Here is a 56057-nt window from a genome sequence, read left to right on the forward strand (position 1 = left end):
ACAACCTCGAATTAAGAGGTGTGAATCCATTAAGGGTTCGCAAGCGAGGCTCGGTAGCTCAGTCGGTAGAGCAGAGGACTGAAAATCCTCGTGTCGGCGGTTCGATTCCGTCCCGAGCCACCATGATTTACTTGATAATTGAAAACGCCGGTGTAGCTCAATTGGTAGAGCAACTGACTTGTAATCAGTAGGTTGGGGGTTCAAGTCCTCTCGCCGGCACCACATGGAGGCTTAGCGAAGTGGCCAAACGCAGCAGACTGTAAATCTGTTCTCGTACGAGTTCGGTGGTTCGAATCCATCAGCCTCCACCAGTTTTACCACATAGGGGCATAGTTTAAAGGTAGAACAGCGGTCTCCAAAACCGTTAGTGTGGGTTCAATTCCTGCTGCCCCTGCCAGTAAAACAATAGAATACTTTTTAATTATGGCGGTCGTGGCGAAGGGGTTAACGCACCGGATTGTGGCTCCGGCATTCGTGGGTTCAAGTCCCATCGATCGCCCCATTTTTATCTTAAAAATCATATATTGGGGATTAGCCAAGCGGTAAGGCAACGGACTTTGACTCCGTCATTCCATAGGTTCGAATCCTATATCCCCAGCCATATGTTGCGGACGTGGCTCAGCGGTAGAGCATCGCCTTGCCAAGGCGAGGGTCGCGGGTTCGATTCCCGTCGTCCGCTCCATTTTTTTATCTGGCGCCATAGCCAAGTGGTAAGGCACAGCTCTGCAAAAGCTTTATCCCCAGTTCGAGTCTGGGTGGCGCCTCCATTATTTCCCTGCGGGAGTGGCGGAATCGGCAGACGCACAGGACTTAAAATCCTGCGGTAGGTGACTATCGTACCAGTTCAAGTCTGGTCTTCCGCACTTGTTAAGAGATGAATTTTAGTATGCCGATGTGGTGGAATTGGCAGACACGCCGCACTCAAAATGCGGTGCCGAGAGGCTTGCCGGTTCGAGTCCGGCCATCGGTATTATTGATAAGAAGGTATATGAAATTGCTTCCAGAAGCAATTTCATATACCTTTTTTCTTATGGCTAATATTTGGAGAATTGAAATTTGACTTTGAGCACCGTAAGGTAAATTTTGATTAGGGAAACGATGAGTAAGTTATCGTAATTAAAGGAGGCGTAATACGAGATGAATCATATTCAATCTACGGTTACCTTGTCGAATGGAAAGCAAATGCCGTGGGCTGGGCCTCGGTGTCTTTAAGATGAGTGATGGGCAGGAGGTCACCGATTCTATAGAAGCCGCTATCCGTAACGGTTATAGAAGTATTGACACAGCTTCGTTATACCAGAATGAAGAAGGGGTAGGCCAAGCCATTAAGGCTTCCAGCAATCCCCGCGAAGAATTGTTTATTACTACGAAGGTCTGGAACTCCGATCAAGGCTATGATAGTACGCTGAAGGCTTTTGATACAAGCATGGGCAAGCTTGGCCTGGATTATCTGGATCTCTATTTAATTCATTGGCCGGTTAAAGGCAAATATAAAGAAACATGGAAGGCGCTTGAGAAATTACATAAAGATGGGCGTGTCCGCTCTATTGGCGTTTCTAACTTCCAGATTCATCATTTGGAAGACCTGCTGGCAGACGCGGAGGTAAGACCGGTAGTCAATCAGGTGGAGCTGCATCCGCTGCTTAGCCAAGTTGAGCTGAGAGAATACTGCAAAGCGCAAGGAATCCAAATCGAAGCCTGGTCGCCTCTTGCTCAAGGCAAGCTGCTGGATAACGAAGTGTTGAAAGCGATCGGGGTAAAATACGGCAAGTCGACGGCACAGGTCATTATTCGTTGGGATATCCAGCATGAAATTGTAACCATTCCAAAGTCATCCAATGCGGAGCGGATTGTTGAAAATGCCAATGTGTTCGACTTCGAGTTGACTGCAGATGAAATGAAGCAAATTGATAGCTTGAACCAAAATCAGCGCGTCGGTCCTGATCCGGATAACTTCGACTTCTAGTTTTAGCTTTGTCCGTATTTAGAATGCCAGTAATAATAAAAAAGAAGCGCTCTAAGTTCATTCGAGACTTAGGGCGCTTCTTTATGTCGTCAAAGAGGCATGAAGCTTCTGTTGCAGACTTTGTATGATGTTTGAACGAAAATACTAAGCACTTCCATTCAGCAAAATCTGACGAATTTGCTGCTGATGCAGGCGCTCGCCGATTACGACAACCAATGCGCCCGCTGTAAGAAGCAGATCCGGTCCTGGGTTAATGTGTTTGGAATGATTGCTCTCAACGACGGCAATAATCGTGGCACTGGAGCGCTGACGTACGCGCAGCTCACCGATCGTCTTGCCGATCGCTTTGTAATGAGGTTCAAGTTTGTACCATTCGATAATGAGATCGCCTAACGCGACTTCGATATTCTCCAAAGGAGTCGGCTTGTAAGTGACTCCCCCAATAATCGCGGAGACATACCGAGCTTCCTCATCGGTTAGAGATATTTTGGAGATGCTGTCGTCAGGGTTATCAGCTTCATAGTGATAAACTTCACGACGACCGTCATCATGGATAGTAATGGCCAATTTCTCGCCGCTGCGAGTTTCGACTTCGAATTTCTTGCCGATGCCCGGCAATTCGGTTTCTTTAAGATTCATTAGCTTCCGACCTCCAATATAAGAGATGTTATTTGTATAAGTTGTGTTTAATACAACCGCCGATCTTTCCTTCACGAACATGGGCGATAATTCTTTGTTATCTATCATTTACATGTTAATCAAGCTGCATAAATGCTAGTAAATTTGATGGGTAACAGAAGGATTCGCTTCATGAGTTGATAGAAGAAAGGACGGAAATAGATCCCTGCCAAAGCAAGCAAACCACTGGCTGCAGCGGGGATGATTAACAGGTAAAACGGGGATTGATCGTTGCTAATCTTGGCATGTGTCAGCGGCAAATGGGCTGCCTTGTTCTCCGACTTGCGAAGGGGCTCGTCAGCTGCAACGGCCGACTGTTCCAAACTAACGACATGTCCTGAATTTAGAGCAGGATGAGGAATAAAGAAAATCATGAATAGCGCAAAAACAGAGGCAGTAAACCATACCATCGTTCGCCGAATATGTATCATGATGCCTATCCCCTCTCTAAAATAGCTGCTAACCTTAAGGATAGCATACAATCCTCAGTATCTCAAAAGAATGATGATAAATTATTCGCCCATTTTCAAGGAAATCTTTCCGAGTGGGAGAACGGTGCGATCCGGATGTATTCCCGGGGCTGAAATGCAGTTGGGTTTCTTAATCCGATATTCAATTGCTGTAAATACAAGTGCGATTGCTCTAAGGACATGAGCAGCGACAGATGACGGGCATGAAACACAGCGCCGCACATAATCACGAGAAATATGGACGAACAGACAAGGATTTGGCGGACCGGCATGGAAATCACTCTCCTTCACTATAGAAAGTGATTTCCTTAATGAGCTATATATATACAGTTGGAATCGGGTTTACAACCACTCAAAAAAAGGATATACTTTTGGATGTGCCTCATATAATTTGTAACTTCAACCACATATTTATTTATCGGAGGAGCCTGCCAAATGCGGGCTCTTTTTGTGTTTTTTCAGCTATACGCTATTTATGTTCCGATGTGAATATGGCAAAGCTGATGAGACACGGGTTATACCGCGATGAAGGAGGAAAACTGTTGTCTACGTTGCACGCAGCAATCATATTACCATTACTGCTGGCTGCAGGTGTACCGCTGCTGAAAAAGCTTCCGGGAAAGCCGCATCCGGGCTGGGCTGTTCTCTTGGGGCCTGCCGCTCTCTTTATTTATTTTCTGAGACAAGTTCCGTTCGTTCAATCGGGTAACGGGTTCGTAGCCACGATCCCGTGGATACCTTCGTTGGGTATCGAATTTACCGTACTGCTTGACGGATTGTCTATGTTATTCACTTTGCTCATTTCGGGGATCGGAACGCTGGTCGTACTCTATTCTATTTTTTATATGGATAAGGAAAAAGAGGCCGTACACCGTTTCTACGTATTCCTGCTCCTATTCATGGGGGCAATGCTGGGCGTTGTTCTATCGGACAATCTGATTGTTCTTTACGGTTTCTGGGAACTGACGAGCATCTCTTCTTTTTTGCTGATCGCTTTCTGGCATTACCGGGAGCGTTCAAGATACGGTGCGTTCAAATCCATGCTCATCACAGTGTTCGGTGGTCTGGCGATGCTAGCTGGCTTCGTGCTGATCTATATGATGACGGGCACGTTCTCGGTGAGAGAAATCATTCAGAGCACAGATATGATCATCGGCCATCCGCTGATGCTTCCTGCACTGCTGCTGGTGCTGCTCGGAGCATTTACAAAGTCCGCCCAGTTCCCGTTTCATATCTGGCTGCCGGATGCCATGGAGGCACCGACGCCAGTGAGCGCTTATTTGCACTCCGCAACGATGGTCAAGGCCGGGTTATACCTCGTGGCAAGATTTACACCTGTATTTTCCGGACAAGCGGCCTGGTTCTGGCTTGTATCTGGCGTAGGGCTAATCACGCTGATTTTTGGTTCGTTCAAGGCGATCAAGCAAACGGACTTGAAAGCGATGCTCGCCTTTTCCACCATTAGCCAGCTAGGATTGATCATGGCTCTGCTTGGGCTTGGCTCTGCTTCGGGTTATTATCCAGACATCCAGCAATCCTTGTACTATTCCAAGGCGACTATGGCCGCCATTTTCCATTTGATGAATCACGCCGTATTTAAGGGAGCGTTATTCATGGTCGTAGGAATCGTGGATCATGAGACGGGAACGAGGGACATCCGCAAGCTGGGTGGGTTAATGCAACTTATGCCCGTCACGTTCTCGGTTGCTGTCATCGGTACATTATCGATGGCTGGGATACCGCCATTCGGGGGATTCCTCAGTAAAGAAATGTTCTTTACAGCGGTCCTGAATACGCGCGAAATGGGTATATGGAGCATGAATACCTGGAGTAGTCTGTTTCCGTTGATTGCTTGGATTGCCAGCGTCTTTACCTTTGCTTACAGCATGGTGCTGCTGTTTAGGACATTTGCAGGAAAGTTCAAGCCGGAGCAGTTGAAAAAGCAGCCGCATGAGGCTCCGGTCGGCATGCTCATACCGCCAGTGGTCTTGGCCGCCCTCGCGCTTGTGTTCGGGGTGTTTCCAGGCCTGCTGTCGTACTCGTTAATCGAGCCGGCAATGGCTGCGATCCTGCCGGGCTTGCTCGCCCCAGGGGAGAAATTCCTCGTATCCATTCAGTTCTGGCATGGCTGGACACTGGAGGTATTTATGACGCTGGGCGTCATTGCTGTGGGCATTTTGGTATTCGCGCTGCAGCCTAAGGTTAAAGCATTGAACAGTCCTTGGTTTGCCCGCTTTTCACTTAACGGCGTGTACGATACGGGATTAAGGACCATGGAGCGATCGTCGCAGTGGCTGACGAATAAATATATGACGGGTTCGGTACGGCATTACTTGATTTATATTTTTACATTTTTCGTACTTATGCTTGGGGCCATTATGTTTGCATTTGACGGCTTCAGTCTGGATAGCAGCAGTTATGCCCCGGTTACGGTTTATGAGGCGGCTATTTTGCTTGCGCTTATTATAGCCGCGATCGCGGTGCCATTCGTCAATTCACGCTTGCTGGCAATCATTTTGACGGGGGCCGTTGGCTATATGGTTACTTTGTTCTTCGTCATCTTCCGAGCACCGGATCTTGCGCTCACCCAGCTCATCGTGGAGACGGTATCGGTCACGCTATTCCTGCTCTGCTTTTATCATTTGCCGAAGCTTAAGAAGGAGCTGTCTGTTCGAAGATTCAAGCTGACGAATTTTCTGATTTCCCTGGGTGTAGGCGTGATGGTTACTCTAATTGCGCTCAGTGCTTTAAGCGAGGGGAATAACCACCCCTTTGAGTCGATATCGAAGTTTTTCCTGGAGGCAAGCTACACGCTGGCTGGCGGAAAAAATGTCGTCAACGTCATCCTGGTGGACTTCCGCGGCTTCGATACGATGCTGGAAATCGTGGTGCTCGGCATTGCCTCGCTTGGCATCTATGCGATGATCCGCTTGAATTTAAACGAGGGCCAGGAGCCGCTCGCTCCGCGCACTAGCTTTAAGGAACAACAAGCGAGAGGCAAGATTATGCCGCTAAGAAGCAATGATGTCATTCTGCGGATGACCTCGAGGGTGGCCATGTTCATCATCCTGACCTTCTCCCTGTATTTATTTTTTGCCGGCCACAATAACCCGGGAGGCGGGTTCATCGGCGGACTGATGACTTCGGCTGCGCTTGTGCTGCTCGCAATCGCCTATGGACTAGAGGTTATGCGCAGCATCGTTCCGCTTAATTTCCGGAAGATCATGGCTACCGGCTTGCTCATTGCCTTTTTAACGGGGCTTGGTTCACTTTGGTTCGGAGTGCCGTTCCTCAGCCATGCCTTCGGGCATGCGAATTTGCCGATCTTGGGCGAGGTAGAGCTGGCTACGGCGGTTATTTTTGACCTGGGCGTGTATTTGACGGTCGTTGGAGTTACGATGACGATAATTCTTGAGATTGGGAGGGATCGGTAATCATGGAATTAATGATGTCTATCGCCGTCGGCATTCTGTTCATGATCGGGGTATATCTGATCCTTTCCAGAAGCCTGCTTCGCATCATACTTGGAACGTCGCTGCTAACGCATGCAGTGCATTTGCTGCTGCTGACCATGGCTCGCCTGAAAAAGGGTGCGCCTCCGCTGCTCGGCGAGCACGCTTCTGCTTATACGGACCCGGTACCAGCGGCACTCATATTAACATCAATCGTAATCAGCTTCGGAGTAACATCCTTCTTCTTCGTGCTTGCCTACAAGTCATATCAAAAATTGAAGACGGATGATATGGAGCAGCTAAGGGGGGATGAAGGTGAATAATTTGCTCGTATTTCCACTTATAATTCCTCTGCTGACTGCGGTTGCTCTTATTTTTGTGCATAACCGGGTAACGCTGCAAAGGTGGATCAATGCTACAGGGGCGCTGCTGAACGTCAGTGCAGCGGTTCTTATCGTCCGGGAGGTCCGTTTGAACGGCATTCAAACTTTGCATATGGGAGGCTGGGCTCCCCCGTACGGGATCGTGTTCACTGCGGATATGCTGGCCGCGCTGCTTGTCCTGACGACAACGGTACTCAGCACGGCTTGCTTGTTCTACGCCTTCGGCAGCATCGGCAGGGATCGGGAGCGGCATTATTTCCACCCGTTTTTTCAGTTTCTGATCGTAGGCGTGAACGGTTCGTTTCTGACGGGAGATTTGTTCAACCTGTTCGTCTGCTTCGAGGTGATGCTGATCGCTTCCTACGCATTGATCGTGCTTGGGGGAACGAAACGGCAGCTGAGGGAGACGCTAAAATATATACTGATCAATATCGTGTCCTCTACTTTCTTCGTGGCTGCGATTGCTTATTTATACGGCGTTGCAGGGACGCTGAACATGGCGCATCTGTCGCTTCGCATAGCCGAAGCAGGGCAGGGCGGGGTAATCAATGTTATTGCAGTATTGTTCCTCATCGTATTTGCGCTAAAAGCGGGCCTGTTCCTGTTCTTCTGGCTTCCCGGCTCATATAGCGCTCCGCCGACGGCTGTTAAAGCTTTGTTCGGCGCATTACTGACCAAGGTGGGCATTTATGCGATTGCCCGCACCTTCAGCCTTATATTCTATCATCAGCCGGAGCTTACCCATTCGCTGATCGGTTGGATGGCCGTGCTAACGATGATACTAGGCGGGATCGGCGCGGTTGCTTATTCGGACATCCACCGGATCATCAACTACAATGTCGTGATCGGGATTGGTTTTATATCCTTCGGGATCGCTACGGCAACGAAGCAATCTTTGGACGGCGTCGTCTTCTATCTAATTCATGACATGATCGCCAAAGCGCTGCTGTTCCTGTTGGGCGGAATGCTCATCAAAGCTGCGGGTACTAGCGATTTAAGGCAAATGGGCGGCCTGATGAAGCGCTATCCGCTGCTTGGATGGATGTTCTTTATCGTAACGTTTGCGCTCGTAGGCGTGCCTCCGCTAAGCGGGTTTACGGGCAAGCTGTTAATCATCCAGGGCGGGTTTGCATCTGGGCATTATTTGTGGACGGGAATTGCGCTTGCGTCCAGCCTGATCGTGCTCTATTCGCTGATGCGGCTATTTATTGGAGCTTTCTATGGCAGCGGGGAGCAGTCTGCTGCCGTGCAGGAGCCTGTCCGGTTAAGAGGGCTGCTATCCGCAGCTGCCGCATTGTTCGTCCTTATCCTCGTTATCGGTATCGGCTCCGAGTGGGTATACTCGTATGCCTCCCAGGCCGGGAATGTTCTGGCGAACCCTGCAATTTATATTGATGCCGTGCTGAAGGAGTAGATGATATGGCGCTTCAAATTTTATTAAACTTCCTGATCGCTGTGATTTGGATGTTCCTGAACAATGATTGGTCGGTCTCCGGGCTGGTCGTGGGATATGCCATAGGATTAATCTTAATCGGTTTGTTTGGCCGCCTCTGGCCGCAGGGCTTCTATATGAGAAAGGTGTGGGCCATCCTCAAGCTGCTTGTACTATTTATTAGAGAACTGTTTAAGTCCAGTTTCGTGGTCATCGGGCAGGTTCTCTCTCCGAAGCTGAATATTCGCCCGGGTATCTTCGCTTATACGACTGAACTGAAAAGCGATTGGGAAGTCGCAATCTTGGCCAACCTGATTACCCTGACGCCGGGTACCCTGACGCTTGATGTATCAAGAGATGGATCAATCTTGTATATCCATGCGATGGATCTTGGCGATGTCGATGAGCTCTGCAGTGAAATCAGAAGCACGTTCGAAAAAGCAATCATGGAGGTGACGCGATGATGAACGGGTTGTTGTTTGCCGCGCTAGTAATTATATCGCTTGCGATACTGGGCTGCTTGTACCGGTTATTGAAGGGGCCCTCTATGGCTGACCGGATTACGTCGCTGGATACGATCGGCATCAATCTGCTGGCTATGGTAGCCGTGCTCTGCATGCTGATGAGGACGGGGGCATATTTTGAAGTCATCCTCCTGATTGGCATTCTTTCTTTTATAGGAACGACGGCCTTCGCAAGGTACATTGAGCGCGGCGTCGTCATCGAGCAGCGAGGTGATGATGATGATCGGTGAGCTTCTGATCGGCTTGCTGGTATTGTTTGGGGCTGTAGTCAGTGCGTTAAGCGCTTTTGGGCTGGTCCGGCTTCCCGATGTATATTTGCGGTCGCATGCGGCCACGAAAAGCACGACGCTCGGCGTGTTATGCATACTGAGCGGGGCCTTCTTATATTTCTTGTTCTATCTGGACCATGTGAGCGCGAAGCTGCTGCTCGGCATCGTCTTCGTCTTCATTACCGCGCCGGTGGGCGGACATTTGAACGGCAGAGCTGCCCACAGGACTGGAGTGCCTTTATGGAAGGGCAGCGTCCGAGACGATTTGAGCGAGGCCATAAGACGGGAGCAGCGGGAACGGCAAATGCAGCCGAAAAGCGAGGGGGAGCAAGAGGAAGAGGAAGAGGAAGAGCAGTAAAAGCAAGAGAAAGAGTACGATGGCAATAGCAACTGCATGGCAACTGTATAGCAACTGTAATAAGCATTAATAATGCAGGAAAAGCACGAATCGGGTAATAGCAACTTCAACAGGAATAAAGATGTGCAGCCTGCCCTGGTCCCCAGGCAGGCTGTTGACATTTATCCAGAAGGCGGAAAACCAGGGATCCAGGGTCTTAAGCCCACCTCGACTTAGGTCTAGGATGAAAAACCGTCCACAGTCCGTTTTGAATAAACGCTTTTCCACCTACAATAAGGACATAAGGTTGATACTTACGAAAGGCGGTGACTAATAAATGAGAACAAATCGATCAAGCGGTTTTGCAATTGTACTTATTGTCCTGGGGGGATTGATCCTGCTGGGCAAGCTTACCCCGCTGCTGGGCAGTCTATTCGGATTGTTGTTCGCAGTAGCATTGATCGGTCTTGGTTACTACGGTATTCGCCGGGGCAACGCTTTTTTTGGATGGATCGTCCTCCTCTTTGGGATTATATCCTTAATGAACAAAATAGCGTGGCTCATCGTACCGGCAATCGGGATCGGCTTGATCGTCTTCGGCATTTATTCACTGAATGGAAGACGGCGGGGATTTTGATCACATATATCGAATAAAATGATGAACCGAATTGGTTAGGAGGGATGGGATGTCATGAGTGTATTTCGTCGAGTACGGGATATTACGGTAGCTAATTTAAATGAACGGTTGGAGCAATCTCAAGATCCGGTGCGGTTAATCGATCAATTTCTGATCGAGACCCGCCAGGAGATCGCTGAGGCAGAGAAGCTGCATCAGCAATATGCCGGGCATACGAAGCAACTGAAGCAGCAGGTGGACCAGGCCAAGGTAATGCGTGACCGCAGGGAAGAGCAGGCGCTGCTCGCTCTCAAAGCGGAGGAGGAGCATTTGGCGAAACTGGCTCTCCAGGAGAAGATGCTCTATGAAGAGAAAATTGAGCAGTACTCCGGACTGTACGCGCAAAGCCTCGAGTCCTTGCAAGAATTGGAAAGCCAACTGAATGAATTGAAAACGGAATATCAAGTGGTATACAGCAAACGGCAGTATTACTATGCAAGAATGGAGACGCTCCGTCTGCAGCAGCGTATGAACCAGCGGATGAGTGGGTACGGTACACAAGACGTACCGAAAATGTTCCACCGCTTGGAAGACCGGGTATCTGATATGGAATGGGAAGCCCGCAGCTTGCGGGATCTGAGAAGATCAGGGCAGGAATTCATGAATCAGGCCGGGTCGGTTCTGCAATCGACTTTAGAACAGGAGCTCTCCCGTTTGAAGCAGAAGCTGAATAACAAGGGAGAGGAGTAAGACCGATGGGAACTCTATATCGTTCCAGACGTGATCGTTGGTTCAGCGGCCTGATCGGCGGGCTTGGCGAGTATTTCAACATCAGTGTCACCGCGCTTCGGCTGCTGGCGATTATCAGTGTATTCATTACAGGCGGAACTACCATCGTGATTTATCTGATTGCAACGCTGGTCATTTCGAAAGAGCCGTATATTCCCCGCGATCCATACTATAATGGGAGCTGGCAAGGCGGCGGGCGTCATAACCACGGCTGCGGCAACCCTGGGAATCAATACCGCGATCCTCAGTACGCAGACCCGCGTTACGGCGGCCCAAGCTATAACGACCCGCATTACCAGCAGCAGCAATCGGCATTCAACGGCAGCGCATCGAATTTGGATTCGATGATGGAAGATATTGAGAAGAAAGCGATGGAGAAAGAGCTGGAGGAACTCCGGAGAAAAATATCAAAATACGAGAATGAGAAGGGAGATAAATAACCATGGGAGTATTCAAAAGAATTAAAGACATTACAAAAGCGTCTGTAAATGACATGCTTGATAAAGTAGAGGATCCGGTAGTGATGCTCAACCAGTACTTGCGCGACATGGAGACCGAAATCCGTGACGCAGAGGTAACAGTAGCGAAACAAATGGCGAACGAGCGCAGAATGAAGCACCGTCTGGAAGAGGCGATCCGCATTTCCGCGCAAAGAGAGAGCCAAGCTGAGGCGGCGCTCAAGAACGGGCAGGAGGAAGTAGCCCGCAAGCTGCTGGAAGAGAAAATTTTGTATGATCAAAAACAACTGGAGTTCAGTGACCTGCATGTCCAAGCGGAAGCACAGGCCCAGGAACTTAAGCAGCAGCTGCATGACATGAAGGATGAGTATTACAAGCTGCGCAACAAACGCAACGAGCTGGTCAGCCGCGCGCAAATGGCTAAAGCCAGAAAGCAAATGTCGCAAATCAATACGCTCAATACGATTGAGAGCGGCAGCGCCTCCCTCGGCTTCCACCGGATGGAAGAGAAAATCATGCAGCTTGAGGCAGAAGCTGAAGTAGCCGGAATCGGTTATCGTGGAGTCAGCAGCTCCGGCTCCTCGTACATCAACCCGGCTGACGCTGAGAAGCAGGTTAAGGTGGATGAGCAACTGGAAGCTCTGAAAGCTAAGCTGAACCCTTCTGCTAAACGCGCTGAAGGCAAGGAATAACAGCTACACGACTACAGGACATTGTGATATGCTATGTAATGGTAAAGCCATGCGGTATGAATTTATATACTGTTATGGCTTTTCCACTTACATTCTCACATATGAACTGATCTGGAGGTGCGGCATGGATAGGCATAGAAGCTTGTTGGCCATCGGATTGATTGGGCTGGGCGCATTTATTATCTTCGGCCAGTGGCTGAGCTTTTTTACCATCGTCGCGATATTGATATTAGGCTATGGCATTTATAAAATCCGTCTTGGTGATGACGTAAAAATTGGTTATATTTTGCTGGCGGTCGGCGGAGGCATGATTCTGCTGCATCATTTTATGATCGTGGTCGCCATTGTAATGATTTCGCTCGGATTGTATTATGCGAAGATGAAAAAGATGCACCCGGCAGGAAACCATGTTCAGAAGCAAAACGTTACATCGAGCATTCACTGGGATCGCGATCCGTGGACGCTGCGTAATACCAGCATGTGGCATGTGCTCGGGGAAGTGAATATCGACCTGTCGCTTGCCATGGTGGAAGACCAGAATAATGTACTCATGTTTCAGGGAATCGTCGGCGACATTGATCTGATCGTATCCGAGGATTACGGCGTGGAGGTCGAAGCTTTCGTTCTCTTCGGACAAATTGATTTAAGCGATACGAAGGAGACGGGGATGCTGAATCGCGTATACTGGAAGTCTCCGAATTATGAGCAACGGGATCAAAAGGTGAAAATTATAATTTCCTACCTTGTAGGGAATGTCGATATACATTTGACTTAATTACAGGAGGATTGACCTGCCATGAGAAAGAAAAAGCCGTCCAACATGGTATCTCGCAGTATGCGGGATGGGATCCTCCTGTCTTTTGTGCTGCTTGCGGGAATTATTTATATTTTGTATACATACGGGTATTTCCTGCCTTCCTCGTCTTGGAGAACCGGCATTCAGGCCGGGTTGACCTTGTTTACACTGCTCCTCGTCATCGGGGCGGTTTACGGCTTCCTCCAGGGTTACCGCGCCAAACGAAGGATCGATTTGCTTCGCGATTCCTTGCTGCAATGGGAGAAGGGGAATCAGACAGGAACGGTACCGAAGCTGGGTGAGGATGAGTTGGGCCGGCTTGGGGAGCAGTTGGAGAGGATCGGGAAGCGCTGGGAGGAACAGGTAACCTCCTTGCAGCGTTTGTCCACGCATAATGCCCAGCTGGCCGAGCAGGCGAGGGTATCTGCGATCGTCGAGGAGCGGCAGCGGCTGGCACGCGAGCTCCATGATGCGGTCTCCCAGCAGCTGTTCGCGATATCGATGACGGCGACGGCGGTTGGCCGTACCTTGGAGAAGGATTTCGACAAGGCCCAGCGCCAGGTGGAGCTGATCGAGGAAATGGCCTCGGTGGCCCAGTCGGAGATGAGAGCTCTGCTGCTGCATCTCCGCCCGGTCTACCTAGAGGGCAAGGAGCTGTCTCAAGGGCTGCTGGAGCTGGTGCGCGAGTTGAAGACGAAGGTTCCTATGGATTTGACGCTGGAAATCGATGAGGATCTGAAGATCAGCAAGGGCATTGAGAATCATTTGTTCCGCATTATCCAGGAGGCCATGTCGAATACGCTGCGGCACGCCAAGGCGGATAAGATGGAGATACGCATCCACAGGAAGGCGGAGACGGTCAAGGTCATTCTTCGCGACAACGGAGTAGGCTTTGAGCTTGACGAGAAGAAGCAGGCATCCTATGGTTTATCCACGATGCAGGAGCGCGTGCGTGAGGTTGGCGGCTCGATTCAATTTATTACCGCCCCGGGCAAAGGGACGCGGATCGAAATTACGGTACCGTTAATGACCGAAGAGAGCGGAGGGGAGGAGTATTATGGAGATGGACAATGATATCAAAGTACTGCTGGTGGACGATCACGAAATGGTCAGGATCGGCCTGGCTGCCGTGCTCGGCACCGAAGAAGGCATCGAGGTGGTCGGCGAGGCCAGCAGTGGAGAGGAAGGCATCAGGCTCGCCCAGGAATACAAGCCGGATGTAGTACTGATGGATCTTGTCATGGAAGGGATGGATGGGATCGAGACGACGCGGCAGCTGCTTAAGCTCTACCCCGATTGCAAGGTCATCGTCTTGACGAGTTACCTCGATGACGAGAAGATGTATCCCGTCATCGAGGCGGGTGCGTTCAGCTACCTTCTAAAGACGTCGCGCGCTTCCGAGGTTGCCGACGCCATTCGTGCTGCGGCGCGAGGCCAATCTGTTCTCGAGTCGCAGGTCGCTTCCAAAATGATGAACCGGTTCCGGCAGCCCAAGGCCGAGACGCCGGCTCATGAGGAGCTTACGGAACGGGAGATGGACGTGCTGCGTTTGCTCGCCCAAGGGAAATCCAATCAGGATATCGCTGACGATCTAATTATCGGCATTAAAACTGTAAAGTTCCACGTCACGAATATTTTGGCCAAACTGGGTGTGGAAGATCGCACTCAAGCCGCTATCTATGCTTATAAGAACGGGCTGGCGGAATAGGCGTTAACTATCACCAGCTCACCAGGCTAATGATACCGCAGTTTATATGTGCTGGAATGCATGAGCGTTACCTCTACGTCCGTATCTTCAAGCTGTAACGAGGAGAGAAGATGACCCTGGCCTTCTGGGCTGGTGGTCATCTTTTTCCATTGTTTGTTAAACCTTCGATACAGAATGTCTTCGATTCCGTAAATATCGATGTTTTTTGCCTTGGCAGCGAGGAAATCATTGCGGATTTGCTTTTTTATTTGATCGACCGCCGCTTCCTTGATTTGGAGGGAATTGGGCTCCGGATGTCCCGTCACCTCGGAAACCGTCGCTTTTACTTTGATTTTTACGGTAAACTTAGCTTTCTCTCCCTCAAAACGCACCTTCACGAGCGGCTTTGAATTTAGAATATTGATTTGAGCCTGGCCGCCGTCTTTTATTTTCAGCAGCAAAGGATATCTGTACATATTTTTAAAAGCTATCCATCTGGCCCCGTTCAGCAGGCCGTCGTCCAGATGTCCCTTGTTTTCGCCTTTGGAAATGATGTAAGCCCCATCCAGCCTGACTAGCGAAATGGGCTTCTCCTTCGATGACCATACCTGATCCGTCAGCTTGATGGAGGGGAGACACACGGTAGAAGCCGGTTCCCTGATTCCGTTCATCAGTTTGATGAGGCGCAAAGGCTCTATGGTAGAGAGCTGCTTATACACCTCCCGCGGATCCATCAATTCGGAGCTAAGGGCGGACTGATTCAATAGCGATATTCCCGATAAAATAGCGGGAATGTCCTGATCTGTTCCGTAGACCCAAGGGGTGTAGCGCAGCTCGCTGGAACGCAGGAGCGAGTTTAAGCACTCGGCCAGTTTGCTATCAAGCAGCGATTTGGATAGGACGATGGCTTTGACGTGAGTCCATAGCGTTTGCTGCTGCGAAGCAGGGTAAATGCTCATAAGGGCTTTCGAGATCGTCTCGCCTTTGCCCGTAGCAACCCACACCTTGGACTCTTCCGTGCTGACGGAGCTTTCCTGTTTGGAAATATCATCGAAGGCGAGAACCTGCGCATAAATCATGTATTCTCCTTTAACATAATCGATGCCTAGTGCCGTAATGAAATTGACGCTCTGGGGTTCTTTGGCGTCCCAGCAGCCGGATAATAGGACAGTCATGCAGGAGACGATGAAGGCAAACTTTCGTGTCACCGGCTATTCTCCTTTCGAAGTATTATCCCTAGGGTGGAATGTTTCTGCGCGCTGATTGCTGCTGCCGGATGGCTTATTGATTACGGCTTGAACGATGTCCTTCCTGTGGAAAGGAGACAGCGGTGACAAATAAGGAACACCGTACGATTCGAGATAGGCCAAATAAAAGACGAGGCCGATGACGCTGACCAAGAATCCGAACATGCCCAAGACGGAGGAAACCAGCAGTATATATAAGCGAAATTGAGATACCGTTCCCGTAAGTGATTGGTTCACAAGGGTGTATGTCGCTACTGTTGCGATGGCGACCGCTACGATGATCGTCGGCGAGGTGATGCCCGCCCGAATCGCGGAATCGCCGATGATGAGTCCGCCCACAACGGTCACCGTCTGCCCCACGGCCTTGGGCAAACGGCGTCCAGCTTCATTGAAGATTTCAAATAAAAACAGCATGATGAAGGCCTCCATTTGAATGGGGAAGGGAAGGCCATGCCGTGAATTGCTGATCGTTGCCAGCAGGGGAAGCGGAATTTGTTCTACATTAAAGCTTGTAAGTGCGACATAAAAACCCGGAAGCAGCATGGAAATCAGCAGGCCCAAAACGCGAAGGATTTTCTGCATCGCTACGATGTAGAAGGAAGTATTCTCGTCTTCGGGCGAGGAGAAAAGAGTGATGATCGTCACGGGAGCAAGGATGGCCATTGGAATACCATCCACGATGACGGCGAATTTCCCCTTCAGCAGCGCATCAACGACAAAGTCGGGACGCCCGGTATAATCCGATAGTGGAAAAAAGGCATTTTTTTTGTTCGTTACGATGCTCTCAATGTAAGATGTGCCTACAATAGCGTCGGTGTCGATTTTGCTTAAATATTTACGAATTTCCTGTAATATTTCTTCATGAATGATGTCTTCAATATAAAAAAGGCCGATCTTATTCTCGCCGCGCCTCCCGCCAGTAAAATGCTCCACGCAAAGGGATTGCGTTCGCAGACGCTTACGCAGCAGTCCCGTATTCGTAGTCAGTTCCTCGGTAAACCCGTCATGCGGCCCTTTGATGGAGGATTCCGTCGTAGGCTCCTCGGGGGTACGGGCTGGCGGGTCGGCGATGTCGAGACTGAAGAAGGCATCCTGATTCTGAAAATAGATGATTAAGCTCCCGCTATACACCTTCAAGGTCAGATCCCGCAGCAATGTTTCTTTGGGCAGCATGCTCAGAGGAAGATGGCGGTTGCGCTCGATATTTAGGGCGGTCGGCTCGGGAAACTCTTCGAACAGTGCCGTCAGGCCGGGCAAGACGATTTGATTCAGCTGCTTCGTATCCGCTACCGCTTCGCAATATGTGATGGTGACAGGCTGTTTTGTCTCTTTGTCCCCTCCTTCCAAATCATGAATAATAACATCGGCCGATTTCGAGAAATATTGCCGCAAAAAAGGTATGTCGATATGCTCGGGCTCCTCCAGTGCCCGCGATGCCGATGGATCAAGTGTCATGTGCCGGTTCTCCTTTCTTATGGGATGCGATAAAGACGGCAAGGGCGAGCAGCAAGGTCACGATCAAAATGAAGCTTGTGTTGAACGGAAACACGAATCGGATCATCAGGTTCTGAAATTGGATATCCGTAAAGGTGGTAAGGCACAGCAAAGTCAGAGCAACGGTGTACAGAAGCATCAGTGCGTTGCGCTGATGCTTCTTGCTGATGCACCATATGTCCGTCGCGATGAATAATGCAACGGCAATGCGGACAGTCACCCCGGCGAGCCACTGGTAGATCGAGAAAAAATCGGTCTGGGAGACGTATTTTCCAAACCCTGCGATCCTCCATTGTTCATAGGCGGGATAGCGCTGCAGGGACGCTTCGTGCGGATTGAATTCCGCGATAGAGCCGGTGAGTGGTCCGAGCGTTAACCCGAGCAGGATGAAGCCAACGATCACGAAATGTTTTTTCGTCAGAGGCGCTTTTAAATAAGGCTGCAGAAAAAGAAGGAAGAAAATTTCGAACAATCCTGTGCAGGCGTAAATGATTCCCTTGAGCGGGGGAGCCCAGCCATGCTCCAGAAGCGGGAACAGCTGGTGGTAATCTTTGAACTGAATGTTTACCGTCGCAACATAGAATCCCAGAAGTACGACGAGCGGCAGCAGAATGCCGGAGGCATAGGCCATGGAGTTCACCCCTAGCCGAGCGGCAAGCAGGCAAATCAGCATCAACACGGCCGCCGTAATGATCATCGGCGTGTAGGGAAGGAACGTTACTTTGGTCCACATGATGGTGTCGAACAGAGCGAACCAGGCCGTACCGAGAAAATAGGCAGAAGAAATGAATTTGAACAGAAGGGACAGCATTTTCCCGTAGTTGCTTTCGAGCCAATCTGGCAGGGACTTTCCTTTGGTACGGGTAGAAATATAAGCGATAAGCAGTATCAGCAGGGCAAATGGCACTATCGATAAAATGACGGAAAACCAAGCATCCCTCTTAGCGGTCTGGAGCATGGCGGGAATAATAAATACATGGTTGGTGATGCCGACCGTGAGCATGATGGTCATGATAGCTTGCAGGGCTGTAGGTTTAGGGGGATTCATCCGCATCAGTCTCCAGTCTGTGGTTCAGATGCGCTTAGTATTTTCCAGGGAGAGGAAGGCTATGCAGACGTATAATTTTCTCGCTAGTTGGCGAATCTATTGATAGATTTATAGCTTGATTGGGGAGAGATGATGCGGGTGAAAAATCGTTGGGGAATTCTCATTATGGCTATTGTGGTCGGAGCAATCATAATCAAGTCGTTGAACACTGCTGGAACAACCGCTAAAGCGGATGCCGCATATTCGGTGGAGGCTGCATCGTCCCGTGCGCAGCTTGGAAAACTGTTGGCTGCAAGCGAAGGTTTAATCCAAGGAAGCAGGCAAGCCACCGTAAAGTGGCAAGGGGAATGGCATACGGCTATGTCTTTGGAGGCAGCGGCGGAGCTGCTCGCTGATCGTTTGGGATGGGTGGATCTTTATGCGGAAAAGGTGCATGGCAACCAAGTGTTTTACGCCGAAGGAGCTTACGGAGGGGCGGAAGATGTGATCCATGGCAAGCTGGCGTTGACGCTGCAGGAAGAAGGGAGTTATTATGTCGTTCTGCGGCTGGAAAATAGCACGGACGAAGGCTTGCAGCGGTTGCCGGAGGCCGGAGAGACCTGGGGCGAGGCGCTTCTCAGAGAGGGAGTACGCGCTAAATGGAATGCCGCCCTGCAGGGGGAAGCCGCAGAGATCGTTAGTATGCAGGGATTGCCGGATTCACAGGCTGCATTTGCGGCGCTTGAGGCGCGCGTGAAGGAGCAGTTGAAGCTGCGGGCAGCGGAGAGCTTTGCAGACGAGCGGACGGTTAGCAGATCTTATGCAGCGGAGGATTTGCCGATTAAGGCGCAAAGTGCCGGGCAGGAGATCAGCCTGCAGCTCGCACTGCATTGGAACACGGAGTCGGATCGTTATGACGTATCTTTCGGTTCGCCGCTGCTGACCGTCGAATATTAACTGATCTTAGATAAATATTAGATGAATTTTCGAAGGACATAACTAAATTTGATATGAATTTGATAGCATCCTTGTAGTGAATATGCTAAAATATCATCACATGCTTTGATGCTGTATAAGGTTAAGGCATTGATGGGAGAATGAATAAATATACACTATATTACATAGAAAGAATGAGGAGCCATGACTGAAATACAAAATCTAGAGTCAGTGAAGACACCAGGAGCGGTATATTTCATTTTTGGAGCAACCGGAGATTTGGCTAGGCGCAAGTTGTTTCCCGCAATATATTCGTTGTATCGCGAAGGGAAGCTCGAGGAAGATTTTGCGGTTATTGGCGTGGCGCGACGTCCCCGCTCAAGAGAAGAATTCCGTGATGATGTATATCATTCCATTCAGGAGTTTTGCCGTTATTCGGTCGAGGATGATGCGGAGTGGAGTCGTTTTGCAGAGCATTTTTCGTACAAATCACTCGACATTAACAATATAGACGGATACCGGGAGCTGTTGCAGCAGACTGAGGAAGTAGAGGCGCGTTTCGGCATCCCTGGCAATCGCCTGTTCTATTTGGCACTTGCTCCAGAGCTGTTCGGCAGCGTATCCTTCAACTTGCAGAAGGGCGGCATGCTGGATAGCAGCGGATGGCATCGTCTTGTGATCGAGAAGCCATTCGGCTACGACTTGATCTCCGCTCAGAAGCTGAACGAAGAGTTGAACCAAGTGTTCAAAGAGGAAGAGATCTACCGGATCGACCACTATCTCGGTAAAGAGATGGTGCAGAATATCGAAGTGATTCGCTTTGCGAATGCGTTCTTCGAGCCGCTTTGGAACAATAAGCATATTTCCAATATTCAAATTACGTTAAGCGAGACTGTAGGCGTCGAGGAGCGCGGCGGGTATTACGACAATGCCGGGGCCCTGCGGGACATGGGGCAGAACCACATGCTGCAGCTGCTTACGATGATTGCCATGGAGCCGCCTAGCCGGCTGCTTGCCGAGGATATCCGCGATGAGAAGGTGAAGGTGCTTCGCTCGCTTCGCCCTTACGCATCGGCGCAGGAAGTGAAGGAGAACGTGGTGCGCGGACAATACTCCGAAGGCGAGAGCGGCGGCAAGTCGCTGCCGGGCTACCGCCAGGAGGATAAGGTGAATCCGGACTCTAATACGGAGACGTATTTCGCAGCTAAGGTATATGTGGACAATTTCCGCTGGGCTGGGGTTCCATTCTATATCCGCACGGGCAAACGCCTTCCGGTCAAGACGACAGAAGTCGTTGTCGAATTCAAGCAAATGCCTACCAACGTTTATTTGGGCCAGAAGCATAAGCTTGAGCCGAACCTGCTCGTTATCCGCGTGAACCCGATGGAGGGGATCTACATCAAGATCAACGCGAAGAAGCCGGGAACGGAATCGCAGATCAGCCCGCTGGCGATGGAGTTCTGCCAAAGCTGCCAGGTAGGCATCAACTCGCCTGAGGCTTATGAGCGCTTGATCCATGACGCAGCCAACGGCGATTCGACGTACTTCACGCGTTGGGATGAAGTGGCTACGGCTTGGGCGTTCGTAGACCGCATCGCATCCGCTTGGGCGCAGGAGTCGGGCGATATCAGTAATTATGCAGCCGGTTCCTGGGGGCCGGAGGAAGCTGATCAACTGCTTGCGCAGGATGGTTTCCACTGGTGGCCGGTTAACGGACAGGAAGAAGATAACGTAATCTGGATCAAGGGTTAAAATGAAAGCCGTCTGTCAGCTTTAAGCTGACGGGCGGCTTAATTTATTGACAGATTAAGGATGTCTTGTTATTGTAGAAAATAACAAAATTTAATTATTCACATACGAATAATGAGGATTAAACGTCGACCATTCGAATGGAGGCATTTCCCGTAATAAGGGAGGTGTCTCCATTTTGTTTGGGCAGGAGGTGAATGGCATGCGGGAAAAGAGTTTGGATTTATCGGCAGACGTATTGGTTATTGGCGGCGGACCGGCTGGTGCCTGGGCGGCAATCACAGCGGCAAGGAAAGGAGCTCAGGTCGTTCTGGCTGATAAAGGGTATTGCGGTACGAGCGGAGCGACAGCCCCGTCGGGCACGGGCGTATGGTACGTCAAACCTGAGGCGGCTGCCCGTGAAGAGGCGAAGCGCAGCCGCTACTTTCTGGGTGGGCAACTGGCCGACGCGCAATGGATGAACCGCGTGCTTGACCAGACGTATGACAACATGGGCATGCTCGCCGAATGGGGATATCCGTTTCCCGAAGACGGGCTGGGACAGCAGCATCGGCGGGGATTGCAGGGCCCGGAGTATATGCGCCTAATGCGCAAAACGGTGAAACGGGCGGGAGTGAGAATATTGGATCACAGCCCCGCTCTTGAACTGCTGGCCGATGAATACGGCGTGGGAGGAGCCGCGGGGGTTCGTTCTCGAACCGGGCAGACATGGTCCGTTCGGGCGGCCGCAGTCGTCATTGCCACGGGAGGATGCGCCTTCTTGAGCAAAGCTCTGGGCTGTAACGTACTGACAGGAGACGGTTACTTGATGGCCGCGGAAGCGGGAGCGGAGTTTTCGGGTATGGAATTTTCGAATGCCTATGGGATTTCGCCTGCTTTTGCTTCCGTGACCAAAACAGCTTATTATCAGTACGCCTCTTTCTATTATGAGGACGGTTCGTTGGTCGAAGGAGCCGCCTCCAAACAGGGGCGCTCCATCATCGCCCGGAATTTGCTGGCGGGCCAGCAGGTGTATGCACGGCTTGATTTGGCGCCTGAGGAGATCAGGCCGCTGCTGCGGGTTGGCCAGAGCAACTTTTTTCTGCCCTTTGACCGCTGCGGTATTGACCCGTTCCACGACTTCTTTCCCGTCACATTGCGCCTTGAGGGAACGGTCCGCGGAACGGGAGGCATCCATATCATCGATGCATCATGTGCGACGAAGGTGCCTGGGTTGTATGCCGCCGGCGATGCGGCGACCAGGGAGCTCATATGCGGCGGGTTTACTGGCGGAGGCAGCCATAACGCCGCCTGGGCGATGTCGTCAGGCAGCTTTGCCGGAGACGGCGCATCGGAATATGCCCGGCGTTTGGGACCGCGCGCTTATCAGCGGCGGGTTAAGGGACTGTCAGCCTTATCGCTGCCGCTGGACAGCCGTGATTCCAAGAGGAGAGGGTATACTCCCGAGCAGTATGTAAAGGCGGTACAGGAGGAGGTCATGCCTTACGACCGGAATCTTTTCCGCTCCGAGGCGGGGCTAAAGGCATCGCTTGCGCGGCTGGAACAGGTGTGGCATACGCTTCGGAAAGACTGCGCCGGGTGGGATCGTGAAGGCGTGAAGCTGCGCGAGGCGGCGGCGATGACGGCTACGGCACGATGGATGTATCAGTCCGCGTTAGCCCGCCGTGAGTCGAGGGGGATGCATAAGCGCGACGATTATCCCCAGCTGGATCAAGCTCAGCACCACCGCTTGATCACCTGGGGGTTGGATGAAATCAGCGTCAGACCGGAGCCGATCGGCAAGGAGGCTGTACTGCAATGATCGAGCTGATTAGCGAGAGCCGCTGCGTGAAATGCAATCTATGCATTAGCGTCTGCCCGACCGACGTCTTCGATCAAGGAGCGGACGGCATTCCGATGATCGCCCGCCAGGACGATTGCCAGACCTGCTTTATGTGCGAACTGTATTGTCCCGCCGATGCGATGTACGTATCGCCCTTTGCGGAGGCGCGAGAGGAGGTGCGGGAAGCTGCGCTGGAGGAATGCGGGCTGCTGGGCGGATACCGCGAGAAGGTTGGGTGGGGCCCGGGGCGCAAGCCGGTATCATCGCATGAATACATGCATCAATTAGCCGTTCGTGCGATTCCATAAATGTATTGAATTAGAAATGAATCCGCAAGTCGAAAAGCAAAATAAATTGCTAAGCGAAACGAGAGGAGAATGATAGCATGAGTCAATCGGAACTAACGGCCATACCTGCCTCGGCAAATTCTATTGTAGAAGGGGTTCTATCCCGTGCAGCGGAGCATGGAGCTGACCCGCTCTTCGTTAACCGCTGGTCATCCCGCGCATTTGCCGCCCGGCCCGTAGCGGAAGAAACGCTGCTGGCGATTCTGGAGGCCGCACGCTGGGCGCCTTCCTCGAATAATTTTCAGCCGTGGCGGTTTATCGTGGCCAGGGAAGAGGCGCAACTGAAATTGTTCCATGAGTTTATTGTTCCCGGTAACCTGGAGTGGGCGGCTCAAGCACCCGTGCTGATCCTCCTATTATCGTCCGTGCAAGAGGATGGGAAGCTGAACGGGGCGCATGCCTTCGATACAGGGGCGGCATGGGCATCCATTGCTCTGCAGGCATCTCTGCTTGGACTGAATACCCGGGCTATCGGCGGATATGACCGGGTGAAGGCCAGAGAGCGGCTGAGCATTCCGGCGAACTTTGAACTCCATGCCGTCATTGCCCTCGGATACCCGGGTAGCACAGAGCTTCTGCCGGATAAGTTCAAGGAAAGGAATGTGCCGAGCGGCCGCCGTCCACTGCGGGAAAGCATCATATGGGGAGATTTTTCCGAATCTCGAACCGTCAAGTGACCATATAGCGTCTGCAAGCATAAGCTATTACCGGTAAGACACAAAAGCATCCTCGACATCTCCCAAGATGTGAGGGTGTTTTTGCGTACAAAGAGACAAAATATGTTACAATATACAACATGAATTTGTGGAATGAGAGGACTAGTGATACATGAGCAAAGCATTGGGGCAAGTGCTGCAAGAGGAAGTGGATAAGCGGCGTACGTTCGCGATCATTTCCCACCCGGATGCCGGGAAAACAACATTAACCGAAAAATTATTGCTGTTCGGCGGCGCGATCCGTCTGGCAGGGTCCGTCAAGGCTCGCAAAGCTAGCAAGCATGCGACAAGCGACTGGATGGAAATCGAGAAGCAGCGCGGAATTTCCGTCACTTCTTCCGTCATGCAGTTTGATTATAATGGCCATAGGGTCAACATTCTGGATACCCCTGGCCACCAGGATTTCAGTGAGGACACTTACCGTACATTGACAGCTGCCGACGCAGCCGTCATGCTAATCGACGTGGCCAAGGGCGTCGAGGTTCAGACGGTCAAGCTGTTCCAGGTTTGCGCCAAGCGGGGCATTCCGATTTTTACCTTCATTAACAAACTGGACCGGGAAGGCCGGAATCCGTTTGATCTGATGGAGGAGCTGGAGCAGGTGCTGGGCATCCGCTCCGTGCCGATGAACTGGCCGATCGGCTCGGGACGTGAGCTGTCGGGCATCTACGACAGGATGAACAATCAGGTTGAATTGTTCCAAGGAGACGATCATTCCCACATCCAAGTGAAGAAGGTCGAGAATTATCAGGATCCTGTGATCCGCGAATTGGCTGGGGAATACCTGCACGATCAGCTCTGCCAGGACTTGGAGCTCCTTGATGTCGCGGGAGATCCCTTCGATATGGAGAAAATCAGCCGCGGCGAGTTGACTCCGGTTTTCTTCGGCAGCGCCGTCAATAATTTCGGCGTCCAGACGTTCCTGGATAATTTCCTGACTCTTGCTCCAAAGCCGGAACCGCGCCACAGCTTGACCGGATTGGTTGAGCCGACGAACGAGAAGTTCTCTGGCTACGTGTTCAAAATCCAGGCAAATATGAACCCTGCGCACCGCGATCGAATTGCTTTCCTGCGCATCGTATCAGGCAAATTCGAGCGGGGGATGTCGGTGAGGCATGTCCGGGCGGGCAAAGAAATCAAGCTTTCCCAGCCGCAGCAGTTCCTGGCCCAGGATCGGGATATCGTTACCGAGGCTTATCCAGGCGATATTATCGGATTGTTCGATCCCGGCATTTTCCGGATCGGCGATTCGCTTAGCCAAGGAAGCGAGATCGAATTCGATGAGCTGCCGACGTTTTCCCCGGAGATTTTTGCCAAGGTCACCGTGAAGAATGCCTTGAAGCATAAGCAGTACCAGAAAGGGATCGATCAGCTTACGGAAGAGGGAACGATTCAGGTGTTTACGACGGTAGGTTTCGAGGACACGCTGCTGGGCGTCGTAGGGCAGCTCCAGTTCGAGGTGTTCGAGTACCGCATGAAGGCGGAATACGGCGTCGATGTGCAGCTGCAGCGCATGTCGTTCCAATTCGCGCGCTGGATCGTCGCGGATAAGGTGGATCCTTCGAAATTCCGGATTAATTCGACGCTGGTGACAGATAAGAAGGGCAATTATGTCGTCTTGTTCGAGAACGAGTATGCGATGAGAACTGCGATGGAGAAAAATCCGGATGCGAAGTTCTTAGAAACGGCGCCATAAGAGAACAACGAAGGCGGACGGGCGAAAGCAAAGGCGAAGCTAAAGCTCTTCCCGCTCCTGATACACAAGGAAGCCTCCTTACCGGCCGGGTAAGAAGGCTTCCTTTGTTGTGTTGATGGCGGGCTATCCTTATTTCAATGGCTTCAGCTCGGCAGAAGCAAGCTCTTTACTCAGGAGAGAGATCATTTCACCCTTCTCGGCTTCATCGATGTGCTTCCAGATGATCTCGAAGACGACCCCTAGTCCGGGAAGCGCGGTTTCCTGGGCATCAATCGAGCCCTCTACCATGTCCCGAAGGCCTGCTTCGTTTTTGCCGTGCATTTTATGCACAACCGCTTGTCTAAGGTCAAGAGTAATTGGCATATCCATACCTCCCTGAAATAATCATTGCCCGGTGTTAATGTTCCCGCCTTACGCTCTGAAAATACAAGTTTGGGACAGGTTATGGTATACTATTTCGCATAAATATCGACTCGGGTAGGTGGAAGCATGGCACAATCCGCAAAAAAACAATACGCCGTTATCGGCATGGGCCGCTTTGGGCTTAGTGTGGCCAGCGCTTTAAGCAATATGGGCTTCGACGTGCTGGCAATCGATGCCAACGAGCAGCGTACGCAAGCCGTATCGAATATCGTGACGCATGCCGTATCGGCTGACTCTACGGATGAAGAAGCGCTTCGCGCGTTGGGCATACGCAATTTCGATGTCGTGGTTGTGGCGATCGGCGAGAATATTCAGGCCAGCATTCTGACAACGCTGATTCTTAAAGATTTGGGCGGGCCGATCATTATCGTCAAAGCCCAGAACGAGCTGCACGGCAAGGTACTGAATAAGATCGGTGCGGATAAGGTGATCTATCCGGAGCGGGATATGGGGCTTCGCCTCGCTCATCATTTGACTTCACCGAATATACTCGACTACATCGAGCTGTCGGACGAATACAGCATCGTGGATTTGCAGATCACGAAGGCGATGGTCGGCAAAAACCTGAAGGAGCTCGACATCCGGGCCAAGTTCGGCTGCAACGTCATGGCGATCAAGACGGGCAGCAAAATGAATATATCGCCAGCGGCCAACGACCGGCTTGAAGAAGGCGATGTGCTCGTCATTGTCGGCGAGAAAAACGATTTGACGAAGCTCGAGCTGGCTTATTCGGAATCATAATCTAAGGGGATGAACGATCGATGCAGCAAATTACTTCTCCGAACAATCCCCGCGTGAAGGAATGGGCTGGGCTGCTTGAGAAGAAAAACAGAGACAAGCACTTAAAATACGTAATTGAGGGCATTCATTTGGTGCAGGAAGCGCTGAAGGCGCGAGCCGATCTGGAATGCGTATGCTATGAAATCGAGCGGGGTATTCCCGCCGAGCTGTCGGGGGCAGCCTCCGCTTCGCTGGATGTGGAGTGGATCGGCGTGACGTCCGCGATCATCGCCAAATGCACCGATGCGAAAACGCCACAGCCTGTGTTCGCGGTCGCCCGCAAAAGCAGCGGCGAGCTCGAGCCCTTGCTGGCAGAGGAGCGCAGCCTCGTCGTCGTGCTGGACGGCGTGCAGGACCCTGGGAACGTCGGTACTATCATTCGCAGCGCGGATGCCGTAGGGGCGAGCGGCGTGATCGTCGGCTCGGGCTCCGCGGATATATACAATCCGAAGGTCATCCGCTCGACGATGGGCTCGCTGTTCCATTTGCCCGTGATCGAAGGCGATTTGGCCGATATTCTACCCCAGGCCAAAGCCCGGGGCATCCGGCTGGCTGGAACGAGCCTGCAGGCGGCGGCGAGCTGCTATGCGTATGATTTTACGGGGCCGGTATGGCTCCTGTTCGGCAGCGAGGCAAGAGGCCTTAGTGCGAACGTGCGTGAGCTGATGGACGACGGGCTGCTTATCCCGATGCGGGGGCAGGCGGAATCGCTGAACGTGGCGATGGCCGCTTCGGTACTGCTGTTTGAGGCGCAGCGGCAGCGGTATTTTTAGACAATAAAAAATCTGATCCAAACTCTAATATGAATTTGCCTTTTTCCATAGCATCGGATTTATAATAGTCCCATGCTATTTTTTTGTCTGGAAGTGCATTGCCTGACTATATTATGATAACAGGGCTAGGGGCGTAACCGATTTTTAGAGTGTATATTTGATACTTCATTCTTAAAATCGGTCAATCGGATACGCCATCTAAAAGAAAACGCCCAACCTCTATCAAAGTAGAGGTTGGGCGTTATGCGTCAGATTATAGCTCTGGAAGATCCAACGGATTATTTTTCTCAACTGGTCTTTCCAGCAGTCCGCCGATGCCGTATTCGCTGACATTTTTGATGAACTGCAGAGCTTCAGCGCGCGTCAAGGCGCTTTTGCCTTCATAGCTGTCCACGCTTACGACATTCGGGTCTTTACCCGTAGCGAGCCCGAAGGCAAGCACGTAGTGAATGGCATGATCCCCGCTGAAGTTGACGCCTTCCGTGGCGGTGACCAATTCGGCAACCTGCTCCCGAGAAATCGGTTGATTTCTAGATAGAAGCTCCTTGTAGCCGGTGACCGGATAATTTAGCTGCTTCGCCCGGGCATAATAAGCATCTGCCCAATGGCCTTGCTGAGCGGAGGTGGCCAGCTCCGGCTCGAAAGCCCGCAGCAGCATAGCTAGGAATTCGGCTTCGCTTACCGTTTGCTGCGGCTTGAAAGTTCCGTCGGCGTATCCTTTGACCATTTCCTTGGAAACGGCCCATTGCACCGTCTCTTCATACCAGGAGTCCTTCTTGACGTCCGTGAAGGAAAGCTGCCCTGCAGCATGAAGCGTTGGCGGCAGGACAGGTCCGAGAAGAGACAGGACCAGTGCAGATGTGATGATTAGTTTTGTATGTGTTCGAATTTTCATAGTTGCCAACCCCTATCTTGTTGTGAACTCTATAATCAACGGGTTTTTCAGTTCAAAGCTCTGAGCCGAACTTGGGCCCGGCTTGCCTTTTACTGTCGTGTCCATGATGATGGTGTAGGTTTCTTTGGCAGCAAACTTGCCCTTCTTCGGCGTAACATGAATCCGGTTAAACAGTATTTTTATCTCTACCGTATCGTGCATCGCCTCCCCTTTACTGTTCAGGACGAAGATGTTCTCGCCAGGCTTCAGGGACGATGGGTCAATGTATTTATAGTTTGCGCTTTTCATAGCAACTTGAAGACTAATGCCGATCGGGGTAGTAGAACGAACCCCTTGTTTGGACGGAAGATCCTGAATGCTCAGCTCTTCCTTGAGGCGATTCAATTCCTGCCGGAACTCCTCGCGCTTCTCTTGATCAGTTAGCCCTTGAACGGCCATTTTGGCCTGGACGAAGTCACCGATGGTTAGCGTCTGTTTGGCTTTATCTAGCGATGCCTTGGCTTCTTGAAGCTGGTTCCCTGCAGCTGCATCGGCTTCACCCTGCTCTCCGACTTGTGCCGTATTTCCTGCCGGGGCAGGTGTTACGTTAACCGGTACCTGAATGATACCGCCTCCCGGAGCCGATGGTCCTCCTGACGCAGGAGGCGTCGAAGGTGCGGGATTATTTACGGCCGGAGCGGGTTGCGTCCTTGCCCTTAGCGAAGCTCCATCGGATATGTTGCCATGGATGTCTACGGTCTTGACCACGATGTTATAGGCGGTGTTCGCAAGCAAACCGTTGAATTTGTATGATGAAGCTGCTATATCCGTAATGTAATTATTGTTGATGTACAGCTTAACCTTGGCAAAATCGGGATCTGCCGGATTGCTCCAACCGACATGCAGCGATGAGCTTGTCGCGTTAACCAGCGCTAACTGAGTTACTTCCGCTGGAGCCGTCGTATCCGCTGCAGGCGGTTCATTGCCAGGGCCTGCTGGATCATTAGCGCCTCTAGCTAGGGTAGAGGCAGTAAGGCTCAATCCGGATGAAATATTACCGGTAAGATCTACTGTTTTTACCCCAAAGCGATAGCTTGTATTCGAGGTCAGCCCTTCGAATTTATAAGATGTTCCCGCAGTTTCGTATACCTTGGTTCCATCAAGGTATAGATAGACCTTTGTAAAGTCAGGGTCTGTCGGGTTGGTCCAACCTAGCTTCACGTAGGTGGAGGACGTTGCCGTGACCATCAGATCCGATACTTCTGCCGGGGCAGTCTTATCCGGTACCTGCGGTGTATCCTCGGTAGTGACCATCACCGTTTGGCCTGAAGATTCGTTTCCGCTCCAATCCGTCGATTTAACGGTAATTGAATAAGACGTGCTTGACTGCAGTTGGGTCAAGGTAAACGCTTGGCCCGCTGCGCTGCCTGCATAAACGCTATTGACGTAAATGTTATTGGTTGCAAAGTCCGAATTCACCGGATTATTCCAAGCAATCGAAATCTCAGAATCGGTCTTTCCAACGACTTGAAGATTCGTGACATTCGCAGGCGGGGTTTGATCGAGTGACCGATCGAAGGTCACTGCGCCATAACCATATTCGATATCCCGTCCGGCGGGTCCCAGATCCACCGCATATTTTTTGATTTCCTCGCGAAGCTGCACGTTGGTCATTCCGGGATCTTTCTGTTTGAGCAGAGCAATCATGCCGGAGACATGCGGAGCCGCCTGCGATGTTCCGCTGGATATCGCATAAGCGGGAGCGCCGCCGCTGACATAAGTCGATAGGATGTCAACGCCAGGTGCTGCGATTTCAACTTCATCGCCGACCGAGGAGAAGGCGCCGCGCGCGTTATTGGCATCCACCGCGGCAACAGCAATTACGCTGTCATATTTAGCGGGGAAGTTGACCGTATAAGTGCTTAAGGGAACAGGGACGATATTGCCGTTCGCGTCTTCCGTCGTCTGGCTGTTGCCTGCCGAACCGACGACGACGATCCCCTGCGCATACGCTTGGTCTACCATATCCTTTAACAGCTGAGAATGCGTATCTGTTCCAAGAGAAAGGTTGATGATATCCATATGGTTTTGAATCGACCATTCGATGCCTTCAAGGACGTCCTGAAGTGTTCCTTCACCATGCTGATCCATCGTTTTTACGGCATAAAGTTGGACGCCGGGCGCAACACCTACCGTTCCCGTGCTATTGCTTAAGGCGGCGATAATACCGGCGACATGCGTCCCGTGTCCGTTATCATCCGTGTAACTATTCGTGTAATCTACGGTCGAGATTCCTCCGGCTATAGCTAATTCAGGATGCGGATAGATCCCGGAATCAATGACGGCCACTTTGACGCCTGTGCCCGTATAACCTGAGTTCCACATCAGGGTAGGCTTAACTGCCTGAAAGCCCCATCCGGATTGTTCGGAGGTAATGGACGCGGTTTTGAAATCCCCGCCCGTAATCCGGAAGGTAATATTGCGCTCGATCAGCGCGATATTCGGATCGGCTGCTAATGCAGGCAGATCGTGATTGTTTACCGTAGCAGCTACGGCAGGGATGGTGTCGAATTCATGAAGAATATCAATACTTTCGTTGTATACAGCTTCCTTGCCATCCTCGTTTTTGTAAACGACAATGACCTCCTGCTGCATTCCATACAGCGAGGCATTGGCGCTGGCTGGCCCCAGCCCTAAGACTTCTAAATGGAGCAGCAGCGAAATGGCGAGAACAGATGCGATAATCTTGTTTGTTAATCTGCTCATAGAGTATAAATCTCTCCTTCTTATTTATCTGTTAATACTAAGAAGCAATTGAAGTAGAGTCACTCCTTTCTGCCTGAATGATATGTGCGTCTATCACTATATCGGCTGGTAAATGAACGTTATTAATAGAATTAAAGACTTTAGGCCTATGGAAAAACATGACTATTGCCCTTGACAAATAAAGGAACAAAGCCGATAATACAATTAACAAATCGTTAATTGTTATATAAATAGGCTATGAGGGGGCTTAAACGCAGCATGTCGAACAAGCAGGCGTTACAGCAATATGACGTTAAAAAATATAGAACCCCTGATGGGTATACCTCAGACATTGCGGTATTCACCATAAGATCCAAAAAGACCGAAATGTTCAAGCCTCCCCTTATGGAGCTGCAGATTATGCTGATTAGGCGTAGCATGATCGACAGTGAGGGGCGCCCCAATATTGAAGCAGGCAAGTGGGCCTTGCCAGGCGGCTTTGTGGACCCGCAGGAGACCGCCTTCCAATCCGCTGCACGGGAGCTGAAAGAGGAGACGGGCGTAGACCGCATTCATTTGCAGCATTATGGCGTATACGATGCTCCGGGACGCGACCCGCGAGGCTGGATCATTTCCAACGCTCACTATGCGATCGTTCCCGAGCACCAGCTTACTGATCGTCAGGCGAATGACGATGCGAGCGAGGTCGAGCTTTTTACCGTGGATGAGGTGCTGAAGTTGGATCTTGCCTTCGACCATGCCGAAGTTATTGCCGACGCGATTGAGGTTATCCGTCACAAGCTGTTAGAGACAACGATAGCCAAGGAGTTCCTTCCGGAGGAATTTACGTATTCGGAACTGCAAGCCGTGCTGCTGACGGTGACCCAAGATTCCGCGATCGCTCTGGACGCCGCATTTGCCCGCAAGATCAAAACCTTGCCTTTTATTGAGGAAATCAAAGGAAAGAAGACGACGCGCACGTCGAAGAAACCGACTCAACTGTATCGTTTCGTGGATGCTGAGGTGAGCAGCTCGATTTACCACGCTAGAAAATGATTTTTACGTCGAAAGACGTTTTTCTTTATCTTATTAATTAACAAATTTATAATTGTTAAGTTTAAAAGGAGGAATTCATGATGATCATTACTAAGAAAAGAGCTTTGATTAACGTGGATTACACGTATGATTTCGTTGCTGCGGACGGGGCGTTGACCTGCGGCAAGCCGGGTCAGGCGATAGAAGGCAGGATGGTTGAGCTCACTAGAGAATTTATTGAAAACAATGATTTTGTTGTACTAGCGATCGATCTGCATAAGCAGGGCGACACGCTTCATCCGGAGACGAAGCTGTTTCCGCCGCATAATATCGAGGGTACGGCCGGGCGCAAGCTTTACGGAGCGCTAGACGGGGTATATCAAACCTATAAGGACGAGGGCAACGTCTATTGGATGGATAAGACCAGATACAGTGCGTTTGCGGGGACTGACCTTGAGTTGGTTCTTCGCGCTAGGGGAATCACGGAGCTTCATTTGGTTGGGGTGTGTACAGATATTTGCGTGCTGCACACCGCAGTAGATGCTTATAACAAAGGATTCGAGCTGGTGATTCATGCGGATGCTGTAGCTAGCTTTGACCAGGAAGGGCATGCATGGGCGTTGAGACATTTCCAAGGAACACTCGGTGCAACGATTCTACAGCAGCAGGAGGGGAAGGTAAAATGAGCACTTACACGAACATTCAGCTTCCGCAGACGCCATACGCCGACGACGGGCTTGCACTGCATACGGATAAATATCAGATTAATATGGCTGAGGCCTATTGGCGGGATCAAATGCATGAGCGTAAAGCGGTATTCGATCTCTATTTTCGCAAAATCCCATTTCAAAACGGCTATGCTGTCTTTGCTGGACTGGAGCGGGTCATTCGCTACCTCAAGGAATTCCGATTTACAGAGAGCGATTTGGCTTATTTAAAAGAGGAGGGCTATGGCGACGATTACCTCGCCTATCTTGAAACACTGCGTTTTACGGGAACGGTGCGCTCGATGAGGGAAGGGGAGCTTGTCTTTGCCAATGAGCCGATCATGCAGATCGAAGCTCCGCTCGCAGAGGCACAGTTAATCGAGACGGCTGTGCTGAACATCGTCAACTATCAAACGCTGATTGCAAGTAAAGCCTCGCGGATTAAACAAGTGATCGAGGATGGTGTGAGCATGGAGTTCGGCACCCGCCGAGCCCAGGAGATGGATGCCGCAATTTGGGGAACTAGGGCCGCTTATATTGCAGGCTTTGAGGCTACGTCGAATGTCAGAGCCGGGAAGTTATTTGGCATCCCTACCGTCGGAACGCATGCCCATGCCATGGTTCAGGCCTATCGCGACGAATATACCGCTTTTTGCAAATACGCGGAATGTCATAAAGACTGTGTATTCCTAGTCGATACGTATGATACGCTTAGATCGGGGGTACCTACCGCTATTCAGGTAGCCAAAGAATTCGGTGATCGTATTAACTTCAACGGCATACGCCTGGACAGCGGGGATCTGGCCTACTTCTCGAAGGAAGCCCGTAAAATGCTTGATGCGGCTGGCTTCCCTGACGCAAAAATCTACGCCACCAATGACCTGGATGAACATACAATCATGAACCTGAAGGCACAGGGAGCAAAAATCGATGTTTGGGGTATCGGCACGAAGCTAATCACCGCTTACGACCAGCCTGCTCTTGGCGCTGTATATAAATTGATCTCGATTGAAGATGAACATGGTAAAATGGTAGATACCATTAAAATCAGCTCGAATCCTGAAAAAATTACGACGCCGGGCCGTAAAAAAGTGTATCGAATTATCAACAAAGGCAATCGGAAATCGGAAGGTGATTATATTGCTTTGGAATACGAAGACCCGCAGCGCGAGGAACGTCTGAAAATGTTCCACCCTGTTCACACGTTTATCGCCAAATTCGTTACTAACTTTGAAGCGCGGGAGCTGCACCAGACGATTTTTGAAGATGGAGAATTGGTATATGAGCTCCCAACACTGCAGGAAATCAGGCAGTTTGCAGCGGATAATTTAGATGTGCTATGGGAGGAATACAAGCGCCTCTTGAACCCGGCCGAATATCCTGTTAATTTAAGTCAAGATTGTTGGAATAATAAGATGAGGCTGATCGAAGAAGCGCAGTACAAGGTTCAGCAGCGACATTCGTGAATGATTGCTTTTCAAACTTATACGGGTAATGATAATTTTATAGAGTTGGATATGAATCGACTTAGGGGAGCCGGTTCAACAGGTAGAAAGGAGTAAGTTTCAATGCCAATCGATAATACTCAAAAGGAAATCACTGAAGCATTGCACGTTAAGCCGAGCATCGATGTGAAAGCGGAAATTCGCAGCAGGATCGACTTCTTGAAAGCTTATTGCAGAAAGGCCGGTGCGAAAGGCTATGTGCTGGGGATCAGCGGAGGACAGGACTCCACCCTGGCCGGCCGGCTGGCGCAATTGGCGGTAGAGGAGCTTCGCGCCGAAGGATACGACGCGACGTTCTATGCCGTGCGCCTGCCTTATGGAATACAGCAGGATGAAGACGACGCTGTAGCGGCGATGGAATTCATTCAGGCCGACCAGGAATTTGTCGTAAACATTCAGGAGCCTGTTATAGCTTTGGCTAACGTGGTAGAACAAAGTACCAATTTCAAGTTATCCGATTTCAATAAAGGCAACGCCAAAGCGCGGATGCGCATGATCGTTCAATATGCGATCGGCGGAGAGACCGGCTGCTTGGTTGTAGGTACGGATCACGCCGCAGAGTCCATTACTGGCTTCTTTACGAAGTTCGGGGACGGAGGGGCTGACGTACTGCCGCTGGCCGGACTGACTAAGGGACAAGGACGCGACCTGCTTATGGAGCTCAAGGCTGCTGAGCGCTTGTATCTGAAAATACCGACGGCCGATCTGTTGGATAACAAGCCCCTGCAATCCGATGAAACTGAGCTTGGGATTACCTACGAGGTGCTGGATCAATATTTGACGGGAAATGCCGTTGATCCGCAGGATCAAGCGAGTATCGAGATGCGTTATGCTATTTCCCGGCACAAGCGGGAGCTTCCGGCGACACCGTTCGATACATGGTGGAAATAGGGAAGTGAATCTCATACGAAAAAAACAGCAGATTGCTGTAAATCTCAATGAAGTGCAGCAGCAGGCGGTTCTTCATACAGAGGGCCCCCTGCTGCTGCTTGCTTCGCCAGGCTCGGGCAAGACGACGACGCTGCTGATGCGGATCGCGCACCTGATCGAGGAAAAGGGTGTGCAGCCTTCCCGCATCAAGGCAATCACCTTCAGCCGGGCATCGGCCGGGGATATGAAGGAGCGGTTCAAACGCTTTTTTCCGGAGCTGCCGTCCGTCGATTTTTCCACGATCCACAGCCTGGCCTTTGAAATTGTGCGCGAATGCTTCCGAGTCCAAGGAGTATCCTTCCAAATTATCGAGGGGCATGGAGCGAGCGATGATATAGAAACCGGGGAAGCAAGTAATCCTACGGCCTCCTCTTTGCATAAGAAATTGATATTGCGTGATATATTTAGAACAGTCACGGGAGAGAATATCACGGATGACCAGTTGGAAGAGTTAACGACCTATATTAGCTATATTAAGAATAAAATGATTCCCGAGCACAAATGGGGCGACGTGTCCTGCGGCGTGCGTCATGCGAAGCAGATTCTCAGCGAATACGAAAGATTTAAGCGAACGCATCCGAGTTGTCTGCTCATCGACTTTGACGACATGCTGACACTGGCTAATGACATTCTCGGTAAAGACGCTCGGCTGCTCCGCAAATATCAGCGGCGCTATGATTATTTGCTGACGGATGAAAGCCAGGATACGTCGCTGGTGCAGCATGCGATCGTCGAGAAGCTCGTTATGGAGCATCGGAACCTATGCGTGGTAGCGGATGACGACCAATCGATTTATAGCTGGCGAGGGGCGGAGCCGTCCTATTTGCTGGAGTTCCGGCAGGTGTATCCGGAAGCGCGGATTCTGTATATGGAGCAGAACTATCGGTCTACCAGAAATATTGTCGAAACAGCCAATCAGTTTATCCAACGGAACAAAAATCGCTACGATAAGCAGATGTTCACACAGAACGAAGAGGGGCAGCCGATTTCTATCAAGGCCTTGCCCGACTATAAGCAGCAAACAAAGTATTTAGTCGAAGAAATCCGCAAGCTGGAAAATTTAGGTGAAGTAGCGGTTCTTTATCGGAATAATTCTTCTTCCATTGACCTGATGAATCAATTTGACCGTGCCGGGATTCCGTTCTACATGCGCGACGCGGACAACCGTTTCTTTTCGCACTGGGTGGTGCAGGATATTCTCAATTTCATGAGGATGTCGTATACGGACCGGCGGCCGGATATTTTGGAAGCCATTCATACGAAATTTAATGGCTACATTACGAAGCAGCAGATGGCTGCATTGAAGGACATTCATAATAATGAATCCGTCTTTGATAATTTGTTGAATTACGTGCCATTGCAGGATTATCAGCAGAAGCAGCTGCCGCAGTGCAAATGGATTTTTGAACAGATGAAAGGCATGCCGCCATTAGAGGCGATTGATGTCATCCGAACGAAGCTGGGTTATGACAAAGCTCTCGACAAGATGTGCGAGCGTCTTGGTTTCCGGAAGGAATATTTGCTAGGCATACTTAATTCACTGGAGGAGATTGCGGAGTCCTTAAATTCGATGGAGGAATTCGCGCAGCGCCTCAAGCATTTGGAGGCTTTATTGAAGTCCTCCAAATCCAGAAAGGGTCAGCATGCCGTCACGTTTTCGACCTTTCACAGCGCCAAAGGCTTGGAATTCACGCACGTATATATGATCGATTTGATTAACGGCATCATTCCATCGAAGGAGGATCTGAAGGGAGGCGACCGGAACGGCGAGCTAATGGAGGAGGCGGCCCGGCTGTTCTATGTTGGCATGACAAGAGCCAAGCTGCAGCTTGAGCTGCTGACTTATCAGCAAAGGGAGGGCGAGAAGGCGACGGAATCCACGTTACTTAGCGAGGTTCGGACGATTCTGCATCCTCCACAGCTTCAGGTGAGCCTGAAGTCCGGACTGCAAATAGGGAGCGGAGCTCTTGGCGGGGCACGGGCTCCGGCTCCCTCGTTCAACGAGAATACGATTCGGTCGCTGGAGAAGCTGTCCTCGGGTATGCAGGTTATGCACCGTGCATTCGGATTAGGGGAAGTGGTCAATGTGTCGGGGCCAACTGACCTGATCGAAATGCGGTTTGCTGCCGGAACCAAGCGGCTCTCCGTTCGGACATGCCTGGATATGGGGCTGCTAGAACTGCCGGATCCAGTGGTAATATCGGAGTGATCGGGAAGGTACAAACCGGGAGTTAGTCCGTCTTTTTCAAGGTGATCCTGCATAAACTGGGTGGTGAAGCAAATGAAGCGCTGCCTGGGGGGATAGAGAATGCGGATCAGAAGGGGATGGCACAGCCGAAGAAGAAGGGGAAAGCTCAGCAAAGGTCATATTTGGTTCATCATTTTCGTCTTTTTTGTCACGGCCTTCGTGCTGTTTGGCCAGTATGTGGAACGCAATATGGTCGGGCCCATTAAGCATCTGGCCCAAATCCGGGTAAAGCAGATTGCGACCGAATCGATCAATGAGGCGATTACAGCCCAAGTAGCCAATCGGGAGCAAATCGACAGCCTTATCGACTGGAAGACCGATTCCTCCGGCAAAATTACCGGATTCATGCTCAATTACTCCGCTCATATGCAAATTACGTCCGATACGATCCAGACGGTTCGTTCTACGATTGATGAAGTGTCCCGGCTGTCGGAGCATATCCCTCTCGGACAGGCGCTAGGCAGTCCCATTCTGGCCTCCTTCGGCCCGAATATCCCCATCCGCATTGAGCCGAAGGGCGATGTTAAGGTCGATTTGAATACCCGCCGCCAGGAGGCGGGTATCAATATGATTCTCGTGGAAGTATTTCTGCGCGTACGGACGGAGCTGGCTGTGGTCGTTCCTTTTGACATGGGAGCACAGGCTGTGGAGACGGAGATACCGGTATCCTATATGCTGGTAGTTGGCGATGTCCCGATGTATTACTATGACAGCAAAGGCAATCCCGTCGGAGAGAACGGTGTGAGTGCGCCGAACATCGCTTTGCCGTCGATCCCCGAGCAACCAGCAGCAAGCCCAAGTACGGAATCCGGGCATGAGTGAAGAAATAAATGACGGAAATTAAGGGAGCCCCTCAAAAGGCTCCTTTGTTGTTTTGCTTTTTTACTCTCTCTGATCTTTCCCATTGCTTCAGCAGGGGGAAGGGATTGAACGCCCATTCCCTCGTTCCTGTATCTTTGTAGATGCCATAGTGGAGATGGGGCGGGAATCTGCCCTGTGTTCCCGGGGGGCCGTAGCCGCTGCTGCCTACCCAGCCGAGCATTTGGCCAGGGCTGACGGTGTCGCCGATATTGATTTTCTTCTCGAAGCCTTGTAAATGTGCGTAGTAATGGTAGCGGTTGTTCAAGTCGCGAATTCCGATTCTCCAGCCTCCGTAAGGATTCCAGCCTTTGGTTTCGACGATGCCGTAGCAAACGCTGCGAACGGGCACGCCATACGAGGCGAACAGATCCGTCCCTTCGTGCGTGCGCAGGCCGCCCCAGCCGCGCCGGTCTCCCCACGTGTCCCGGTAGGTGTAGGTGCTGCTTACGGGAAGCGGAAAAGCGTTATCGGAAAGGTCGATTCGGTTAAAGGTTTTGTAAATTTTAGCGAATTGGCGGATTCGCTCGACGGATGAATCGTTCTGGTAATAACGCCATAGGGCGATGCGGATATCGTCGTCGCTATAGCCGAAGTGAAGCAAATAGGCCGCCATCGTATATAGAGCATCCCGATCGTTTAGGGGGTCGGCTTTAGCGTCTGACGAGGCGTCTTTGCCGATGCCGCCGAATAGGGCGATCGTTGCGGGGTTCATATCATTCGGGTTAGGGTTTAAGGGACCCGCCCATACCGGATCCTTGAAGCGGATTCGAATTAATTTATTGTTCATATCTGTGCCCTGCTGCTGGCTGCGCGGGATGATAGACCGCTCATATTGATCGATCGCGGCCAGCCAGTGCCAAGGAATTTGTGTTAGCAAACCAATCTCTTCATACAAGCTCCTTCTAAGCTCATAATCGTTCTTTGGGGGAGACGAGCTCGGCTTGCCGGGAGCCTCTGCCGCTGATGCGCCAAAACCGGGAATACTCCATAATGACGTTAGTAACGTCATGCCAACGAGGCAAGGAATAATTCTGCTGACGAAGAATAAACTCGACCTCAAGATGAGATCTCCTCCTTTAAAATTCCGTCGCCGATTACCCTTAGAGTAAACAACGTTTTTTTAGGTTGGGATAAAAGATGTTTTTTTATTCCATTTGTCAATGAGGTTTTTCCATACGATTCATGGTATAATAATGGCGCTATAGCCTATTCCAAGAGAAGGAAGGTCTCTATTCTTGTCCAAACTAGCTAAGGAGCCGAAACCGGATTGGATTCGAATCAAGTTGACGACCGGCGATAATTATCAGGAAATTAAAGAGATGATGCGTTCCAAGACGCTGCATACGGTATGCGAAGAAGCGCGTTGTCCAAATATATATGAATGCTGGGCCAACCGTACGGCCACATTCATGATTCTCGGCGATATTTGCACGAGAGCCTGCCGCTTCTGCGCAGTCAATACCGGATTGCCTACGGAGCTGGATTTGCAGGAGCCCGAGCGCGTTGCCGAGGCTGCGGAGAAGATGGGGCTGCGTCACTGCGTAATTACCAGCGTGGCACGGGATGACTTGAAAGATGGGGGGGCATCCATTTTTGCGGAGACGGTCCGCGCTGTTCGAAAGCGCCTGCCGCTCTGCAGTGTGGAGGTGCTAATCCCCGATTTCTTAGGCAACGAGGATTCGCTGCGCATCGTCATGGACGCGAAGCCGGATATTTTAAACCACAATATCGAGACGGTGGAACGCCTATCGGATCGGGTGCGCGCCAAGGCCAAATATCGCCGCTCATTGGAGCTGCTTCAGCGTGCCAAGTTAATGCAGCCGGATATTCCTACGAAATCCAGCATTATGCTCGGCGTAGGGGAGGAGTGGCCCGAGATTTTGCAAGCGATGGACGATTTGCGGGCCGTGGATTGCGATATTTTGACGATCGGTCAATATTTGCAGCCTTCGCCGCAGCATTTAAACGTGGAGAAATACTATCGGCCGGAACAATTTGCCGAGCTGAAGGAAGAGGGCATGAAGCGCGGCTTCAGTCACGTGGAGTCGGGCCCGCTTGTACGCAGCTCTTATCACGCCCACGAGCAGGTTAAATCGGCGAAGAGCCGTCAGGACAGCGTTCCGGCAGAAATTTAAAGGGCAAGGCAAGAGGGGGATACCGAATGATTCAGATCGGTGGCAGAACATACGAGCTGATTCAGAATTACAAGAATGCTTGGGACGTTGAAGCGTTCAAGCAGAGATACAGTGAAGTGCTGGATCGGTACGATTACATCCTTGGGGACTGGGGTTACGAGAAGCTGAGGCTCAAAGGCTTTTTGCGGGATAACCATCCCAAGGCGAACCGGGATACCGCTTTTTCGGGAATCACGGACTACATCAACGAGTACTGCAATTTTGGCTGCGCTTATTTTGTTCTTCAGAAGACGAAGGACACCAGGGACAATAAGGACCCTAAGGAGCAGAAGGAGCCTAAGGATCAGAAGGAACAGAAAGAGCAAAGGGGCAGCTCCAAGGCTGTCGCTTCCGCGAATCCGGAGAATGACTCCGAATAGCTAATAGGACAAGCTCCTTAAGCAGCATGCAGGATAACTAACAAATCATTAAGTCGCCCTTCGATTTATTCGGAGGGCGACTTTTTTTGCTGTAGGGAAGGTTATTATCTCGAGAAAAAAGAAAAATCCTGCATATTAGCAGGATTTTATCTGAGATGGACTTAATCACTTGAATCAACTAGATAATTGCATAAATTCTCAATGACTGCTACTTTGTTTTTACCTTCAGCTTCAATAAACCCTGTTGGTAGCTCCAATCGATTTCGGGAAATTTCTTCTTGAAGTCGCCTAGCTCGATAAAGGTTTCATCGTTAAGATTTTTGACACTGCCGGCATCCCGCTTAAATTGCTGCTTCTTTCCCGACCCTTCGGTGATTGTCAGTACGCCGGTCTGTCCCGTCCAGGAAGCATGGCCTTGGACGAGGGCAGCGAGCACGCGGGAGGAGGCGTATACTTTGCTGCCTTCCTGGACCACGTCGAGGTAGCCGCTAAAAGACACGTTGTTGATGTTCAACTCCGAGGCATTTCCGCTGACTTCCATGTTCTTGAGGCCGATTTGATGCAAGGCCGCAATGAGCTGGGCAGTCTGGTTGAGGTTCACTTCCACGTCCGGCTCAAGGCCGATATAGTTGAAATCCTCGCGCTTCGGCGTCAAGTACTTCAGAATCGTCATCTTCAAGGAGCCGCCGTTCGACAAAGAGAAGATGTTCTGGATGCGCGCTTTCCCGTAAGTTTGGGTCCCTACGACTTTGGCAATGCCGTTGTCCCGCAGCGCTGCGGTTAAAATTTCCGAGGCGCTGGCGGTCCACTCGTTGGTCAAAATGACGACCGGCATGTTAATTGAACTGCCATCCGTAACTCTAACGGTTTCCAGCACGCCGTTCTGACTCTCGATGTACATTAGCACGCCGTCTTTGAGGAAATGCTTCGCGATATTTTGCGCCGATTCCACGTACCCCCCCAAATTATCCCTGAGGTCCAAAACGAGTGACTTCATGCCTAACTTCCGGAGCTTGTTCAAATGCACGGCGAATTCTTCATCCGCTTGGTCAGAGAAAGTAGAAATGGCAATGTACCCGATATCCCCCGCCGATATCATGCGGCTTGAAACGGCCGGCAAAGCGAAGTGGGATCTTGCAATCTGGAAGGTAAGCTTGCTGCCGCCCCGTTTAATCGTGATGCCGACCTTCGTATTCTCTTCCCCTTGAATGAGATAAATATCATCGGCGCTGGTCACGGGATAGTTGTCTACGTTTGTAATGACATCCCCTTTGCGCAAACCTGCCGCTTTCGCAGGGGATCCGTCGAGTACCTCGGTGACGTAGAGCTTGCCTTGGACATACCGGAGCAGTACTCCAATGCCGACGTATTCCTGATTAAGATCATTCTCAAACTCCTCGAGCTCTTCCTTCGTGAAATAATCCGAATAAGGGTCTTCTAATGTGTAAACCATGCCCCGTATGGCGTTTTCGATGAACTCTTCCCTCTGAGCGCCCTCAAGGTTGTTATCATTCAAGTATTGCAGAACCTCTCTGAGTACATCGAGGTCATTGGTCTCCGCCGCTATTTCATTCGCGCTGCTGTCTGCATATACCGATTGAGGCAGGCAAAGCGCTAGAAGAAGGAGGGAAATTAAAGCTGTCTTGTACCATGATTTCAGCATAATCGTATAAACGTCCTTTGCTATGTATTAACTAAATATAATTCTATCATACAGGTAAAAAAGGGAAATTTGTATAGAAAAACGGATGTTGCTGCAACATCCGTTTCTCATGCTAATGCGTCGATGTGTAGTTTATTATCCGAGGAAGGCGTTGCGGACGCGGTTCCAGAAGGGAAAAGGACGATAGCGCACGAAGCTGACGCTCTGCTTCGCCACTTGGCAGCGAACGGAGATAAGGTCGCTGATCGAATAATTGATATGATCCAGAGTAAGCAGCAAATTTTGTTCCTTCCGCGAATAAATATCACAGTGATGGTGCTTCGGCAGCACTAGGGAAGACCCGATCGTCCGAAAAACCCGGTTGTTGATCGAAGCGATTTCGGAAATTTGCAAGGCTTTGATCGAAGGATGGATGATGGCTCCGCCCAGGCTCTTATTATAAGCCGTACTTCCAGAAGGCGTAGAGATGCAAAAACCGTCTCCCCGGAACATTTCAAACATTTGATCATTGATATCGACCTGGGCGACAATCGTGCCGTCCACGCCTTTCAAGGTGAATTCGTTTAGGCAAATATACGAGGAGGTCCCTGACTTCTTCTGAATTTCCAGCTCAATAAGCGGATAATGTACAATCCGGGGCTTAAGCAAGGCTTCATCTTTGTGCCGGGTAATCATATCGACGAGCTCTGGAATTTCATTGGCTTGCCAATCAGCGAAAAAACCGAGATGCCCGGTGTGTACCCCCACAAAAGAGATCGACGGTATACGGTCAATGAACGTATGGAAAGCGTGGAGCATCGTTCCGTCTCCTCCAATGGAAACGACGATGTCCGGTGACTCTGCATCCAATTGAAGACCTTGTTTTGCGGCCAATTGATGGAACTTTTCGCTTAATTCAACGGACAATTGATCGCCACGGTCAAGAACGTAATATCTCAAGATGACAGGCTCCTTTGTAATAGATATCAGAAAGAATAACATTCGAAGCAAGAGCTTCCTGGTATCGCAAGAAAAACTACCGTATGTAAAGATCATAATCAATTCTGTAGCAGAACACAACGTTCATTTCCTTGTTCTCCCTTCGGTTCGGGCAAGTATCCGATGAATGATTCGGGCGAGCAGAGATAAAATAAGAAGAACCGATATCAATTTCAGAAAAATTATAAATGCATCAGGAACGCAGCTCCATCCTACCGGCATTTCCTCTTCCAGGGAAATCAGCAGCATGGCGGTCGAGTCAGAGCCCATCATGGGGGTCCAGAGAAGCAGCAATACGGATGCCGCCATAATGCCGTGGATCAAGCGAGCCGCTAAAAAGGGGAGATAGCGCAAGTCCGCTCCGTTCAGAATGCTGGCAACCTGGGCGTGAACGGACAAGCCTCCCCAGGATAAAATGAAGGCCGCCGCTGCGGCTTTATACATGAGCGGAACGCCGGGCGGGGCCGCGGCCGCTTTGGCACCGAGGGTCACCTCGAAGATTCCGCCTACGAAGGGCTCGGCCAAATCGGCCGGGAGGCCGGTTAAACCTAGCAGGGACTGAATGCCCGCATAGAGCAGGCTCATTATACCGGAAGCGGTGAGCAGCTTCAGGATGACCGAGAAGAAAACGACGAGGCCGCCGACGACTGCCATCAGCTGAAGGGAAGAGGAGACCGCCTGCTTCAGCAGTTCGCCTAGGCTTCGCCCGTCGTTTATCCGGGCCTCATGCATCGCTTTGAGCGCGGAGCGCAGGCTGAATTTTGCCGGGGAAGAGGATATCCGTCCGGCCGGAAGGCTCTTCTCCCTAGTACCATAGAACCTCAGCATGATTCCTAGGAGCAGCGCGCTTCCGTAATGGGCCAGTGCCAGAATACCCGCCAGCTTGGAGCTGCCGAAGAAGCCGACCGACACGGCGCCGATGAGAAAGATCGGGTCGGAGGAGGTTGTGAAGGCTACGAGGCGCTCGCCTTCCACGCGGCTGATGAGGCGCTGCTCCCTGAGCTTGGTCGCCAGCTTGGCGCTGACTGGATAGCCAGAGGCAAAACCCATGGCTGCGACGAAACCGCCGCTGCCCGGGATTCGAAACAAAGGCCTCATAAGGGGATCAAGCAATTTTCCTAGGAAATGGACGATTCCGAATCCGAGCATCAGCTCGGAAATGACGAAGAAGGGAAACAGGGACGGAAACAAAACTTCCCACCAGATGGCAAGCCCGGTCACCCCTGCTTCCCAGGAAACTGCGGGATAGTATAGCATCAGGACGCCGATCGACGTCATAGTTATAATGATGAGCGACATGGCAATTCGCTTCAGGTTCATGAGGAACGCCTCCACAAAGTTCATAGTGGAAGTGTATGAGCGGATTAGGACAAACAGCACAAAAAAAGCAAGAAAGCGATTACAATTTATACTGTATTTTTGAAAGAGATGTGTTAGAATAAAAATCACAGATGTATACTTCACGGGACAAAAATCTCTGATGGATGGAGTGTTGGGTATGAGTTTTGTAGCAGGTGTGCTTGTATGCGCCTTTGTGTATGTGATCCGCGCTTCTCGCGTCCATTCCAGTGAAGAGGATTGGCGAAGTTATTGATATAGCAGCAGGTTGATCCTGATGATACGTAAGGGCTCCGGTAGGAGCTTTTATTTTTTTTTGCTATAATTGATACGAAGTACCAAAAATACAATGTGGAAGTTGGAGAGGAATCCTGTGAATCCAAGTTTAAGCATTTATGATAACCTGGGCGGCGAGAAGATCATCCGGCAACTCGTGGAGGCCTTTTATCCCAAAGTAAAGGCGAATCCGCTGCTTGGGCCTTTGTTCCCGGAGGATATTAAGCCCGTGATGGAGAAGCAGTATATGTTCCTGTCGCAATTTTTCGGCGGCCCCTCCCTGTTCTCGGACGCTTACGGCCACCCGATGATGAGGGCAAGGCATCTGCCATTCCCGGTCACACGCGAGAGAGCCGAGGCCTGGCTAGCTTGCATGACGGAAGCGCTGGAAGAGATCGGGGTGGAAGATGAGTTAAAGGATTTTGTTATTCAACGGTTGTCTGGACCTGCTTTTCATTTCGTAAACACACCTTAGCGGCAAAGAAGAGAGAGAGGCGCTGGAGCGTCTTGTCTAATGACGGTAATGAAAGGAAGTAATCGTGTGGAACTGGAACCTCTTTACAAAATCAAGGTGACCTGCGCTAATTGCGAGAATGAGTATTCGACGTCGCGGGTCAGGCCGAGCCTAAAGCGGGCGATCCGGACGGATAGCGATTTTTGCGGCTATTACCGCGATTTGAATCCTGATTATTACGTGGTGCGGGTTTGCCCTTCCTGCGGCTTCGCTTCAACGGAGAACTCGAACGACCACCTGACGGAACGGCAGCGCCGCGAATTCGAGCAGAATATTAGCGACCGCCTCGTAAAGCGAAATTATGGCGGATCAAGAACCTGGGAGCATGCGCTGGAGACTTATAAGCTAGCCCTGCTCTGTGCGCAAACGACCGGCGAGAAGGAACGTATTATCGCGAGTTTGCTTCACCATATCGCCTGGCTGTACCGTTATCGCGAGGAACATGAGCAGGAGCAGCGCTTTTTGAAGCATGCCTTGAGTTCTTACATAAAGGTGTTCGAGAATGAGGGGATCAGCGGCAATGATGCCCGGCTGATGTATTTGATTGGCGAATTAAACCGCAGAATCGGAGCATATAACGAAGCTGTCAAATGGTTCGCGAGAGTAATCAATGACAAGAAAATCATGGATGCCGCAATGATTCGCGCCTGCCGGGAGCAATGGGCGCTGCTGCGGGAAGAAATGCTGGACAAAGGGGAAGAGTTGACGGAAGAGATTAAGGGTTAAAGCTTATAACCGAACTACAGGGGCCGTTCATTGGAAAAGGGAACGGCCTCTTCTGCCCTTACTTGCGTACGACTGTATCGGTCAGCAAGTAATCGGAGTCGCTGTCCAGCAGCGTAAGTTTGTTCTTGCAGCAGGGAAAGACGAGCAGCTTCTTTTTTCCTTCATGCACGCTCTGCACCTCTTGAGGCTTCAGGGAGAGAAGGACGTTCTCTTGCCCGCAAAAAGGGCATTTTGGCGCATATACATCGCCCATGAAAATATCGTAAGGCAGAGCCCTTTCAAAAGGAATCATGAGGACGCACCCGAATCGTCCGCAGGTGAAGGCTTGTTCGCTTCCTCTTTGGCAAGCTCCGCGATTTTTTGCATTAATATATGCTGCGGCATATGCATAAGGTGCTCAAGGGGTACCTTTAATTTTTCGGCTAGTTTAACGGCAGTTTCCGGTGAGACTTGCAGTGGTTTCATATGATCCCCTCCTGTCGATCTGGTTTCTATATCATACACTTTTAATGCCGGTGGCATCAACATTGGCATAAGGAAAGGATGCATAACCATGGCACAACTGACAAATCCGGTACAACAGACCTGGGAGCTGGATTCTATTTTTACAGGGGGCTCTTCCTCGGCGGAGTTTGAAGCGTTCCTGCAGCAACTTCAGGAGGATATCGCGGCGATGCATCAGGAGCTGCAGCAGTTCAGCGCTCCGGGAAGTCTAGAGGAGGCAGCGGGCCTGGATCGGCTGATTGCCGGGCTGCAAAGCGCGGTAGGCAGAATCGTGGAAGCCAGCAGCTTCGTGGCCTGCTTAACGGCAGAGAATCAGCATGATAAGAAGGCTGTGCAGCTCTCCGGCAAAGTCACTGCCTTGCGCGCCGCGTATGAGAATGCAATGACACTGTTCCAAAATGTACTGCGCAATACAGGAGACGAGCTATGGGAGCTGTGGATGTCCAGTGAGGAGGTCGCCCCGATTTCGTTCGTGCTGAGCGAGAAGCGCGACGCCGCCCGTGAGAAGCTGGCTCCAGAGCTGGAGAGCCTGGCATCTGATTTGGCGATCGACGGCTATCACGGCTGGGGGCAGCATTACGACACCATCGTGTCAAAAGTGGAGGTCCCTTTCCAGGATGAAGACGGCAAGCTGACGTCCTTGTCCGTAGGCCAGGCAGCCAACAAGCTGGGGGACAACAGCCGCGCAGTAAGGGAAGAGACATTCAACAGCTGGGAACAGGCTTGGAGCGAAGTCGCGGATTATTGCGCTGATACGCTTAATCGGCTGGCAGGCTTTCGCATTAAGCTATACGAAAAAAGAGGCTGGCACGATATCCTGAAGGAGCCGCTGGACATCAACCGGATGTCCAAAGCGACACTGGACATGATGTGGCAGGTCATTGAAGAGAATAAGCCCGTATTCGTAGCTTACTTGAACCGCAAGGCCAAGCTGATGGGATTAGAGCAGTTGTCCTGGAGCGATGTTGATGCGCCCCTTGGAGAGTCTGCGGACAAAATCTCCTATGAGGCGGCCGCCGAGGAGATCGTGAAGCAGTTCCGCAACTTCAGCCCGAAGCTGGCGGATTTCTCTGCTGAGGCGTTCAACAAGCGCTGGATCGAGGCCGAGGATCGTCCGGGCAAGCGTCCAGGCGGGTTCTGTACGTCGCTTCCGGTCAGCGGACAGACGCGCATCTTTATGACCTTCGGCGGAACGGTGTCCAACGTCTCTACGCTGGCGCACGAGCTGGGCCACGCTTATCATCAGTATCTAATGGATGATCTGCCGCAGTTCAATCAGGATTATGCGATGAACGTAGCGGAAACAGCTTCGACCTTTGCGGAAATGATCGTGGCGGATGCCCTCGTGAAAAACGCGGCGGACGACAAGCAAAAGCTGAGCCTGCTCGCCGATAAAATCAGCAGCAGTGTCAGCTTCTTCATGAACATCCATGCCCGCTTCTTGTTCGAGACGCGCTTCTATGAGAGAAGAAAGCAAGGAGCGCTTAACGCCGGAGAGATATCGGCATTGATGGAGGAAGCGCAGCGCGAGGCATATCATGGGGCGCTGGGCTCCTACCACCCTCACTTCTGGGCATCCAAGCTGCATTTTTATATTACCGACGTGCCGTTCTATAACTTCCCGTACACGTTCGGGTATATGTTCAGTACCGGGCTGTATGCGAGAGCGCAGCGCGAGGGAGAGAGCTTCGCCGCGAAATATGATGCTCTGCTCCAGAATACGGGGCGCATGACTGTTGAAGAACTTGCCAGCAAGCATCTTGAAGTCGACCTGACGCAGCCGGATTTTTGGAGAGAGGCTATGGCTGTGGCAGTAGCTGACGTAAAAACGTTTTTGGAATTGACGGAATGAGTGAAATCAGGCGGGGCTTCTATAAGAGGCCCTGCTTTTTTGTCGTTAATCTAAATTTCCCAAAATGAATTTAGGGGAGAAAAACCAAATTTGTAGGTATAAAGAACTATCTTCATGCAGGTTGATTACTCTATTTTACATCGTTTCGTGCAAAATATGTCACTGTCGTATCTCATAAAAATGGTAAATTGCTCAGGTGTTTTGGATGCAAAATCGATATTGCAGCCGAACAGCAAATAAGTGTGAAACCCTCGGAAAATAAAGGGGAAAATACTGTCGTAAAAGTATGTAATTTGGCGAAAAAATTTGGTTTACATTTGTTGAAAAAACTATAGATATAGTAATAAATAACCATTTTTGTTTCTTATTGTTGATCGGTTAGTCATATTGGAATATAATGAGGCGTAAGCCCTATAAAGGGAATCATATGGGAAGGGAGGGTGGATATGCTGAAGACGGACCAGCTTTCACTTGCCAGGCAGGTTGACATGGTATTTAAGGAGCTTGAAGCAGAATTATCCGGCATGACCTCGGGAACTGTATTTATTCAAATTCGCAATAATGCCATTGGGAAATTCGGTATCCGCCATAATCCGATTGCAGGTCGTAACGGACAATTGTCTGAGGAGGATAGAGGATTAACGAATCAGCAGTTGAAATCGTTTAAAGCGATGGCCATTGAAGCCTTGAAGTTCAAACGTTACTGGACGCATGGGGAAATTAGCTATGAGTTTGCGCTGCGGCAGGACACGATTATTGTGGACGCTATTTTAGAGTCCAATTACAATATGGCAAATTTGATGATACAGCGCTATTCGAGAAAGGATCCGGCAAGTACATATCACGATATCTCATAACATGTCTGCGATCGCGCGTGCAATATACGGCTTGAAACGATGGAGAAAGGCAGGCGACCTGCTCATTGCAGACCGCCTGCCTTTTTATCGGCGAATAGGACACACTGATTACTGGTTAGAACGACCCGACAATTGCTGCTCAGCGATTTGAACCAGACGTTTTGTAATGTAACCTCCGAGAGACCCGGTCTCGCGGGAAGTATAGTTACCGTAGTAACCGTCTTGTGGAATTTGAACGCCCAGTTCTTGTGCAGCTTCCATTTTCAGCTGCTGCAGTGCAGCGTTCGCTTGAGGAACGACAAGGTTGTTGGAACGGCTTCCGTTTGCCATGTTTGTCACCTCCTTTGCCTTTGTGAAATTAGTATGGATTTCGCGAGCTAAAATATGCAGTCTTATTTCTTGCTATAGCATTGGTAATTATTGCACCGCACAAAAAAAGCAATCCTCCGCAGAGAATTGCTTGCTTGATTCCATAGATCCATTTAAAAAAGCACGGCGTAGGACTTAATTAGATTCAGGGTAAATCATTTCCAACTGCAGGTTAAGTTCCAGGCTTTGCTCGGGCTGAAGCTCGATAAGCCCTGTAACTTCATTTGGCAATCCGGAGTTAGGTGCATCCGGGAGCCAGGTATAAGGTTCAATGCACAGAAACTGATCGGCTGCTCCCTTCGTATACAGCACCCAATGCTTGAAATAAGCGGGATCAGCCGAATAGACCAGGCCATATCCATCATCATGCATCAGCGTAGCTCGTACGGGGTTATCGCCGATCCTGAACATCGTATCAAAATCCGTTCCCTGCAGCTTTAAGCCTTGGGTCAAAGGCTTAAGCTCGCCGAGAGGCTCAATTTCGCCGGTTGTAATCAGTTCATCGTCTAATTTATATTTCCCGGAGACGGGCAATGTAACCGTCCACTTATCAGGTTGGCCGTCCAGCAAGAACCAGGTGTGCAAGCCAAGCCCGAAAGGAGCAGGACGATCGCCCAAATGATGAATCCGGAAAGTTTGCGAAAGCTTTGCCCCTTGCAAGCGCAATGTCATTTCTAGCTTGAGCGGTACTGGAAACTGCCGAATCCAATTCGGGTCATCCGAAGTGACGAATTCCGTAGTGATCGAACAGCCCTCATCGTCTTCTTCGATGTCGCTGACGCACCAGGCTTGCGTACGATGAAGGCCATGAATATGATTGTCATTTGCCGTATTGCGGTCAAACTGGTACTCTTGGCCAGCATACACGAAGCGTCCTCTGCGGATTCTTCCAGGCGGAATCAACAAAGGAATTCCGAAGTGATACGGCTTTTGCAAATAGAAATCGAGTTCACTCTCATCTGGGCGGCGAAGTACATCGCGTTGCTGGACATGATCCCGGATGCTGATGACATTATTGCCAAGGCGGGGCAGCAGCGTGACATCAAGCTCACGGCTATGTAACGTATAAGTATCGTAACCGTTCCATTGCCCTTTGGTCACTTTTTTCATATCGATGCTCCTTTTCCCACAAATAATCGAAATCGAACAACTAGCCTTATCATAACACTTTTTGCTGGGGACGAAAAACGGAAGTTGACATGCAAGTCGCACGGCGAGTATGATTGGACATATAAATTTAACAATAAAATGAACGCGATGACAGGGACAAGTAAGCGAAGCGGACTTCTTTCGCAGAAAGCCGGTGGGTGATGCGAACCGGCGAAGTTGCTTAGGCTGAATGGACCCTGGAGCGCCGAGCGTAAAAGACGGCAAACGGTCGTCCTATTAAGCCGGCCGGGTACGCTCCACGTTACGGAGCATCAAGGTTAAGACTTTGCTTGTCTGCGGTTGTTGCCGCTTAACGGGTCTTGGCGAATAAGGGTGGCACCACGGTCTCACGTCCCTTGCGGGCGTGGGGTTTTTTGCGTTCAGCGGTATCGGTACAGAAGCAGAAGCAGTTTTAGAGTGATAAGGAGGAAGTTTATTATGAAAAAAGTTCTTTCCGGCATTCAGCCCAGCGGAAAATTGACTTTAGGAAATTACATCGGCGCACTGAGAAACTTCGTGAAGCTCCAGCATGAGCATTTGTGCAACTTTATGGTCGTCGATCTTCATGCGATTACAGTGCCGCAGGATCCAGCTGCCTTGCGGGAGCAATCCGAACAAGTGGCTGCTTTGTTCGTCGCGGCTGGCATTGATCCATCCAAGGCTAACGTATACATGCAATCCCATGTTCTTCAGCATGCGCAGCTGGGGTGGATCCTGACCACGCTGACCGCCATGGGAGAGTTGGAGCGGATGACCCAGTTCAAGGACAAGTCGGAGGGCAAGGAATCGGTCGGCGCTGGGCTGTTCGTGTATCCTTCGCTGATGGCAGCGGATATCCTCGTATACAATGCTGATCTGGTGCCCGTAGGCGATGATCAGAAACAGCACTTGGAGCTTACCCGCGATTTGGCTGGACGCTTTAACAGCAGATTTGGAGAATATTTCACCATTCCTGAGCCGTATATTCCAGAGGTAGGAGCCCGCATCATGTCGCTTGATGACGCTTCGAAGAAAATGAGCAAGAGCAATCCGAACCCGGGGAGCTATATTTCGCTCCTGGACTCGCCGGCCGACATCCGCAAGAAGATCAGCCGCGCAACGACCGATTCGGGCAGCGAAGTGAGATTCGACCGGGAGAACAAACCGGAGGTGAGCAATCTCATTTCGATTTACAGCCAATGCGCTGAAATTCCAGTGGCTGAAGTCGAGCGTCTTTATGAGGGCAAAATGTACGGCGCCTTCAAGAAGGATTTGGCGGAAGTCGTAGTTGGCCTAATTGAACCACTGCAGCAGCGATACCGCGATATCCGGGAGTCCGGCGAAATTTTCGACATTTTGAAGCAAGGTGCCGAGAGAGCTTCGGAAATGGCGGAGCAGACGCTTTCCGACGTGCAGCGTATGATGGGGTTTATTACTAAATAAGCAACAACTAGACGAAGGGCTAGACAAGGCAGGGAAACCCGGATAAATATCCGGGTTTTCTTGCTGTCGTCACGGAATTGTCATAATAAATTGACCATTATGTAACGATTGTCAGAGACTTCGATGTTTTGATATGATAAAGTTTATAGCAAGAAGGTATAATTCATTAGAATTTTAATTGATTTTATATATAAGCATAGGAGGAAAATATAACGCATGGAAAAACCACTAGGCTATACTGCTCCATCGGATTCCCCTGCGTTGTCCGTGAGACCAACTCCTCCGGGAGAAACGGCAACTTGGAAAGATTTCATAGCCTTAACGAAGCCAGGCATTATCCGCTCGAACGTCATTGCGGTATTTGCCGGGTTTTGGCTTGCCTCTCAATGGGATTTGCAATATGGGAAATTAATCTGGACGATTCTGGGAGCCGTTCTTGTAATGGCTTCGTCTTGCGTATTCAACAATTATTTCGACCGTGACTTCGACATGAAGATGGAGCGGACGAAGAAACGGGCTTTGCCTACCGGCAAACTGTCGCCGCAGATCGTGCTATGGTATGCGATCATTCTCGGCGTAATTGGATTAGCGGTCTTGTTCAGCTTCTCTGGCCTGCTGGCAGGAATATTCGGCGCCGTTGGAATGTTAGTTTACGTCGTCGTGTATACGTTATGGTTGAAGCGTACGTCGACCTGGAGCACCTCGGTTGGTGCGATTTCAGGGGCAATGCCGCCAGTAATCGGCTATGTGGCCGTTACGGGCAAAGTGGACCTGGGAGCCTGGCTGTTGTTTGCGCTCCTGTTCTTGTGGCAGCCGCCGCATTTCTGGGCGCTCGGCATTCGCCGAGTCGAGGAATACCGGGCAGCCGGCTATCCGCTGCTTCCAGTCGTCAAAGGGATTCCGAGAACGAAGCTGCAGATGATTCCATATCTTGTGCTGCTGCTTCCCATACCTGTATTAATGTACGTTTACGGTTATACGGGTATCTGGTTCCTGATCATCGGCGAGGCGTTGTCTGTCATCTGGCTGTACATGGCGCTTAAAGGCATTCGTTCGCAGGATGATGATACTTGGGCCAAGAAAGTATTTATCTTCTCCGTGAATTATTTGACGATCAGCCTGATCGTGATGATTCTGGATACCGTACGAATGTAACCGGTCTGGTAGCAGAGGAAATGATGGAGGCACTGTAATGACTTTGTTGAAAAAATATAAATGGACATGGATCATGCTGGCGATCTGTGTAGTGCTTGCCGGATATTTGCTGTGGAGCTCTCTCGCCAAGCCGAAGCTTCCGGTTATCGGAACCGTAGCCCCGTTCTCGTTGGAGAACCTGGATGGCAATAATGTGGCGCTCGAGGATACGAACGGGAAGGTAAGGCTGTTCTACTTCTTCTTCTCCAACTGTCCCGATGTATGCCCGGTTACGACTTTAAGGCTCTCCCAGGTGCAGGACGAACTGAAGGAGAAGGGATTGTTCGGCAAGGATGCGACGATCGTGTCGGTGACCTTCGATCCGGAGAGGGATACGAGGGAACGGCTTAAGGAGTTCGGGGATAAATTCATGGCGGATTATTCCGGCTGGTATTTCTTGCGGGGAGAGCAGCAGCAGGTCATCGATTTGGCGATGAACTCTTTTAAAATATTAGTGAACCAGGATAAGGACGGTAACTTTGTCCACATGGATCTTATAGGGCTTGTCGACCGTAAGGGGAACATTCGCGAAATGTTCCGTCCTGACGCTACCGCAGAGGAAATTGCGGCCGTCGTGGCGAGGTTGGCGAAAGAATAGAAGCTTATGCGAAGCCGGGCGGGGGATAAACGATATAATCCTCCAGCCCGGCTTTTTCTAATTGCGCGATCAGGTATTCCTCCGGCGTCCCTTCGACCCCCGCGTAGCCCCGCCTGGTATAGATTTGCCCGGCATCGGGAAACGCATCGCGTAGTATCCCGCGGATTCGTTTCCCAGAGGAATCGTTATCCATAAATAAGAATACCTCGTCATCTTTGATCTGTTGGCGAAGCGACTCCAATTTCAGTGAATTCAAAGTGCCGAAAGTACACAGGATCGTTATTTCTTCGCTGAGCACGCGCCGCAGCCTGCTCCGGTCGTTTTTTCCTTCAACAATGATGTAGATCGACAATTAGATCACCTCGGGCTGGTTGTTATCGATTAGAATGGCAGGATAGGATAGCCTCAGATCCCCTATAGTGTATACCGCAATCACAGATGATGCAAAAAAACGAACGCAATGCAAACGGCCTGCCCACGGCAGACCGCTAATAGTGAAGCACAGATGTTCTAGAACAGAGGAGCGCGGAGAATGATCACCAGTAGAATGTACAGTACAAGGATGACTCCCGTTGATGTCCAGAAACCGCCTGGTACGACCGGTCCGGGTCCGCAAGCACCGATTTGGCCCATTGTTTCACCCCACTTTCGCATCTGTCGGTTGTCGGTGACTACACGTTATACTATGTACATTCGTCGCTAGTGCTCTGTGCAGCAGCCTAAAACAGTGAAAAGAAGCTAGGTGGAACAATTGGTTGCGTTCGACAAGCACCGCTGCGCCCTATTCGTCGGTTAGCGGATATTTGTCGGTGTTGGCAGCGGGGGAAGGTTCAGTCCCTTTTTGCGCCCCGGCGGCACTAGAATAATGACGGTCATCAAGAGCAGGAACGCGGCAAAATAAGGGGAAAACGAGCCGTGTATTGCCCCGGCCGTAATGGGCCCAACGAAGGAGCCTATCGACATGGCGATCGATTGCAGGGAGAATACCGTGCCGAGGCGCTCCCCGCCGCTCAAATCAATAAACAGGGATGACATCGCGGGATATACGACACCTTTGGCGATCCCGAGCGTAAATAGCGACAAAGCGAGCGGAACAGTATCCAGGGCAGCGAGGGAGAAAAAAGACAGGGCGATGCCCAGTATCCCTATATGTGTCCGCAAATACGGGGAATAATGGCTTAGGAACAGCATCGACAAGGTAACCAAAGCTCCTAGGCTTATAATCGAAAAGTTGATCCCGGTATGCATAATCCCTTCCGTACCTCCGAGCTGCAGCGGGAGCTCAAAGAACAGTATCCCCTGCGAACAGGATACGGCAAAGGGCAATAAGAAATACCTCAAGGGAATGACCTGGAATATTGCTGGCGCGCGTTCGTTCGCAATAACGACTGGTGGGCTTGGCATGCCCGCCGGGCGGGGCTCATGAACCATGAATATCGCGATGATTCCCGTGACGATTAGCAGCCAGCCCAGGGACTGGAAGGTCATGGAGTAGCCGCTTTGCGCGACTAGAAAGGCGCCGGCGGCAGGGGAAACCACGGAAGCGAGCGTATGCACTACGCCATGTCCAGCCATCAGCTTGCCTTGGCCGATGGGATC

At 50.8% G+C, this 56057-nt stretch carries 56 protein-coding genes, 10 tRNA genes and 1 pseudogene (1 of these 67 running past the window's edge); 47 read left to right on the top strand and 20 right to left on the bottom strand.

Going from position 1 to position 56057, the window contains the following annotated elements; genetic code table 11:
• The first annotated feature begins 47 nt into the window (after positions 1 to 47).
• The 11 genes and pseudogenes from ACYUJT_RS16630 to ACYUJT_RS16680 all read left to right on the top strand — a co-directional run bounded on the left by ACYUJT_RS16630 (position 48) and on the right by ACYUJT_RS16680 (position 1966).
• A tRNA-Phe gene (locus ACYUJT_RS16630) sits at positions 48 to 123 on the top strand.
• Between the two features lie 23 nt (positions 124 to 146).
• Positions 147 to 222: transfer RNA gene (locus tag ACYUJT_RS16635), tRNA-Thr, on the top strand.
• 3 nt (positions 223 to 225) lie between these two features.
• Positions 226 to 311: transfer RNA gene (locus tag ACYUJT_RS16640), tRNA-Tyr, on the top strand.
• Between the two features lie 12 nt (positions 312 to 323).
• Positions 324 to 397, top strand: a tRNA-Trp gene (locus ACYUJT_RS16645).
• A gap of 29 nt (positions 398 to 426) precedes the next feature.
• A tRNA-His gene (locus ACYUJT_RS16650) sits at positions 427 to 502 on the top strand.
• Between the two features lie 23 nt (positions 503 to 525).
• A tRNA-Gln gene (locus ACYUJT_RS16655) sits at positions 526 to 601 on the top strand.
• Positions 602 to 607: 6 nt separating this feature from the next.
• Positions 608 to 682: transfer RNA gene (locus ACYUJT_RS16660), tRNA-Gly, on the top strand.
• A gap of 11 nt (positions 683 to 693) precedes the next feature.
• A tRNA-Cys gene (locus ACYUJT_RS16665) sits at positions 694 to 767 on the top strand.
• 10 nt (positions 768 to 777) lie between these two features.
• Positions 778 to 863: transfer RNA gene (locus ACYUJT_RS16670), tRNA-Leu, on the top strand.
• Positions 864 to 888: 25 nt separating this feature from the next.
• Positions 889 to 970, top strand: a tRNA-Leu gene (locus ACYUJT_RS16675).
• A 167-nt stretch (positions 971 to 1137) separates the two neighbouring features.
• Positions 1138 to 1966: pseudogene (locus ACYUJT_RS16680) on the top strand (aldo/keto reductase).
• 144 nt (positions 1967 to 2110) lie between these two features.
• Here ACYUJT_RS16680 and ACYUJT_RS16685 read toward each other — a convergent pair.
• The 3 genes from ACYUJT_RS16685 to ACYUJT_RS16695 form a co-directional block, all read right to left on the bottom strand.
• Positions 2111 to 2605, bottom strand: coding sequence for a cation:proton antiporter regulatory subunit (locus tag ACYUJT_RS16685; protein ID WP_460324214.1), 495 nt, complete (start codon positions 2603 to 2605; stop codon positions 2111 to 2113).
• Between the two features lie 119 nt (positions 2606 to 2724).
• Complete coding sequence (locus ACYUJT_RS16690) at positions 2725 to 3075, bottom strand: hypothetical protein (protein ID WP_460324216.1); 351 nt, start codon at positions 3073 to 3075, stop codon at positions 2725 to 2727.
• Positions 3076 to 3170: 95 nt separating this feature from the next.
• The gene (locus tag ACYUJT_RS16695; RefSeq protein WP_460324218.1) at positions 3171 to 3386 is read right to left on the bottom strand and encodes a hypothetical protein; all 216 of its coding nucleotides are present in this window, start codon (positions 3384 to 3386) and stop codon (positions 3171 to 3173) included.
• A 270-nt stretch (positions 3387 to 3656) separates the two neighbouring features.
• On the opposite strand from ACYUJT_RS16695, the gene ACYUJT_RS16700 reads away from it, so the two are divergent.
• The 13 genes from ACYUJT_RS16700 (at position 3657) to ACYUJT_RS16760 (ending at position 14570) form a co-directional block, all read left to right on the top strand.
• The gene (locus ACYUJT_RS16700; protein WP_460324220.1) at positions 3657 to 6548 is read left to right on the top strand and encodes a Na+/H+ antiporter subunit A; all 2892 of its coding nucleotides are present in this window, start codon (positions 3657 to 3659) and stop codon (positions 6546 to 6548) included.
• 2 nt (positions 6549 to 6550) lie between these two features.
• Positions 6551 to 6889, top strand: a complete 339-nt coding sequence (locus ACYUJT_RS16705; RefSeq protein WP_460324222.1) for a Na(+)/H(+) antiporter subunit C — start codon at positions 6551 to 6553, stop codon at positions 6887 to 6889.
• Positions 6882 to 8363: a Na+/H+ antiporter subunit D gene (locus ACYUJT_RS16710; protein ID WP_460324224.1), complete on the top strand. Its 1482-nt coding sequence runs from the start codon at positions 6882 to 6884 to the stop codon at positions 8361 to 8363. The genes ACYUJT_RS16705 and ACYUJT_RS16710 overlap by 8 nt, the downstream gene beginning before the upstream one ends.
• 5 nt (positions 8364 to 8368) lie before the next feature.
• Positions 8369 to 8845, top strand: coding sequence for a Na+/H+ antiporter subunit E (locus ACYUJT_RS16715; protein ID WP_460324226.1), 477 nt, complete (start codon positions 8369 to 8371; stop codon positions 8843 to 8845).
• Positions 8842 to 9135 (top strand): Na(+)/H(+) antiporter subunit F1, encoded by a 294-nt coding sequence (locus ACYUJT_RS16720; RefSeq protein ID WP_460324228.1) that lies wholly within the window; start codon positions 8842 to 8844, stop codon positions 9133 to 9135. Before ACYUJT_RS16715 ends, ACYUJT_RS16720 begins: the two co-directional genes overlap by 4 nt.
• The gene (mnhG, locus tag ACYUJT_RS16725; RefSeq protein WP_460324230.1) at positions 9119 to 9532 is read left to right on the top strand and encodes a monovalent cation/H(+) antiporter subunit G; all 414 of its coding nucleotides are present in this window, start codon (positions 9119 to 9121) and stop codon (positions 9530 to 9532) included. The genes ACYUJT_RS16720 and mnhG overlap by 17 nt, the downstream gene beginning before the upstream one ends.
• 316 nt (positions 9533 to 9848) lie before the next feature.
• Positions 9849 to 10148 (top strand): hypothetical protein, encoded by a 300-nt coding sequence (locus tag ACYUJT_RS16730; protein WP_460324232.1) that lies wholly within the window; start codon positions 9849 to 9851, stop codon positions 10146 to 10148.
• Positions 10149 to 10202: 54 nt separating this feature from the next.
• Entirely contained in the window at positions 10203 to 10877 is a 675-nt protein-coding gene (locus tag ACYUJT_RS16735) for a PspA/IM30 family protein (protein ID WP_155612611.1), read from the top strand.
• A 5-nt stretch (positions 10878 to 10882) separates the two neighbouring features.
• A complete protein-coding gene (locus tag ACYUJT_RS16740; protein WP_460324234.1) occupies positions 10883 to 11356 on the top strand; it encodes a PspC domain-containing protein in 474 nt (157 codons plus the stop codon).
• 2 nt (positions 11357 to 11358) lie between these two features.
• Positions 11359 to 12066 carry a PspA/IM30 family protein gene (locus tag ACYUJT_RS16745; protein WP_460324236.1) on the top strand — a complete coding sequence of 236 codons (708 nt, stop codon included), beginning with the start codon at positions 11359 to 11361 and terminating at the stop codon, positions 12064 to 12066.
• Between the two features lie 124 nt (positions 12067 to 12190).
• Positions 12191 to 12841 carry a cell wall-active antibiotics response protein LiaF gene (gene liaF / locus ACYUJT_RS16750; RefSeq protein ID WP_460324238.1) on the top strand — a complete coding sequence of 217 codons (651 nt, stop codon included), beginning with the start codon at positions 12191 to 12193 and terminating at the stop codon, positions 12839 to 12841.
• 21 nt (positions 12842 to 12862) lie between these two features.
• Positions 12863 to 13936 carry a histidine kinase gene (locus ACYUJT_RS16755; protein ID WP_460324240.1) on the top strand — a complete coding sequence of 358 codons (1074 nt, stop codon included), beginning with the start codon at positions 12863 to 12865 and terminating at the stop codon, positions 13934 to 13936.
• Positions 13926 to 14570 (top strand): response regulator, encoded by a 645-nt coding sequence (locus ACYUJT_RS16760; protein ID WP_460324795.1) that lies wholly within the window; start codon positions 13926 to 13928, stop codon positions 14568 to 14570. The genes ACYUJT_RS16755 and ACYUJT_RS16760 overlap by 11 nt, the downstream gene beginning before the upstream one ends.
• Before the next feature lie 26 nt (positions 14571 to 14596).
• On the opposite strand, the gene ACYUJT_RS16765 is transcribed toward ACYUJT_RS16760, so the two are convergent.
• From ACYUJT_RS16765 to ACYUJT_RS16775, 3 genes are read right to left on the bottom strand one after another with little or no spacing between them, the layout of a single operon-like run.
• The gene (locus ACYUJT_RS16765) at positions 14597 to 15757 is read right to left on the bottom strand and encodes a Ger(x)C family spore germination protein (RefSeq protein WP_460324242.1); all 1161 of its coding nucleotides are present in this window, start codon (positions 15755 to 15757) and stop codon (positions 14597 to 14599) included.
• 3 nt (positions 15758 to 15760) lie between these two features.
• Positions 15761 to 17251, bottom strand: a complete 1491-nt coding sequence (locus tag ACYUJT_RS16770; protein ID WP_460324244.1) for a spore germination protein — start codon at positions 17249 to 17251, stop codon at positions 15761 to 15763.
• Positions 17241 to 18338: a GerAB/ArcD/ProY family transporter gene (locus ACYUJT_RS16775; protein ID WP_460324246.1), complete on the bottom strand. Its 1098-nt coding sequence runs from the start codon at positions 18336 to 18338 to the stop codon at positions 17241 to 17243. Before ACYUJT_RS16775 ends, ACYUJT_RS16770 begins: the two co-directional genes overlap by 11 nt.
• Positions 18339 to 18476: 138 nt before the next feature.
• Between ACYUJT_RS16775 and ACYUJT_RS16780 the strand changes: the two genes are divergently transcribed.
• The 6 genes from ACYUJT_RS16780 to ACYUJT_RS16805 all read left to right on the top strand — a co-directional run bounded on the left by ACYUJT_RS16780 (position 18477) and on the right by ACYUJT_RS16805 (position 25583).
• A complete protein-coding gene (locus tag ACYUJT_RS16780) occupies positions 18477 to 19274 on the top strand; it encodes a YwmB family TATA-box binding protein (RefSeq protein WP_460324248.1) in 798 nt (265 codons plus the stop codon).
• A 183-nt stretch (positions 19275 to 19457) separates the two neighbouring features.
• Complete coding sequence (gene zwf / locus ACYUJT_RS16785) at positions 19458 to 21005, top strand: glucose-6-phosphate dehydrogenase (protein ID WP_460324250.1); 1548 nt, start codon at positions 19458 to 19460, stop codon at positions 21003 to 21005.
• A 199-nt stretch (positions 21006 to 21204) separates the two neighbouring features.
• Positions 21205 to 22803, top strand: coding sequence for an FAD-dependent oxidoreductase (locus tag ACYUJT_RS16790; protein ID WP_460324252.1), 1599 nt, complete (start codon positions 21205 to 21207; stop codon positions 22801 to 22803).
• Positions 22800 to 23132: a 4Fe-4S binding protein gene (locus ACYUJT_RS16795; protein WP_460324253.1), complete on the top strand. Its 333-nt coding sequence runs from the start codon at positions 22800 to 22802 to the stop codon at positions 23130 to 23132. Before ACYUJT_RS16790 ends, ACYUJT_RS16795 begins: the two co-directional genes overlap by 4 nt.
• A 77-nt stretch (positions 23133 to 23209) precedes the next feature.
• Positions 23210 to 23848 carry a nitroreductase family protein gene (locus ACYUJT_RS16800; RefSeq protein ID WP_460324254.1) on the top strand — a complete coding sequence of 213 codons (639 nt, stop codon included), beginning with the start codon at positions 23210 to 23212 and terminating at the stop codon, positions 23846 to 23848.
• A gap of 151 nt (positions 23849 to 23999) precedes the next feature.
• A complete protein-coding gene (locus ACYUJT_RS16805; protein WP_460324256.1) occupies positions 24000 to 25583 on the top strand; it encodes a peptide chain release factor 3 in 1584 nt (527 codons plus the stop codon).
• Between the two features lie 129 nt (positions 25584 to 25712).
• On the opposite strand, the gene sspI is transcribed toward ACYUJT_RS16805, so the two are convergent.
• Positions 25713 to 25946 carry a small acid-soluble spore protein SspI gene (gene sspI, locus ACYUJT_RS16810; RefSeq protein WP_460324258.1) on the bottom strand — a complete coding sequence of 78 codons (234 nt, stop codon included), beginning with the start codon at positions 25944 to 25946 and terminating at the stop codon, positions 25713 to 25715.
• A gap of 126 nt (positions 25947 to 26072) precedes the next feature.
• Here sspI and ACYUJT_RS16815 point away from each other — a divergent pair, with 126 nt between their 5' ends.
• Both ACYUJT_RS16815 and ACYUJT_RS16820 read left to right on the top strand, forming a co-directional pair.
• Positions 26073 to 26747: a potassium channel family protein gene (locus tag ACYUJT_RS16815; RefSeq protein WP_213593129.1), complete on the top strand. Its 675-nt coding sequence runs from the start codon at positions 26073 to 26075 to the stop codon at positions 26745 to 26747.
• A gap of 20 nt (positions 26748 to 26767) precedes the next feature.
• The gene (locus ACYUJT_RS16820; protein WP_460324261.1) at positions 26768 to 27559 is read left to right on the top strand and encodes a TrmH family RNA methyltransferase; all 792 of its coding nucleotides are present in this window, start codon (positions 26768 to 26770) and stop codon (positions 27557 to 27559) included.
• 253 nt (positions 27560 to 27812) lie between these two features.
• Here the strand turns inward: ACYUJT_RS16820 and ACYUJT_RS16825 are convergent, their stop codons facing one another.
• Together ACYUJT_RS16825 and ACYUJT_RS16830 are read right to left on the bottom strand one after the other, a co-directional pair.
• Complete coding sequence (locus tag ACYUJT_RS16825; RefSeq protein ID WP_460324263.1) at positions 27813 to 28454, bottom strand: S-layer homology domain-containing protein; 642 nt, start codon at positions 28452 to 28454, stop codon at positions 27813 to 27815.
• A gap of 12 nt (positions 28455 to 28466) precedes the next feature.
• The gene (locus tag ACYUJT_RS16830) at positions 28467 to 31199 is read right to left on the bottom strand and encodes a S8 family serine peptidase (RefSeq protein ID WP_460324265.1); all 2733 of its coding nucleotides are present in this window, start codon (positions 31197 to 31199) and stop codon (positions 28467 to 28469) included.
• A gap of 258 nt (positions 31200 to 31457) precedes the next feature.
• Here ACYUJT_RS16830 and ACYUJT_RS16835 point away from each other — a divergent pair, with 258 nt between their 5' ends.
• The 6 genes from ACYUJT_RS16835 (at position 31458) to yunB (ending at position 38425) form a co-directional block, all read left to right on the top strand.
• Positions 31458 to 32234 (top strand): NUDIX hydrolase, encoded by a 777-nt coding sequence (locus ACYUJT_RS16835; protein WP_460324267.1) that lies wholly within the window; start codon positions 31458 to 31460, stop codon positions 32232 to 32234.
• 80 nt (positions 32235 to 32314) lie between these two features.
• Positions 32315 to 32899 (top strand): cysteine hydrolase family protein, encoded by a 585-nt coding sequence (locus ACYUJT_RS16840; RefSeq protein WP_460324269.1) that lies wholly within the window; start codon positions 32315 to 32317, stop codon positions 32897 to 32899.
• Complete coding sequence (locus ACYUJT_RS16845) at positions 32896 to 34386, top strand: nicotinate phosphoribosyltransferase (protein ID WP_460324271.1); 1491 nt, start codon at positions 32896 to 32898, stop codon at positions 34384 to 34386. Before ACYUJT_RS16840 ends, ACYUJT_RS16845 begins: the two co-directional genes overlap by 4 nt.
• 102 nt (positions 34387 to 34488) lie before the next feature.
• Positions 34489 to 35316: an ammonia-dependent NAD(+) synthetase gene (nadE, locus tag ACYUJT_RS16850; protein WP_460324273.1), complete on the top strand. Its 828-nt coding sequence runs from the start codon at positions 34489 to 34491 to the stop codon at positions 35314 to 35316.
• Positions 35255 to 37564 carry an ATP-dependent helicase gene (locus tag ACYUJT_RS16855; protein ID WP_460324275.1) on the top strand — a complete coding sequence of 770 codons (2310 nt, stop codon included), beginning with the start codon at positions 35255 to 35257 and terminating at the stop codon, positions 37562 to 37564. Before nadE ends, ACYUJT_RS16855 begins: the two co-directional genes overlap by 62 nt.
• Before the next feature lie 99 nt (positions 37565 to 37663).
• Positions 37664 to 38425, top strand: coding sequence for a sporulation protein YunB (gene yunB, locus ACYUJT_RS16860; protein ID WP_460324277.1), 762 nt, complete (start codon positions 37664 to 37666; stop codon positions 38423 to 38425).
• 31 nt (positions 38426 to 38456) lie between these two features.
• Here the strand turns inward: yunB and ACYUJT_RS16865 are convergent, their stop codons facing one another.
• Complete coding sequence (locus tag ACYUJT_RS16865; protein WP_460324797.1) at positions 38457 to 39473, bottom strand: M23 family metallopeptidase; 1017 nt, start codon at positions 39471 to 39473, stop codon at positions 38457 to 38459.
• Positions 39474 to 39699: 226 nt separating this feature from the next.
• Here ACYUJT_RS16865 and lipA point away from each other — a divergent pair, with 226 nt between their 5' ends.
• The gene (gene lipA / locus ACYUJT_RS16870) at positions 39700 to 40599 is read left to right on the top strand and encodes a lipoyl synthase (protein ID WP_460324279.1); all 900 of its coding nucleotides are present in this window, start codon (positions 39700 to 39702) and stop codon (positions 40597 to 40599) included.
• A 26-nt stretch (positions 40600 to 40625) separates the two neighbouring features.
• Positions 40626 to 41018, top strand: coding sequence for a YutD family protein (locus ACYUJT_RS16875; protein ID WP_460324281.1), 393 nt, complete (start codon positions 40626 to 40628; stop codon positions 41016 to 41018).
• A 208-nt stretch (positions 41019 to 41226) separates the two neighbouring features.
• Here the strand turns inward: ACYUJT_RS16875 and ACYUJT_RS16880 are convergent, their stop codons facing one another.
• From ACYUJT_RS16880 to ylbJ, 3 genes are all read right to left on the bottom strand, one after another.
• Positions 41227 to 42681, bottom strand: coding sequence for a S41 family peptidase (locus ACYUJT_RS16880; RefSeq protein WP_460324283.1), 1455 nt, complete (start codon positions 42679 to 42681; stop codon positions 41227 to 41229).
• A gap of 135 nt (positions 42682 to 42816) precedes the next feature.
• A complete protein-coding gene (locus ACYUJT_RS16885) occupies positions 42817 to 43620 on the bottom strand; it encodes an NAD kinase (RefSeq protein ID WP_460324285.1) in 804 nt (267 codons plus the stop codon).
• Between the two features lie 123 nt (positions 43621 to 43743).
• The gene (ylbJ, locus tag ACYUJT_RS16890) at positions 43744 to 44979 is read right to left on the bottom strand and encodes a sporulation integral membrane protein YlbJ (RefSeq protein ID WP_460324287.1); all 1236 of its coding nucleotides are present in this window, start codon (positions 44977 to 44979) and stop codon (positions 43744 to 43746) included.
• 391 nt (positions 44980 to 45370) lie between these two features.
• On the opposite strand from ylbJ, the gene ACYUJT_RS16895 reads away from it, so the two are divergent.
• Both ACYUJT_RS16895 and ACYUJT_RS16900 read left to right on the top strand, forming a co-directional pair.
• The gene (locus ACYUJT_RS16895) at positions 45371 to 45748 is read left to right on the top strand and encodes a globin domain-containing protein (protein WP_460324289.1); all 378 of its coding nucleotides are present in this window, start codon (positions 45371 to 45373) and stop codon (positions 45746 to 45748) included.
• 66 nt (positions 45749 to 45814) lie between these two features.
• Complete coding sequence (locus ACYUJT_RS16900) at positions 45815 to 46513, top strand: DUF2225 domain-containing protein (RefSeq protein WP_460324291.1); 699 nt, start codon at positions 45815 to 45817, stop codon at positions 46511 to 46513.
• A 58-nt stretch (positions 46514 to 46571) separates the two neighbouring features.
• Here the strand turns inward: ACYUJT_RS16900 and ACYUJT_RS16905 are convergent, their stop codons facing one another.
• Together ACYUJT_RS16905 and ACYUJT_RS16910 are read right to left on the bottom strand one after the other, a co-directional pair.
• Positions 46572 to 46805, bottom strand: coding sequence for a hypothetical protein (locus ACYUJT_RS16905; RefSeq protein WP_460324293.1), 234 nt, complete (start codon positions 46803 to 46805; stop codon positions 46572 to 46574).
• Positions 46802 to 46978: a YycC family protein gene (locus tag ACYUJT_RS16910; RefSeq protein ID WP_460324295.1), complete on the bottom strand. Its 177-nt coding sequence runs from the start codon at positions 46976 to 46978 to the stop codon at positions 46802 to 46804. The genes ACYUJT_RS16905 and ACYUJT_RS16910 overlap by 4 nt, the downstream gene beginning before the upstream one ends.
• 88 nt (positions 46979 to 47066) lie before the next feature.
• Between ACYUJT_RS16910 and ACYUJT_RS16915 the strand changes: the two genes are divergently transcribed.
• Both ACYUJT_RS16915 and ACYUJT_RS16920 read left to right on the top strand, forming a co-directional pair.
• The gene (locus ACYUJT_RS16915; protein WP_460324297.1) at positions 47067 to 48869 is read left to right on the top strand and encodes a M3 family oligoendopeptidase; all 1803 of its coding nucleotides are present in this window, start codon (positions 47067 to 47069) and stop codon (positions 48867 to 48869) included.
• 446 nt (positions 48870 to 49315) lie between these two features.
• Positions 49316 to 49726, top strand: a complete 411-nt coding sequence (locus ACYUJT_RS16920) for an O-methyltransferase (protein ID WP_460324299.1) — start codon at positions 49316 to 49318, stop codon at positions 49724 to 49726.
• 108 nt (positions 49727 to 49834) lie between these two features.
• Here ACYUJT_RS16920 and ACYUJT_RS16925 read toward each other — a convergent pair whose 3' ends face one another.
• Positions 49835 to 50056 carry a small, acid-soluble spore protein, alpha/beta type gene (locus ACYUJT_RS16925; RefSeq protein ID WP_460324301.1) on the bottom strand — a complete coding sequence of 74 codons (222 nt, stop codon included), beginning with the start codon at positions 50054 to 50056 and terminating at the stop codon, positions 49835 to 49837.
• 174 nt (positions 50057 to 50230) lie between these two features.
• Positions 50231 to 51205, bottom strand: coding sequence for an aldose epimerase family protein (locus tag ACYUJT_RS16930; protein ID WP_460324303.1), 975 nt, complete (start codon positions 51203 to 51205; stop codon positions 50231 to 50233).
• A gap of 477 nt (positions 51206 to 51682) precedes the next feature.
• Between ACYUJT_RS16930 and trpS the strand changes: the two genes are divergently transcribed.
• From trpS to ACYUJT_RS16945, 3 genes are all read left to right on the top strand, one after another.
• A complete protein-coding gene (trpS, locus tag ACYUJT_RS16935; RefSeq protein WP_460324305.1) occupies positions 51683 to 52666 on the top strand; it encodes a tryptophan--tRNA ligase in 984 nt (327 codons plus the stop codon).
• A gap of 216 nt (positions 52667 to 52882) precedes the next feature.
• Entirely contained in the window at positions 52883 to 53821 is a 939-nt protein-coding gene (gene cyoE / locus ACYUJT_RS16940) for a heme o synthase (protein WP_460324307.1), read from the top strand.
• A gap of 37 nt (positions 53822 to 53858) precedes the next feature.
• On the top strand, positions 53859 to 54458 hold the full coding sequence (locus ACYUJT_RS16945) for an SCO family protein (protein ID WP_460324309.1): 600 nt from the start codon (positions 53859 to 53861) through the stop codon (positions 54456 to 54458).
• Positions 54459 to 54462: 4 nt separating this feature from the next.
• Here the strand turns inward: ACYUJT_RS16945 and ACYUJT_RS16950 are convergent, their stop codons facing one another.
• The 3 genes from ACYUJT_RS16950 to ACYUJT_RS16960 all read right to left on the bottom strand — a co-directional run.
• Positions 54463 to 54810, bottom strand: a complete 348-nt coding sequence (locus ACYUJT_RS16950; RefSeq protein ID WP_460324311.1) for a toprim domain-containing protein — start codon at positions 54808 to 54810, stop codon at positions 54463 to 54465.
• A 158-nt stretch (positions 54811 to 54968) separates the two neighbouring features.
• Positions 54969 to 55091 carry a sporulation protein YjcZ gene (locus ACYUJT_RS16955; protein ID WP_460324313.1) on the bottom strand — a complete coding sequence of 41 codons (123 nt, stop codon included), beginning with the start codon at positions 55089 to 55091 and terminating at the stop codon, positions 54969 to 54971.
• Positions 55092 to 55250: 159 nt separating this feature from the next.
• A protein-coding gene (locus ACYUJT_RS16960; RefSeq protein WP_460324315.1) for an MFS transporter crosses the window boundary here: on the bottom strand, positions 55251 to 56057 show its 3' portion. Its footprint extends 360 nt past the window's final position; only the last 807 of its 1167 coding nucleotides appear in the window; its start codon lies off the right edge, out of view; it ends in the stop codon at positions 55251 to 55253.

The sequence above is a fragment of the Paenibacillus sp. YSY-4.3 genome (assembly GCF_054767475.1).

Excerpts from the sequence above, each read along its gene's own strand:
- ACYUJT_RS16685 (WP_460324214.1), bottom strand. The coding sequence starts at position 2,605 with ATGAATCTTAAAGAAACCGAATTGCCGGGCATCGGCAAGAAATTCGAA.
- ACYUJT_RS16690 (WP_460324216.1), bottom strand. The coding sequence starts at position 3,075 with ATGATACATATTCGGCGAACGATGGTATGGTTTACTGCCTCTGTTTTT.
- ACYUJT_RS16695 (WP_460324218.1), bottom strand. The coding sequence starts at position 3,386 with ATGCCGGTCCGCCAAATCCTTGTCTGTTCGTCCATATTTCTCGTGATT.
- ACYUJT_RS16705 (WP_460324222.1), top strand. The coding sequence starts at position 6,551 with ATGGAATTAATGATGTCTATCGCCGTCGGCATTCTGTTCATGATCGGG.
- ACYUJT_RS16715 (WP_460324226.1), top strand. The coding sequence starts at position 8,369 with ATGGCGCTTCAAATTTTATTAAACTTCCTGATCGCTGTGATTTGGATG.
- ACYUJT_RS16720 (WP_460324228.1), top strand. The coding sequence starts at position 8,842 with ATGATGAACGGGTTGTTGTTTGCCGCGCTAGTAATTATATCGCTTGCG.
- mnhG (WP_460324230.1), top strand. The coding sequence starts at position 9,119 with ATGATGATGATCGGTGAGCTTCTGATCGGCTTGCTGGTATTGTTTGGG.
- ACYUJT_RS16730 (WP_460324232.1), top strand. The coding sequence starts at position 9,849 with ATGAGAACAAATCGATCAAGCGGTTTTGCAATTGTACTTATTGTCCTG.
- ACYUJT_RS16735 (WP_155612611.1), top strand. The coding sequence starts at position 10,203 with ATGAGTGTATTTCGTCGAGTACGGGATATTACGGTAGCTAATTTAAAT.
- ACYUJT_RS16740 (WP_460324234.1), top strand. The coding sequence starts at position 10,883 with ATGGGAACTCTATATCGTTCCAGACGTGATCGTTGGTTCAGCGGCCTG.
- ACYUJT_RS16745 (WP_460324236.1), top strand. The coding sequence starts at position 11,359 with ATGGGAGTATTCAAAAGAATTAAAGACATTACAAAAGCGTCTGTAAAT.
- liaF (WP_460324238.1), top strand. The coding sequence starts at position 12,191 with ATGGATAGGCATAGAAGCTTGTTGGCCATCGGATTGATTGGGCTGGGC.
- ACYUJT_RS16755 (WP_460324240.1), top strand. The coding sequence starts at position 12,863 with ATGAGAAAGAAAAAGCCGTCCAACATGGTATCTCGCAGTATGCGGGAT.
- ACYUJT_RS16760 (WP_460324795.1), top strand. The coding sequence starts at position 13,926 with ATGGACAATGATATCAAAGTACTGCTGGTGGACGATCACGAAATGGTC.
- ACYUJT_RS16770 (WP_460324244.1), bottom strand. The coding sequence starts at position 17,251 with ATGACACTTGATCCATCGGCATCGCGGGCACTGGAGGAGCCCGAGCAT.
- ACYUJT_RS16775 (WP_460324246.1), bottom strand. The coding sequence starts at position 18,338 with ATGAATCCCCCTAAACCTACAGCCCTGCAAGCTATCATGACCATCATG.
- zwf (WP_460324250.1), top strand. The coding sequence starts at position 19,458 with ATGACTGAAATACAAAATCTAGAGTCAGTGAAGACACCAGGAGCGGTA.
- ACYUJT_RS16790 (WP_460324252.1), top strand. The coding sequence starts at position 21,205 with ATGCGGGAAAAGAGTTTGGATTTATCGGCAGACGTATTGGTTATTGGC.
- ACYUJT_RS16795 (WP_460324253.1), top strand. The coding sequence starts at position 22,800 with ATGATCGAGCTGATTAGCGAGAGCCGCTGCGTGAAATGCAATCTATGC.
- ACYUJT_RS16800 (WP_460324254.1), top strand. The coding sequence starts at position 23,210 with ATGAGTCAATCGGAACTAACGGCCATACCTGCCTCGGCAAATTCTATT.
- ACYUJT_RS16805 (WP_460324256.1), top strand. The coding sequence starts at position 24,000 with ATGAGCAAAGCATTGGGGCAAGTGCTGCAAGAGGAAGTGGATAAGCGG.
- sspI (WP_460324258.1), bottom strand. The coding sequence starts at position 25,946 with ATGCCAATTACTCTTGACCTTAGACAAGCGGTTGTGCATAAAATGCAC.
- ACYUJT_RS16815 (WP_213593129.1), top strand. The coding sequence starts at position 26,073 with ATGGCACAATCCGCAAAAAAACAATACGCCGTTATCGGCATGGGCCGC.
- ACYUJT_RS16820 (WP_460324261.1), top strand. The coding sequence starts at position 26,768 with ATGCAGCAAATTACTTCTCCGAACAATCCCCGCGTGAAGGAATGGGCT.
- ACYUJT_RS16825 (WP_460324263.1), bottom strand. The coding sequence starts at position 28,454 with ATGAAAATTCGAACACATACAAAACTAATCATCACATCTGCACTGGTC.
- ACYUJT_RS16830 (WP_460324265.1), bottom strand. The coding sequence starts at position 31,199 with ATGAGCAGATTAACAAACAAGATTATCGCATCTGTTCTCGCCATTTCG.
- ACYUJT_RS16835 (WP_460324267.1), top strand. The coding sequence starts at position 31,458 with ATGTCGAACAAGCAGGCGTTACAGCAATATGACGTTAAAAAATATAGA.
- ACYUJT_RS16840 (WP_460324269.1), top strand. The coding sequence starts at position 32,315 with ATGATCATTACTAAGAAAAGAGCTTTGATTAACGTGGATTACACGTAT.
- ACYUJT_RS16845 (WP_460324271.1), top strand. The coding sequence starts at position 32,896 with ATGAGCACTTACACGAACATTCAGCTTCCGCAGACGCCATACGCCGAC.
- nadE (WP_460324273.1), top strand. The coding sequence starts at position 34,489 with ATGCCAATCGATAATACTCAAAAGGAAATCACTGAAGCATTGCACGTT.
- ACYUJT_RS16855 (WP_460324275.1), top strand. The coding sequence starts at position 35,255 with ATGCTATTTCCCGGCACAAGCGGGAGCTTCCGGCGACACCGTTCGATA.
- yunB (WP_460324277.1), top strand. The coding sequence starts at position 37,664 with ATGCGGATCAGAAGGGGATGGCACAGCCGAAGAAGAAGGGGAAAGCTC.
- ACYUJT_RS16865 (WP_460324797.1), bottom strand. The coding sequence starts at position 39,473 with ATGACGTTACTAACGTCATTATGGAGTATTCCCGGTTTTGGCGCATCA.
- ACYUJT_RS16875 (WP_460324281.1), top strand. The coding sequence starts at position 40,626 with ATGATTCAGATCGGTGGCAGAACATACGAGCTGATTCAGAATTACAAG.
- ACYUJT_RS16880 (WP_460324283.1), bottom strand. The coding sequence starts at position 42,681 with ATGCTGAAATCATGGTACAAGACAGCTTTAATTTCCCTCCTTCTTCTA.
- ylbJ (WP_460324287.1), bottom strand. The coding sequence starts at position 44,979 with ATGAACCTGAAGCGAATTGCCATGTCGCTCATCATTATAACTATGACG.
- ACYUJT_RS16905 (WP_460324293.1), bottom strand. The coding sequence starts at position 46,805 with ATGATTCCTTTTGAAAGGGCTCTGCCTTACGATATTTTCATGGGCGAT.
- ACYUJT_RS16910 (WP_460324295.1), bottom strand. The coding sequence starts at position 46,978 with ATGAAACCACTGCAAGTCTCACCGGAAACTGCCGTTAAACTAGCCGAA.
- ACYUJT_RS16915 (WP_460324297.1), top strand. The coding sequence starts at position 47,067 with ATGGCACAACTGACAAATCCGGTACAACAGACCTGGGAGCTGGATTCT.
- ACYUJT_RS16920 (WP_460324299.1), top strand. The coding sequence starts at position 49,316 with ATGCTGAAGACGGACCAGCTTTCACTTGCCAGGCAGGTTGACATGGTA.
- ACYUJT_RS16925 (WP_460324301.1), bottom strand. The coding sequence starts at position 50,056 with ATGGCAAACGGAAGCCGTTCCAACAACCTTGTCGTTCCTCAAGCGAAC.
- ACYUJT_RS16930 (WP_460324303.1), bottom strand. The coding sequence starts at position 51,205 with ATGAAAAAAGTGACCAAAGGGCAATGGAACGGTTACGATACTTATACG.
- trpS (WP_460324305.1), top strand. The coding sequence starts at position 51,683 with ATGAAAAAAGTTCTTTCCGGCATTCAGCCCAGCGGAAAATTGACTTTA.
- cyoE (WP_460324307.1), top strand. The coding sequence starts at position 52,883 with ATGGAAAAACCACTAGGCTATACTGCTCCATCGGATTCCCCTGCGTTG.
- ACYUJT_RS16945 (WP_460324309.1), top strand. The coding sequence starts at position 53,859 with ATGACTTTGTTGAAAAAATATAAATGGACATGGATCATGCTGGCGATC.
- ACYUJT_RS16955 (WP_460324313.1), bottom strand. The coding sequence starts at position 55,091 with ATGGGCCAAATCGGTGCTTGCGGACCCGGACCGGTCGTACCAGGCGGT.